The 45846-nt window shown below is 46.4% G+C and carries 56 protein-coding genes and 3 pseudogenes; 19 read left to right on the top strand and 40 right to left on the bottom strand.

What is annotated here, in order from left to right; genetic code table 11:
- Positions 1-134: 134 nt before the first annotated feature.
- Complete coding sequence (locus tag B4C70_RS03785) at positions 135-1079, bottom strand: phosphotransferase (protein ID WP_290777060.1); 945 nt, start codon at positions 1077-1079, stop codon at positions 135-137.
- Positions 1080-1150: 71 nt separating this feature from the next.
- Complete coding sequence (locus B4C70_RS03780) at positions 1151-2452, bottom strand: APC family permease (RefSeq protein ID WP_290777056.1); 1302 nt, start codon at positions 2450-2452, stop codon at positions 1151-1153.
- Between the two features lie 146 nt (positions 2453-2598).
- Between B4C70_RS03780 and B4C70_RS03775 the strand changes: the two genes are divergently transcribed.
- Positions 2599-3000, top strand: coding sequence for a VOC family protein (locus B4C70_RS03775; protein WP_214728159.1), 402 nt, complete (start codon positions 2599-2601; stop codon positions 2998-3000).
- A gap of 115 nt (positions 3001-3115) precedes the next feature.
- On the opposite strand, the gene B4C70_RS03770 is transcribed toward B4C70_RS03775, so the two are convergent.
- From B4C70_RS03770 to B4C70_RS03745, 6 genes are read right to left on the bottom strand one after another with little or no spacing between them, the layout of a single operon-like run.
- Positions 3116-3469, bottom strand: coding sequence for a hypothetical protein (locus B4C70_RS03770; RefSeq protein ID WP_214728167.1), 354 nt, complete (start codon positions 3467-3469; stop codon positions 3116-3118).
- Positions 3466-3681 carry a helix-turn-helix transcriptional regulator gene (locus tag B4C70_RS03765; RefSeq protein ID WP_251055691.1) on the bottom strand — a complete coding sequence of 72 codons (216 nt, stop codon included), beginning with the start codon at positions 3679-3681 and terminating at the stop codon, positions 3466-3468. Before B4C70_RS03765 ends, B4C70_RS03770 begins: the two co-directional genes overlap by 4 nt.
- A 56-nt stretch (positions 3682-3737) precedes the next feature.
- The gene (locus tag B4C70_RS03760) at positions 3738-4001 is read right to left on the bottom strand and encodes a GNAT family N-acetyltransferase (protein ID WP_290777058.1); all 264 of its coding nucleotides are present in this window, start codon (positions 3999-4001) and stop codon (positions 3738-3740) included.
- Between the two features lie 12 nt (positions 4002-4013).
- Positions 4014-4193, bottom strand: a complete 180-nt coding sequence (locus B4C70_RS03755; RefSeq protein ID WP_214728169.1) for a hypothetical protein — start codon at positions 4191-4193, stop codon at positions 4014-4016.
- Between the two features lie 16 nt (positions 4194-4209).
- Complete coding sequence (locus B4C70_RS03750; RefSeq protein WP_251137603.1) at positions 4210-4554, bottom strand: DUF3147 family protein; 345 nt, start codon at positions 4552-4554, stop codon at positions 4210-4212.
- Positions 4535-4939 (bottom strand): MarR family winged helix-turn-helix transcriptional regulator, encoded by a 405-nt coding sequence (locus B4C70_RS03745; protein WP_214728171.1) that lies wholly within the window; start codon positions 4937-4939, stop codon positions 4535-4537. Before B4C70_RS03745 ends, B4C70_RS03750 begins: the two co-directional genes overlap by 20 nt.
- A gap of 74 nt (positions 4940-5013) precedes the next feature.
- Here B4C70_RS03745 and B4C70_RS03740 point away from each other — a divergent pair, with 74 nt between their 5' ends.
- Both B4C70_RS03740 and B4C70_RS03735 read left to right on the top strand, forming a co-directional pair.
- Positions 5014-5370 (top strand): hypothetical protein, encoded by a 357-nt coding sequence (locus B4C70_RS03740; RefSeq protein ID WP_023468468.1) that lies wholly within the window; start codon positions 5014-5016, stop codon positions 5368-5370.
- A 15-nt stretch (positions 5371-5385) separates the two neighbouring features.
- On the top strand, positions 5386-6153 hold the full coding sequence (locus tag B4C70_RS03735; RefSeq protein ID WP_214728175.1) for a nucleotidyltransferase domain-containing protein: 768 nt from the start codon (positions 5386-5388) through the stop codon (positions 6151-6153).
- On the opposite strand, the pseudogene B4C70_RS03730 reads toward B4C70_RS03735, so the two are convergent.
- Positions 6142-6853 (bottom strand): annotated as a pseudogene (locus B4C70_RS03730) (SAM-dependent methyltransferase). The gene B4C70_RS03735 and the pseudogene B4C70_RS03730 overlap by 12 nt on opposite strands.
- Positions 6854-7036: 183 nt before the next feature.
- On the opposite strand from B4C70_RS03730, the gene B4C70_RS03725 reads away from it, so the two are divergent.
- A complete protein-coding gene (locus B4C70_RS03725) occupies positions 7037-7672 on the top strand; it encodes a homing endonuclease associated repeat-containing protein (RefSeq protein ID WP_290777049.1) in 636 nt (211 codons plus the stop codon).
- Between the two features lie 48 nt (positions 7673-7720).
- Here the strand turns inward: B4C70_RS03725 and B4C70_RS03720 are convergent, their stop codons facing one another.
- From B4C70_RS03720 to B4C70_RS03710, 3 genes are read right to left on the bottom strand one after another with little or no spacing between them, the layout of a single operon-like run.
- Complete coding sequence (locus tag B4C70_RS03720; RefSeq protein ID WP_290777047.1) at positions 7721-8131, bottom strand: DUF4362 domain-containing protein; 411 nt, start codon at positions 8129-8131, stop codon at positions 7721-7723.
- A gap of 20 nt (positions 8132-8151) precedes the next feature.
- Complete coding sequence (locus B4C70_RS03715) at positions 8152-8655, bottom strand: SRPBCC family protein (protein WP_290777045.1); 504 nt, start codon at positions 8653-8655, stop codon at positions 8152-8154.
- Positions 8627-8992 carry an ArsR/SmtB family transcription factor gene (locus tag B4C70_RS03710; protein ID WP_290777043.1) on the bottom strand — a complete coding sequence of 122 codons (366 nt, stop codon included), beginning with the start codon at positions 8990-8992 and terminating at the stop codon, positions 8627-8629. The genes B4C70_RS03715 and B4C70_RS03710 overlap by 29 nt, the downstream gene beginning before the upstream one ends.
- Before the next feature lie 136 nt (positions 8993-9128).
- Here B4C70_RS03710 and B4C70_RS03705 point away from each other — a divergent pair, with 136 nt between their 5' ends.
- Positions 9129-9983, top strand: a complete 855-nt coding sequence (locus tag B4C70_RS03705) for a LysR family transcriptional regulator (protein ID WP_290777041.1) — start codon at positions 9129-9131, stop codon at positions 9981-9983.
- Here the strand turns inward: B4C70_RS03705 and B4C70_RS03700 are convergent.
- The gene (locus B4C70_RS03700) at positions 9971-10597 is read right to left on the bottom strand and encodes a hypothetical protein (RefSeq protein WP_290777039.1); all 627 of its coding nucleotides are present in this window, start codon (positions 10595-10597) and stop codon (positions 9971-9973) included. The two genes, B4C70_RS03705 and B4C70_RS03700, sit on opposite strands and share 13 nt — an antisense overlap.
- Positions 10598-10715: 118 nt before the next feature.
- Here B4C70_RS03700 and B4C70_RS03695 point away from each other — a divergent pair, with 118 nt between their 5' ends.
- Entirely contained in the window at positions 10716-11483 is a 768-nt protein-coding gene (locus tag B4C70_RS03695; protein ID WP_290777037.1) for an SDR family NAD(P)-dependent oxidoreductase, read from the top strand.
- Positions 11484-11546: 63 nt separating this feature from the next.
- Positions 11547-12344, top strand: a complete 798-nt coding sequence (locus tag B4C70_RS03690; RefSeq protein WP_290777035.1) for an SDR family NAD(P)-dependent oxidoreductase — start codon at positions 11547-11549, stop codon at positions 12342-12344.
- A gap of 36 nt (positions 12345-12380) precedes the next feature.
- Here the strand turns inward: B4C70_RS03690 and B4C70_RS03685 are convergent, their stop codons facing one another.
- Positions 12381-13628, bottom strand: a complete 1248-nt coding sequence (locus B4C70_RS03685; protein WP_290777033.1) for a polysaccharide deacetylase family protein — start codon at positions 13626-13628, stop codon at positions 12381-12383.
- Between the two features lie 194 nt (positions 13629-13822).
- On the opposite strand from B4C70_RS03685, the gene B4C70_RS03680 reads away from it, so the two are divergent.
- Both B4C70_RS03680 and B4C70_RS03675 read left to right on the top strand, forming a co-directional pair.
- Positions 13823-15238: an NAD-dependent succinate-semialdehyde dehydrogenase gene (locus B4C70_RS03680; protein WP_290777031.1), complete on the top strand. Its 1416-nt coding sequence runs from the start codon at positions 13823-13825 to the stop codon at positions 15236-15238.
- A 157-nt stretch (positions 15239-15395) separates the two neighbouring features.
- On the top strand, positions 15396-15851 hold the full coding sequence (locus tag B4C70_RS03675; protein ID WP_290777028.1) for an NUDIX hydrolase: 456 nt from the start codon (positions 15396-15398) through the stop codon (positions 15849-15851).
- A gap of 12 nt (positions 15852-15863) precedes the next feature.
- On the opposite strand, the pseudogene B4C70_RS03670 reads toward B4C70_RS03675, so the two are convergent.
- Positions 15864-16284: pseudogene (locus B4C70_RS03670) on the bottom strand (carboxymuconolactone decarboxylase family protein).
- A gap of 119 nt (positions 16285-16403) precedes the next feature.
- Between B4C70_RS03670 and B4C70_RS03665 the strand changes: the two are divergent.
- Positions 16404-16835, top strand: coding sequence for an Lrp/AsnC family transcriptional regulator (locus B4C70_RS03665; protein ID WP_290777027.1), 432 nt, complete (start codon positions 16404-16406; stop codon positions 16833-16835).
- Positions 16836-16887: 52 nt separating this feature from the next.
- Here the strand turns inward: B4C70_RS03665 and B4C70_RS03660 are convergent, their stop codons facing one another.
- The 3 genes from B4C70_RS03660 to B4C70_RS03650 are packed head-to-tail and all read right to left on the bottom strand — an operon-like array spanning position 16888 to position 19858.
- Positions 16888-18903: a Na+/H+ antiporter gene (locus B4C70_RS03660; RefSeq protein ID WP_290777025.1), complete on the bottom strand. Its 2016-nt coding sequence runs from the start codon at positions 18901-18903 to the stop codon at positions 16888-16890.
- A 56-nt stretch (positions 18904-18959) separates the two neighbouring features.
- Positions 18960-19673 (bottom strand): helix-turn-helix transcriptional regulator, encoded by a 714-nt coding sequence (locus B4C70_RS03655; protein ID WP_290777023.1) that lies wholly within the window; start codon positions 19671-19673, stop codon positions 18960-18962.
- Positions 19655-19858 (bottom strand): helix-turn-helix transcriptional regulator, encoded by a 204-nt coding sequence (locus B4C70_RS03650; RefSeq protein ID WP_290777021.1) that lies wholly within the window; start codon positions 19856-19858, stop codon positions 19655-19657. Before B4C70_RS03650 ends, B4C70_RS03655 begins: the two co-directional genes overlap by 19 nt.
- 82 nt (positions 19859-19940) lie before the next feature.
- Between B4C70_RS03650 and B4C70_RS03645 the strand changes: the two genes are divergently transcribed.
- The gene (locus tag B4C70_RS03645; protein ID WP_214728202.1) at positions 19941-20465 is read left to right on the top strand and encodes a dihydrofolate reductase family protein; all 525 of its coding nucleotides are present in this window, start codon (positions 19941-19943) and stop codon (positions 20463-20465) included.
- A gap of 53 nt (positions 20466-20518) precedes the next feature.
- On the opposite strand, the gene B4C70_RS03640 is transcribed toward B4C70_RS03645, so the two are convergent.
- The 4 genes from B4C70_RS03640 to B4C70_RS03625 all read right to left on the bottom strand — a co-directional run bounded on the left by B4C70_RS03640 (position 20519) and on the right by B4C70_RS03625 (position 23327).
- Positions 20519-21739: a cation:proton antiporter gene (locus B4C70_RS03640; RefSeq protein WP_214728204.1), complete on the bottom strand. Its 1221-nt coding sequence runs from the start codon at positions 21737-21739 to the stop codon at positions 20519-20521.
- Positions 21740-21742: 3 nt separating this feature from the next.
- Positions 21743-22243 carry a cation:proton antiporter regulatory subunit gene (locus B4C70_RS03635; RefSeq protein WP_214728206.1) on the bottom strand — a complete coding sequence of 167 codons (501 nt, stop codon included), beginning with the start codon at positions 22241-22243 and terminating at the stop codon, positions 21743-21745.
- Between the two features lie 26 nt (positions 22244-22269).
- Positions 22270-22488, bottom strand: a complete 219-nt coding sequence (locus B4C70_RS03630; protein WP_035407592.1) for an AbrB/MazE/SpoVT family DNA-binding domain-containing protein — start codon at positions 22486-22488, stop codon at positions 22270-22272.
- A 269-nt stretch (positions 22489-22757) separates the two neighbouring features.
- On the bottom strand, positions 22758-23327 hold the full coding sequence (locus B4C70_RS03625; RefSeq protein WP_290777007.1) for a GNAT family N-acetyltransferase: 570 nt from the start codon (positions 23325-23327) through the stop codon (positions 22758-22760).
- A 130-nt stretch (positions 23328-23457) separates the two neighbouring features.
- Here B4C70_RS03625 and B4C70_RS03620 point away from each other — a divergent pair, with 130 nt between their 5' ends.
- Complete coding sequence (locus tag B4C70_RS03620) at positions 23458-24669, top strand: MFS transporter (protein ID WP_290777005.1); 1212 nt, start codon at positions 23458-23460, stop codon at positions 24667-24669.
- Between the two features lie 16 nt (positions 24670-24685).
- On the opposite strand, the gene B4C70_RS03615 is transcribed toward B4C70_RS03620, so the two are convergent.
- The 3 genes and pseudogenes from B4C70_RS03615 to B4C70_RS03605 form a co-directional block, all read right to left on the bottom strand.
- Positions 24686-25243, bottom strand: a complete 558-nt coding sequence (locus tag B4C70_RS03615; protein WP_290777003.1) for a DUF402 domain-containing protein — start codon at positions 25241-25243, stop codon at positions 24686-24688.
- Between the two features lie 105 nt (positions 25244-25348).
- Complete coding sequence (gene bglA / locus B4C70_RS03610; protein WP_290777001.1) at positions 25349-26806, bottom strand: 6-phospho-beta-glucosidase BglA; 1458 nt, start codon at positions 26804-26806, stop codon at positions 25349-25351.
- 24 nt (positions 26807-26830) lie between these two features.
- Positions 26831-28723 (bottom strand): annotated as a pseudogene (locus B4C70_RS03605) (beta-glucoside-specific PTS transporter subunit IIABC).
- A 164-nt stretch (positions 28724-28887) separates the two neighbouring features.
- Here B4C70_RS03605 and B4C70_RS03600 point away from each other — a divergent pair.
- Complete coding sequence (locus tag B4C70_RS03600) at positions 28888-29598, top strand: GntR family transcriptional regulator (protein ID WP_290776999.1); 711 nt, start codon at positions 28888-28890, stop codon at positions 29596-29598.
- Between the two features lie 477 nt (positions 29599-30075).
- On the opposite strand, the gene B4C70_RS03595 is transcribed toward B4C70_RS03600, so the two are convergent.
- The gene (locus tag B4C70_RS03595; RefSeq protein WP_290776997.1) at positions 30076-30417 is read right to left on the bottom strand and encodes a hypothetical protein; all 342 of its coding nucleotides are present in this window, start codon (positions 30415-30417) and stop codon (positions 30076-30078) included.
- Between the two features lie 321 nt (positions 30418-30738).
- Between B4C70_RS03595 and B4C70_RS03590 the strand changes: the two genes are divergently transcribed.
- Complete coding sequence (locus B4C70_RS03590; RefSeq protein ID WP_058713244.1) at positions 30739-32124, top strand: MFS transporter; 1386 nt, start codon at positions 30739-30741, stop codon at positions 32122-32124.
- A gap of 42 nt (positions 32125-32166) precedes the next feature.
- Here the strand turns inward: B4C70_RS03590 and B4C70_RS03585 are convergent, their stop codons facing one another.
- The 3 genes from B4C70_RS03585 to B4C70_RS03575 are packed head-to-tail and all read right to left on the bottom strand — an operon-like array spanning position 32167 to position 34099.
- On the bottom strand, positions 32167-32799 hold the full coding sequence (locus B4C70_RS03585) for an HAD hydrolase-like protein (protein WP_290776995.1): 633 nt from the start codon (positions 32797-32799) through the stop codon (positions 32167-32169).
- Entirely contained in the window at positions 32796-33290 is a 495-nt protein-coding gene (locus B4C70_RS03580; protein WP_255998115.1) for an AAA family ATPase, read from the bottom strand. Before B4C70_RS03580 ends, B4C70_RS03585 begins: the two co-directional genes overlap by 4 nt.
- Positions 33287-34099, bottom strand: coding sequence for an MBL fold metallo-hydrolase (locus tag B4C70_RS03575; RefSeq protein WP_290776993.1), 813 nt, complete (start codon positions 34097-34099; stop codon positions 33287-33289). The genes B4C70_RS03580 and B4C70_RS03575 overlap by 4 nt, the downstream gene beginning before the upstream one ends.
- A gap of 129 nt (positions 34100-34228) precedes the next feature.
- On the opposite strand from B4C70_RS03575, the gene B4C70_RS03570 reads away from it, so the two are divergent.
- The gene (locus tag B4C70_RS03570; protein WP_290776991.1) at positions 34229-34612 is read left to right on the top strand and encodes a VOC family protein; all 384 of its coding nucleotides are present in this window, start codon (positions 34229-34231) and stop codon (positions 34610-34612) included.
- A gap of 79 nt (positions 34613-34691) precedes the next feature.
- On the opposite strand, the gene B4C70_RS03565 is transcribed toward B4C70_RS03570, so the two are convergent.
- Both B4C70_RS03565 and B4C70_RS03560 read right to left on the bottom strand, forming a co-directional pair.
- On the bottom strand, positions 34692-35093 hold the full coding sequence (locus B4C70_RS03565; protein ID WP_290776971.1) for an RrF2 family transcriptional regulator: 402 nt from the start codon (positions 35091-35093) through the stop codon (positions 34692-34694).
- A gap of 261 nt (positions 35094-35354) precedes the next feature.
- Positions 35355-35744, bottom strand: coding sequence for a thiol-disulfide oxidoreductase DCC family protein (locus tag B4C70_RS03560; RefSeq protein WP_055968395.1), 390 nt, complete (start codon positions 35742-35744; stop codon positions 35355-35357).
- A gap of 202 nt (positions 35745-35946) precedes the next feature.
- Between B4C70_RS03560 and B4C70_RS03555 the strand changes: the two genes are divergently transcribed.
- Entirely contained in the window at positions 35947-36690 is a 744-nt protein-coding gene (locus B4C70_RS03555) for an SDR family oxidoreductase (protein ID WP_290776968.1), read from the top strand.
- A gap of 55 nt (positions 36691-36745) precedes the next feature.
- On the opposite strand, the gene B4C70_RS03550 is transcribed toward B4C70_RS03555, so the two are convergent.
- The 4 genes from B4C70_RS03550 to B4C70_RS03535 are packed head-to-tail and all read right to left on the bottom strand — an operon-like array spanning position 36746 to position 38484.
- A complete protein-coding gene (locus B4C70_RS03550; protein WP_290776967.1) occupies positions 36746-37204 on the bottom strand; it encodes an NUDIX hydrolase in 459 nt (152 codons plus the stop codon).
- A complete protein-coding gene (locus B4C70_RS03545) occupies positions 37176-37901 on the bottom strand; it encodes an alpha/beta fold hydrolase (RefSeq protein ID WP_290776965.1) in 726 nt (241 codons plus the stop codon). Before B4C70_RS03545 ends, B4C70_RS03550 begins: the two co-directional genes overlap by 29 nt.
- Positions 37891-38304: an RDD family protein gene (locus B4C70_RS03540; RefSeq protein WP_290776964.1), complete on the bottom strand. Its 414-nt coding sequence runs from the start codon at positions 38302-38304 to the stop codon at positions 37891-37893. The genes B4C70_RS03545 and B4C70_RS03540 overlap by 11 nt, the downstream gene beginning before the upstream one ends.
- A 12-nt stretch (positions 38305-38316) precedes the next feature.
- On the bottom strand, positions 38317-38484 hold the full coding sequence (locus B4C70_RS03535) for a hypothetical protein (protein WP_193748171.1): 168 nt from the start codon (positions 38482-38484) through the stop codon (positions 38317-38319).
- A gap of 122 nt (positions 38485-38606) precedes the next feature.
- Between B4C70_RS03535 and B4C70_RS03530 the strand changes: the two genes are divergently transcribed.
- Positions 38607-39533, top strand: coding sequence for a zinc-dependent alcohol dehydrogenase (locus tag B4C70_RS03530; protein WP_290776963.1), 927 nt, complete (start codon positions 38607-38609; stop codon positions 39531-39533).
- Here the strand turns inward: B4C70_RS03530 and B4C70_RS03525 are convergent.
- Positions 39515-40111 (bottom strand): hypothetical protein, encoded by a 597-nt coding sequence (locus tag B4C70_RS03525; RefSeq protein WP_290776962.1) that lies wholly within the window; start codon positions 40109-40111, stop codon positions 39515-39517. The genes B4C70_RS03530 and B4C70_RS03525 overlap by 19 nt on opposite strands.
- Positions 40112-40843: a DUF5694 domain-containing protein gene (locus B4C70_RS03520; protein WP_290776961.1), complete on the bottom strand. Its 732-nt coding sequence runs from the start codon at positions 40841-40843 to the stop codon at positions 40112-40114.
- Positions 40844-40952: 109 nt separating this feature from the next.
- On the opposite strand from B4C70_RS03520, the gene B4C70_RS03515 reads away from it, so the two are divergent.
- Positions 40953-41306, top strand: a complete 354-nt coding sequence (locus tag B4C70_RS03515) for a hypothetical protein (protein ID WP_290776960.1) — start codon at positions 40953-40955, stop codon at positions 41304-41306.
- Between the two features lie 136 nt (positions 41307-41442).
- On the opposite strand, the gene B4C70_RS03510 is transcribed toward B4C70_RS03515, so the two are convergent.
- Positions 41443-42795: a phenylacetate--CoA ligase family protein gene (locus tag B4C70_RS03510; protein WP_290776959.1), complete on the bottom strand. Its 1353-nt coding sequence runs from the start codon at positions 42793-42795 to the stop codon at positions 41443-41445.
- 171 nt (positions 42796-42966) lie between these two features.
- Here B4C70_RS03510 and B4C70_RS03505 point away from each other — a divergent pair, with 171 nt between their 5' ends.
- On the top strand, positions 42967-43821 hold the full coding sequence (locus tag B4C70_RS03505; RefSeq protein WP_290776958.1) for an AraC family transcriptional regulator: 855 nt from the start codon (positions 42967-42969) through the stop codon (positions 43819-43821).
- 31 nt (positions 43822-43852) lie between these two features.
- Here B4C70_RS03505 and B4C70_RS03500 read toward each other — a convergent pair whose 3' ends face one another.
- Together B4C70_RS03500 and B4C70_RS03495 are read right to left on the bottom strand one after the other, a co-directional pair.
- Positions 43853-45226, bottom strand: a complete 1374-nt coding sequence (locus tag B4C70_RS03500) for a phenylacetate--CoA ligase family protein (protein WP_290776957.1) — start codon at positions 45224-45226, stop codon at positions 43853-43855.
- A gap of 245 nt (positions 45227-45471) precedes the next feature.
- On the bottom strand, positions 45472-45846 hold a 375-nt coding region (locus B4C70_RS03495), incomplete at its 5' end, for a hypothetical protein (RefSeq protein WP_290776956.1).

Genomic DNA, 45846 nt, shown 5'->3' with positions numbered 1-45846 from the left:
AAGCGCATTTATGCGCTGTCAGAGACAAACAAGCCCGTTTTCCTGCTTAAATAAAGCAGGAAAACGGGCTTGTGTCTCGCCTGAGGAAAGTGCGTGAAAAGACGCGTCATTCTTTTTTTGAGTCAGCCTCTTTTTCATACTATCGTTTGAAGCCAGTCGTACCATTTTTCCCGATCATGCCGTCTTAACTCCGCAAGCGTCTGAATGACTTGCTCTGTTCCAAGTCTCTGTTCTGCTTCGGACGAATTCGTCTTGTCCAGTGAACGATCGAGATTGAAGACTAACCAATCAAGCTTGCTGTGGACACTGCGGTCGATGACACTGTACCAATCGACATCGAGTACTTGATTCGTCGTTGCATATCCGTTTAAGAACGAAGAAAAACGTTCTGCATCGTGTGTGCCATCCACCCGGCTTGACCAATAACAAGCGGTCTCGAAAAGATCGAGTATCGGATGAATCGGTCCGGCAGACTCCCAGTCGATAACGACCGGTCCGGTTGTTGTCCAAATGACATTCTTCGGATCGAGGTCACGATGACTGATGACACAGTCATTCCCTAACGTCTTCATCGAGCGGCATACATCCGCTTCGATCGCTCGTAGTTGCTGCACCAGTTCCCCCAACTGTCTCGCCCAACGCTTATTTTGCATTTGTCCTTGTTGAAGAAAACCATTCCAATCAATCGGAACATACTCAGATGAAACGGAAGGAATCGACGGCGTCGTTTCGATCGCCGCTCGATGTAACGTACCTAGTACGTTACCAATGGCTTCTGCATGCATCGGACATAAGTCCTGCGTTTTTAAAGTTTGTCCGTCGATCCACGGGAACAAGAGACAGCATGATTCTCCCACTGCATACAACGGTCCATCTAGACGAAGTGCCGGCAACGCAGATAGCAACTTTGCAGCGGCAAACGCTACATCCTCGGATTGAATGAAGTTAGCTCGAGCCGTCTTCCACTTCATAATTTGTTGATTTAGACGTTTTACGACGAAGTGTCCTGTATCCGTCGAAAAACGGAACATCTCGTGCATCAGTCCTCCTGAGAGTGGTGAAAGATCCTGCTGATACATACCAATTCGAAAGTCTAGGCATAATTTTTTCATTTGTTCGTCATTCATTGAAAACTGCTTTTACTTAACGCTTACGCGGATTGATCCGTTTGTTTCGTATGACGAATAAAATAATATTCACCGATGAAAATCAAGATGATACTGACGAGGGAGACGATCAGTACGAGCGGATCCGTCTTTCCCTTGAGATACAGAAATGCCAGTAACACGATGGCGTCAAACAAAATCGCCAATGTGACCACCCAAACGCGAACATGCAACTGCTTACGAAGATGTTTTAAGACGCCGACATGAATGATGTTATCCATGACCAAGTACAGAATTGCTCCCATCGACGCAATCCGAGATAGATCGAAAAAGACAGTTAGCAACATTGCTAGGACGATCGTATAGACTAACGTATGTTTTTGCACGGATCCCGGCATACCGAAATGACGATGCGGAATCATATGCATGTCCGTCAACATCGCAAGCATCCTTGAGACGGCAAAGACGCTCGCAATGATGCCAGAAATCGTCGCAAGGAGCGCGATGGATACCGTGAACCAGACGCCTTTATTTCCAAGTAACGGGCGGGCTGCTTCAGCTAACACATAGTCTTTCGCTTGAATGATTTGATCAAGCGACAATGTCGATAAGACGGAAAAGGCTAACAAGAGATAGACGATCAAACTAATCAGGATGGACAACATGATGGCTACGCCGACGTTTCGTTTCGGGTGTTTAATTTCCGAGCCGCTGTTCGTGATGGTCGTAAACCCTTTAAACGAGAGAATCGTTAGTGCGACAGCCGCGACATAATTCGTAATCGACCCATCCGACGTAGTGTTCGGACTATCCAGCTCAAATCCACCAATCGATAAAATCAAAATGCCGAACAGAACGAGAGCTCCGATCTTAAGCGCTGAAGTGATTAACGAAAATGTTTGGATAAACGAATTCCCAGAGATGTTGACGATGAATGCACCAATCAATAAGACGACACCGAGTGTTGGAATCCAGTAACTAGCCTGTTCTCCTGGTACGAGTTGTAACAAGTAGGTACCGAACGTGCGCGCCACGAGACTCTGATTGATGATCATCGAGATTGCCATCAGCAGGGCTGCAGCGGCAGCAATCGTTCCCTTACCGTATGCTTTGACAAGAAACATGCCGATTCCTCCAGCTGATGGAAAAGCATTGCTCAATTTGATATAAGAATAAGAACTAAATCCAGTCACGATACCGCCAATAATGAAAATATACGGCAACCAGGAACCCGAGAGTTCTGCGACCTGTCCGAGCAAGGCAAATATCCCGGCACTGATCATAACACCAGTTCCAAGACCAACGGCTCCTTTTAAACTAATACTGTCTTTTTTATACTCTGCCACTATCGTTCCTCCTCTTGATACTTCAGTAAGTTAGATACAGTTTCCCTTACCGGTCCTGAATTAATCATTTTTCAATTTCAGACCTGCTCCTTTATACTGATAAGGGTCGATTTCTACTATGAAGAATGAAAGAGAAGAGGTTTATTATGAAACAAATTCATCACATCTGCATTCAGACGACGGACTACGCTGCGTCTAAAAACTTTTATGAACAGCTCGGGTTCTCGCTCGTCCAAGAGTCACCTGGTTTTCACGACCGTGCCTTTAACAGCTGGTTGCGTCTTGGTGACTTCTATATCGAGTTGCAAACACCGAAATCAGGTCAATCGTTCACCGATTATACGAAACAAGCGGCTGGTCCCGTCCATTTCGCCCTCTACGTTGACGACTTGCAAGAGGACGTAACACGCCTAGAACGACTCGGTATGCCCTTTTTACCAAAGGACGGTGGTAACATCTATTTCGTCGTCGATGGCCATCTCAGCAAATTAAAAGCACCAGAAGGAACAATCATCGAGTTACGAGATACGTTTGCAATAGAGGGTTGAAGCACTTGCACTTGTAATTGTGATTTTAATGGTTCCAAAAATGAACTAAAAGAGGAATGATTGAATCAATCCATTCCTCTTTTCTCTCTATGTAGCTTACATGAATCGACACTCCTCACATCTTTCGATTCACGTATAGCAATGTAATAGGGAAGAGTAAAACGTGTCCTCCTAATGCTAACAACAGAGCAAATTGAATGTCTTGAATGATCGACAGATTGACGAGTACCAAAATCAAGTAAAGATAACCGATACTAATTAAATAGGCGATATGTCCACTACGTATTTTGACTTCGTTTTGCCGCTCATCATACGGTTCGTTCGGTGAGAAACTCACCGCTGTGATGCGTGAGGCAATACCTGCTAAAACCAGGACGATACCTAGTGTTTTCATTTCTGAAATCTCCATCGTCATGTATATCCCTATTCCAATTAAAGCAAGATCCAACAATATATTTAATCGCTTCATGCTGTTCCCTCCTCGCTCATTCGATTCGGTGTAAAGATGTCTTCGATTCGCCGTTCAAACAGATCAGCTAGTGTAAACGCGAGGTCGAGTGACGGATTATACCGCTCTTTTTCGATGGAAATGACCGTCTGACGCGACACGTTCAATCGTTTTGCCAGTTCGCCTTGCGACCAACCTCGTTCTTCGCGCATCTCCTTGACCTTATTTTTCATGATTTCACCTCGTAGTCCCACTATATGTAAATAACACACTACTTGTCAAGTTTCCTTTACACCCTCTTCATACGCTCCCACATGATATACCGATTGTCTCTCCCGACCTGAATCAATCCCGCTTTTTCGAGTACTCGGATTGATGCTTGATTCGTCGACTCCGTCTTCGCAAGTACCCCTGTCACTTCCGTTTGTTCAAACGCCCATTCAATCAATGCTTGAACTGCTTCCGTCGCAAACCCTTGATTGAGATACGCTGGTAACAGACCATAACCGATTTCGACCGCTTGTCGTATGTCCGGCTTCCCCTTGAATCCGATATCCCCGATTACTTAACCATCCTTTGTCATGACGAGCCAGCTGCACCAGTATAATAGCGAGGAATCTGACGCTATTGACATCAAATGCTGCTGAACTTCCGGTCCGTTATCGTAGTGCTGTTGTTGTAAATGTGTCACGTCATTCGCTGTACACGGATGAATCGTCAATCGCTTTGTTTGAAGGGTTATCATTACTTTGTCTCCTTTTTTAGGTTTGCCACCACTGTTGTAGGTAACGTTGGATATACCAACAAACGATAAAAAGACTTGTTGCACCGAGTACACTGTAAAAAACAGGAATACCTAAGCGGATCAATCCATATAAGACGGCAAGCAATAAGAACGTCGCTGGTAATCCGAGTAACACACTCTTTAAGAATGTACTCAGTTCTGCCCGTTCACTTCCCTGTTTAACGAGCCAGGCAAAACTGATCAGACTGACGACGGGCAATGCAGACAACACACCACCCAGTGACGGTGAACGCCGAGCGACTTCCGTGACGAGACAGATGACCAGTGCGCTCGATAGCACTTTAACGAGAAAAGCAGTCATCTGCCGCCTCCCGCAACAATCGAAACGCCTGTTCAATCGCCTGTTGGTCTGTTTTTGACATCGTAGCAAGGACTTGATTCAACCGTTCAGGATCGAGTTCCGTATGACGACGAACGATTGTATCCCCCAAGTCTGTCAAACCAATTGTCACTTGGCGCTGGTCTTCTGGATTCCGTTTTTTTTCGATATAGCCTAATCCCTCCAACTTTTTGACGTGCTCAGACGTCGTATTATGTGAGAGGCGAAATGCCTCGGCAATCTGCTTGATCGTCGGATTCATCGCAAATTGGATGTATTGCAAAATACGCACACTTTGGTGAGACAGGTTTTCTTCGAACCGTGGATGTAATTGATAATAAATTTTTGCAAAATCAGCTGAAATCATAATGCTCCCCCTTATATCGTATAATCCGAATATATCGTAAATTACGATATATAACCAGAGAAAGAGGTATTTTCATGAAAAAAGTGTTAGCTACTATCGTATTGGTCATTCTTTTTCTCAGTGGATGCTTAGCGGAGACGACGATGACAACGACGGACCTCATCGCGGCGGAAGCCATTGAACAAGATCAAGACGTCATCCGCTTGAACGATCGCGTGTACCGACTAGATCAGGTAGTAACCGTCTCGAGTCTTTCTTTGACTCCTGGTCCACGTGTCCAAAAAATAGCATCCGAAAAGACGCTCAAGGACGGCATGGCAACTCGTCTTAAGAGCGGTACGGTCATCTATCAAGAAAAAGATGATACGATGTTTTTATATGTGCAGCGAAACAAGAAGTGGTATCGCTATCAATCCATCCCTGAAGGATGAGGAGGAGGAAGACAGATGAAGTATCCAACGACATTGGGCACGAAAAATGGCTACATCCACAATCCAACTTCCGCTGAAGCGATTCCTGTCCGTTATCGTGCCGTGATTCAGGACGTCGTCGCCTATGTACAAACCTTATCCGCGTTTCATGGCGTGTACTTGTATGGCAGCGTCGCCAAAGGAACGGCGCGTTCCTTTGAATCCGACCTCGATTTTACACTGATTTTGACAGAGCCGTTGACGGAAGAAGAACACATGCAGTTAGATGAACGGACAGAAGACTGGTTGAAGGACTATCCATTCGTCACCAAAATCGATTATGACATCGGTCTGCTTGGCGACGTCATACGGGATGACGAAGCACTTCGTTGGGGCGTCTGGTTGAAATCCGTCAACTTGTTTCTGACAGGCGAAAATCTCCAAAGTCGATTTCCGTCCCTTCGTCCGACACGCGCTCTTGGCTTCGCATTAAACAGTGGGCTATCCGAGCAGTTGAGGTCTGATCTATCACGTCTAGAGAAAGGGCAAGTCACCTTGCTTGATTCGGATTCGATCGTGAAACGGATTGTTCGGAGCGCCTATCACCTCATCTTAGAGGAAGATCAAAGCTTCGTGCATGACCTCGAGACACTCCGCCCGATCCTGCTTCATTATTTCCCTGACGAACCGCGCTTTTTGTCACTGTTCGCCGCATACGATACAGACCAAATCGTTTCGCTAGAAGATGTCCACTACTTTGTGGACTGGTTCGCGTCTCGAATGCCGGACGAATCAATTCTTTAATCGAAACAGACCAGTCCACAGTCCAGCATGACCAAATAATGCCTCTGGATTGTCGACGGGTTTCATTTCCGTTAGTTCGATGACGTCGAATGCATCGAATATGGAGAGTAATCGCTCTTTCGTATAGCCGAGTCCGCCTTGGAGACTATTTTCTTGATAGACTTCCCAGTCTGTCAACGTCGCCCCGCCAAGCGGACCGCCCGCAACAAAACACGTTAATCCGAAATATCCTCCTGGTCGCAACATCTCCTTCATTCGCGTCACGTAGGTCAAACGTCGATGTGGCGCCATATGGTGAAAACAGCCTGAATCGTAAATGAAATCATATGTATTCTGTTCTGTCGTCTCTAGAAAATCTTGCTTTCGAAACGCAACGTGCGCTCCAGTCTGTTGTGCTTGTTCCGTTGCCCATTCTAACGCGGTTGCTGAAAGATCCAGTCCAGTCACCGAGAAATCGTGTGTTGCGAGATAGATCGCATTTCGCCCCGGTCCTGTACCGAGATCGAGTGTGTCTCCCGGCGAGATCCAACCCTGTTCGACGTAGCGAACTAAGTTCTCGTCCGGAATGTTCTAAAAAAAACAGGACCGGTTTCGACCGATTTTCATAGAACTTGTCCCAAAACGGTTCTGGTTCACGCAATCGTGCGTCGAGCATCTTTAAAATATCCTCCATCGTATCAATCGTCTGTGTTTCTGTCATTGATTATTTCCCCCTCTTTTCTTCTATAATATTGTATTCGCTTTCCCTCCCTGATTCCCCTGTATTTCCTGGATGAGAATGCGCTATTTTTCTTACCTTACGATATTGTTAGTATGTTCGCGAAATCGCTCATGCTACACTAGCCTTTAATTGAAACAACCATTCAAAAGGGAGATATTTTGCATGCGTCAACATCCGACTTCCACTTCTACCTTAGCAACGGATGAGAAGATCATCCGCTTGATTCAAGGTCTTCATCAAATGCACCATTCACCTATGAAAGCTACCCATTATCAAAAGTTAGCGGCTCAACTTCCTTACCCATCACTTGAAGAAATCAATGCACGATTCGGCTCGTGGGCACACCTTTTAGAGAAAGCTGGCATCGTCAAGGCTTCTCACTTATCGACCAAAGACCGGATGACGTTGAATCGCCCGGCTGCGGTCAAACGAACGAAACGGTGGTCAATCGAAGAAAGCGTCGCCTTTTATGTCGCACAAAAAGGAACGAACATGACGATTCGCTCCTACACGGAATTACGGGATTTACATTCAGAGATGTTAAGTGCGAATACGATCATTCGTCGGTTCGGTACGTGGAAAAATGCTTTAGCACACTTCGACCTCACCTCGAACGGTTTCTTCACTGACCAAGACTGCCTAGAAGCACTTAAACAAGCGGCAGAAACTCATGGACCGCTACTGACGAGTCAACAGTATGCTAAGTGGGCACGTGCACACCAAGCTCCTTCACTGACATTACTGATTGAACGTTTTTCAAGTTGGCGTGAAGCTTTGCGTCGCCTTGATAGCGAATGAAAAGGATCGTGCCCGCTGATTGATTCGACGGGACACGATCCTTTTTGATTATTGTTTTGGCAATCGTAGCAATTCATGATCCGTTCCTTCAGCGCATTGACGTAACGTATAGATCGCCTCTTGCTTCACGATCGTTTTATCGAGTTGCTGACAGACTTCATTCTCTCGATCGTCGTCTGTAGAACCGAACTGATCACGTGATGAATCAGACGAATACTGATACGTCTTGCCGCCATACTCGACGTCATACACAATCGGATCTCCCTCGATCGTGTAGGCTGTGATGCGAATCTGATCTGATTTTCCTTTCTTCGACTTATTCAAAAAAGACTCGAATCGGTCGCTGTTCGTAACACCATTCTGGACGATGATGTCACCATTCTCCTTTGCCTCTTCCATCGTGTACTTTCCGCAACCAGCTAAACAAAGCATACATACCACAAGACAGAGCTTCCACATCCCTTACCGACTCCTTCTCACTATTTCGCTAATAGACGATCAAGGCGATACAGTGACGACGTAAAGCCCTCCTTCATCCCCATACCCAGTACTTCTTGCACGGCAGCTTCCGTTTCGTAAGTCGATTCAAAGACAATCAAGGTCGTTTCTCCATGGTCAATGAATGTCGTAACATTTTCACTACCTGGTAAATTTTCAGAGATAGCTCCTGACGCGTCGGAGAAATAATCGACATGACTATAGGTGTTCGGGACATCGATATGTCTAAAAATTGCTTTCCCCCACGACTCCATGCCATAAAAATCACCTTGTGTCGGATCGACACACCGCATGCAATAATGCCAAACGCCATCCGGTTGAAACTCGAACGTCTTGATTATCGTCTCCCAGCCTTCTGGTCCCCACCATGCTTCAAGCTGTTCTTTTTCCGTGAAGGCGGCAAAGACGATTTCTCGCGGTGCCTCACAAACCCATTCCATTCGTAGCACCTTACCATCAATCGATGTCTTCAGTTCCTTTTTCATTCGTTCCTTCTCCCTTCGCGGATGATTGTATCCGCTGCAAATGCTCATCTAGTCGATACATGCGTGCTTCCATCTGGGCCATTGTGTTACTCCACGTGACAAGTTCTCGAAAAGCTTCTGGACGAAGGCTATACAAGCGACGATTCGCCTGCCGCTCGACAGTGATTAGTTCTGCGTCAAGCAACAGCTTTAAGTGCTTCGAGGTTTGCGGTTGGCGTAAGTGTAGTTGATCGGCTAACTCATTGACGGAGCGAGGACCATTTCGTAATGCTTCGATGAGTTGTAATCGTATTGGGTCGCCGAGTGCTGAAAATCGTGCGGACATCTGCTCGTTCATATCCGTTCACCTCTTTATTTTATATATTCCCACTTTAGAATATTCCAAACTAAGAATATAAAAAATGCAAAATGATTGTCAGATGCGTTCAAATGGCGTACGTTCTAGAGAACCTGTATGAAAAGAGCGTGAACCAATGAAGACCGAATGGATGGAAGCATTCCTCGTCACCGCGGAGACCGGCAGCCTGACGAAAGCAAGTGAAGTACTGCATATGACGCAACCGGCGTTAAGTAAACAAATCAAAAGTCTTGAGAGTGCACTCGACGTCTCGTTGTTACACCGTTCGGCACATGGTGTCACGTTGACGACAGCTGGCGAAATCGTCTTTGAAGAGAGTCGTGAACTCCTTGACCGAATTGATCAGATGAAACGACGAATCGGTACGATCGACGAACGGACGACCCTGACGCTCGGATCATGGCCAAGCGTTGCGATGACGTATCTCCCCCGTCACGTCTCGCGTCACGCGACGGCCCCGGATCTCAAGTTGAAGACGGCGCATACGACGATCGATTTGATGCAAGGTCTTGAAGAACGGCGATACGATGCTGTCTTACTCGACGATCGTCACCATGTCCATCCGTATCATACGACGCATTTGTATACGGAGAATTTTTTGCTTTACGTGCATCAAGACGATGAACGATTTATAGGCTGTACGTCTGTGGCGTTTGAGCAAATTCGAGATGCATCTTTCTTATCGCTCCCGATTGATTGCGATTCGACGAACATCCTAAAAGACGCGTTCATCGAACGAGGTGCCGTCTATCAGGCAGAAAACGAGATGGAATTCGGATCGAGCGTCCTCGGTTTCATTCGCGCCGGGCTCGGCATCGCCCTGTTACCGGAGATTTTTCAAGACGGACTATCCCCTGAAATCAAGACGTTACCGGTTGATGGGTTTGATGTCGTCCGCGAATTGTCACTCGTCTCACGAGACGCTTCCCATCATACCATCTTACTTGATTTACTCGATCAGTCGCGTTGAAGATGCACTTGTAGTTCATTCCTTAGATCATCGACCTGATCTTGCGAAATCGCCGAGTCCGGTGTCTCGCCGTAACGGACGAGATGATAGATCGACGGATCGAGCGTGACATCAATCCGTTGTAACCATTCGCCGACCGTCTCTTCAGAGCGGCGGCGTTTTTGTCTTGTCAGCTGCCGATCGAATGTTTGTAAAAGCCGGCGAATCTCTGACTCTGATTCTTCACCGACAAACGTTTGGCGTGTCGAACGATTCTGTGTAAACACTGGAGGCGGATCCATGAGATCGTCGACTACACTCTCCTGTTTGCGCCGTTTTCGTAAACGCTTCAAGAAGTAACGTACACTGAAGAGGACGATCAGTAGTATGACAAGACCGACGACACCGTAAAAGGTAACAACTCCTAATGCATCCTTATCCGCAAATCCCCCGCTTTGAATGTCGATTTTTTGTTTGGTCGGTTTACCTTCTTCTCCTCCTCCATTAACTATAATTTGGGTTTGAGAAGTTGCCGGATCATAAAAGAAATAGCGATAGGCTTCAGTTCCGACCAATTGAATAGCTAAAAGACTCACGAGTGCTACACATAATGTCACGATTAAACCACGTTTCATCCCATCACTCCTTTTCAATATTTTACCATTATCATTTCGGAATGCATTGATTTTTCTTTCTTTTCAGTCAATTTTTCATTAGAGTAAGGAGTGACTCTCAATAAAAGGACGTGACATCATGTATCTTCCAAGTTTTTCGTTAATCGATCAGACATTTCTTATCACTGGAGCTGGACGAGGTATCGGACGCGCGCTCGCCATCGGGATGGCAGAAGCCGGTGCTAACATCATTCTCGTCGCCCGGACGGAACGGGATTTGAAGGAGACGGCACAAGAAATCGAACGACTCGGTCGAACGGCTTACATATTCCCGTGCGACATCACTGACCGGAAACAAGTCGTCGAGACGGTAGCTCGTGCCTACGAACAAGTACCGCAGATCGATGGACTCGTCAACAATGCCGGAATGAACATTCGCTCGAAGGCACTTGATGTAACAGAAGACGAGTGGGAAACAATCCAACAGACCAATCTGAAATCCGCCTTCTTCTTCGCTCAAGAAATTGGGAAACGGATGCAAGAGACAGGTGGAAGTATTCTGAACATCGCCTCCGTCGCGGGCCACGTCGCCTTACGGACCGGTGTCGTGTATGCGACGACGAAAGCGGCAATGATTCAGATGACGAAGGTGTTAGCCCTTGAGTGGGGACCACGAAACATTCGTGTCAACGCAATCGGACCGTGGTATTTTAAAACACCGCTGACGAAAACCTTACTTAAAGATCCTACATATCTGCAGGAGATCGTTGACGTGACACCACTCGGTCGGGTGGGTGAATTAGAAGAGCTCGTTGGTCCAGTTGTCTTCTTATCATCTGCCGCTGCCCGTTACGTGACGGGACAGACACTTTATGTTGATGGCGGGATGACGATTAAAGGTTTTTAAAGACATAAGAAGACGGATGCGCATCTGCCCATCCGTCTTCTCATATCTAAAAGGAGTTTCATCATGTCAAAACGGATTGCACTCGTCGCTGGTGCCTCCCGTGGCGCCGGACGTGGCATCGCTTATGCCTTGGGTGACGCCGGAATGATTGTTTACGTCACGGGACGAAGTACGAATGAACAGACGACGGACAATCGTAGCGAGACGATCGAAGAGACGGCTGCTGGTGTCACGGCACGCGACGGACTTGGCATCCCGGTCGTTTGTGACCATACAAGTCTTGATGATATCGATCGTCTCATTCAGCAGATCCAACATCAACATGGTCGAATCGATCTCCTCGTCAACTGCGTGTTCGGTGGTTCGGAAAGCCACTTGCCGTCCGGAACCGGACGACGGTTTTGTGAGCGACCACCAGAACATTGGGACGCGATGATGTCTGCCGGACCACAAGCGTATTTGTGGACGATTCGGGCTGTGATGCCATTACTGCAACAGAGTCCAGCCGCGCTCGTCATCAATCTGACGTCATTCGCTCCAGAGCAGGTGTCTGGAAACCTCTATTATGATTTGGCGATGCAAACGATTAATCGGATGACGCACGTCATGGCGCAGGAGTTAGCTCAGACGACCATCTCCGTTATCGCGCTCTGCCCCGGTTTCATGCGGACGGAACGGGTTGTCGATGCCGGTTTCGCGAGTGCCGCGACTGAATCGACGACCTATATCGGACGAGCCGTTACAGCGCTGATGACGGATGACGATGTTAGCCGTTATTCTGGACAAGCCATCTTCGTTGCCGATCTCGCGAAGACGTATTACTTTACAGATCAGGACGGGACTCCGCAACTATCGTTTTAATTGCTTTACTCGATGGATTAACTAGTTTTCAATCACTCACTTCCGTTCCGGTCGTGCTGGATCAAAGACCTCTTTCGCATCAAAGAATGGATCGAGGACGCTCGTCTTTCCAGCAACGGCTTGACGTAAACGAATCCCATCAACGTTGATTCGGGCTTGACGGAAGTAGTCGGGTCCAACTTGTTTCCACGCATGTTGACTCGCATCAACATTGAAGAAATAACGGAACCCGCTATCGATGAGCAAACGATATTTCTCACCCGAATACTCATGCCAATCCCCGACATCACTGCCGTACGGATAAATCAGTTGCGTCGTTTTTCCGATCAATGGTTCTACGTCCTGTTTGTAGCGTTTAAGATCCGTGCGGATCGTAGGAACTGACTCTTTTCCGACCCAAATATGTCCGTACGTATGACTCGCGAATTGCCAGCCGTCCTGTTTTAACGCGACAGCAGTCTGCTTCGCTTGTTTTCGTGCCGTTTCGACCTGTTTATTATGCCCGTATTGATTGTAAGAAGAACGATACCCGAGCACTCCGTTATAACCTGTGATACCGAGCAACCCTTTTGCTCCTTTATAGGAAAAGTCAGGATGCGACTGGACAAACGCATCGACGATTGGTACGAGATCATAGGCACCATCCGGCTTTCCGACCATCTCGTTGACGATTTTACCATCCTTCACTTTCAAATTCTTCGCAAATCCATCCCCTTCCATGTATTCATAATAATTGACGTCGTCCTGAGAAAGAACGAGCGGTTGTTTTCCTTTTGGTAAACGGACGGGTGTCTCGACGATCTTACCGTTCATCTCTTTTGCTAAATCCGTCGGTCGAACGAGTACGTAATCGTTTTTGTATAACGCATCCAAGATTCGTTCGAACTCCTGTTGCGTCACCATGTAATCATCGTATCCTGCTTCCTTCCGGTCGCCGTCAAACGCTTGTTTTGGATCGGCAATCAATGAATGGAAAAAGAGATGCGGCACAGGTTTCGTCACAGGCAGGAGTGCCTGCTTTTTCTGTTCGTATTCTTTCGTTCTTTGTGTCGTATCTTTTGTGCGTACAGGTTTTAATACCTTGATTGCTCGCTCATAATCGTACTGGGCAGCGTAACGCTCGGCACGCTGTATCGTCTTTTCTATGTATGCTTGCTGAGTAGCTTGCCTTTTTTGTTCAGTTTCTCGTGGTTTTTCAGACTTTTTCTCGGCGACTTCTTTTTCCCCACATCCACTTAGCAGTAGGCTCAGCGCCACACCACAAATAACCCAGTTTCGTTTCATGACTTTCGACCCCTTTATCAATTTTGACATTTTCATTCCCCATTTATTGTAACTGTTCCCGATTATTCAGTCGATTAACTATTTTATTGAGTCATTCCGTTTCGTTATGACGGTCCATCCAAAGCGGAACTTCCGCTTCTTCGTTTTGAGGTGTTTAATAGAGGACGTAATGAAATTCACGGAGGTGCAACAAGATGATTGAAAAGAACTTAATTAATGGTGAATGGTATGACACAACAGAAACGATTCCGGTATACGACCCAGCAACGAAAACGTTGCTCGGACATGTTCCGGCAAGTTCAGCGGAAGACGCACAACGTTCCGTTGATGCAGCGAGCGAAGCATTCGTCAAGTGGTCAAACGAAACTGCAGACACACGTGCGAATTTAGTCGACGCCTGGTATCGCTTGATCAATGAACACCGTGAGGAACTCGCCCGGATCATGACGACGGAACAAGGGAAACCGTACGTCGAAGCACTCGGTGAAGTCGATTACGGCAATCAATACGTCCGCTGGTACGCTGAAGAAGCACGCCGGATTTACGGTGAAACGATTCCGGCTTCTGTTCCAGGAAAACGACTCTTCGTTGAAAAAGAACCAGTCGGTGTCGTTGCAGCGATCACACCGTGGAACTTCCCGGCAGCGATGATCACACGCAAACTCGCACCGGCTCTTGCAGCAGGTTGTACGATTGTCCTTAAACCATCGGAAGAAACACCGTTTACGGCACTTCGCCTCGTTGAACTCGCAGAAGAAGCAGGTATCCCCAAAGGGGTCATCAACGTCCTAACAGGTGACGCAGCAACAATCAGTGGCGTCTGGCAAGCCGATTCCCGTGTCCGGAAGATCACGTTCACAGGTTCAACAGCCGTTGGGAAATTGATCATGCGCCAAGCAGCCGACACGATGAAAAAATTGTCACTTGAACTCGGTGGTCACGCACCTTTCATCGTCACGGAAAACGCGGACCTCGATAAAGCCGTTGAAGGCGCGATGCGCTCGAAATTCCGCAACGGTGGTCAAGCGTGTGTTGCGACGAACCGCTTCTACGTGCAAGCATCGGTTCTTGACGCATTCACAGAAAAGTTCACAGCTGCCGTCAAACAATTACAAGTCGGTAACGGCATGGACGCTGACTCGACAGTCGGTCCATTAATCAATGCGAAAGCCGTCGCAAAAGTCAAAGCACACATCGATGACGCTGTCGCAAAAGGAGCAACCATCCTGACTGGTGGTACGATTGACGAATCCGTCGGCTACTTCGTCACTCCAACCGTGCTTGCGAATGTCACTGAAGATATGCTCTGCATGCAGGAAGAGACGTTTGGTCCGCTCGCACCGATCTCTGTCTTTGAGACGCTTGATGAAGTCATCGAACGGGCGAACAACACACCATACGGACTGGCAGCTTACGCGTTTTCTGAACGCATCGATGAAGCATTGATGCTCGGAAAACGACTCGAATACGGGATTGTCGGTCTGAACGATGGCGCACCATCTGCTGCACAAGCTCCATTTGGTGGCTATAAAGAGAGTGGCCTTGGTCGTGAAGGTGGCGTCTACGGCATCGAAGATTATCTCGAAGTCAAATACTTGTCGCTCGGTTAATCCATCAGACATTTCGTTTGAAACAAACGATCTTTATTCAAAGGTCACCCCTCATTTCTTGAGTGAAATGAGGGGTTTTTATATGACGCATGCTTCCATACCAATTTGTAAGGTATGATTGAATTCAAATGATTATACGAAAAGGAGTGATTAAACAATGGATGTTATCACTTTCGGGCAGAGAGAACAGAACCAACACTACATCACGAGACCTGCTGTTTATGCGGTCATTCGTGACTCTCAAACAGGTAAAATCGCCGTCATTCAAAAAAGGGACGGTAAGTTGTTTCTTCCAGGTGGCGGTATCGAGGACTATGAGACGCATGAAGACTGTCTTAAAAGAGAGGTAGTAGAAGAAACAGGGATGGACGTCGAAATCGTTGATTTCATCGGACGAGCCAATCAACATTTCTATTCACAAAATGAAACGGCATATTATTTGAACGAAGGGCAGTTCTATCGTTGCGATGCTGGGCAGAAAGTACAAGATCCGATCGAGGATGATAATGTCTTACAATGGATCGATCCGGCTGATGCAATCAAACATCTATTTCATGAACATCAAAGATGGGCTGTTCAGAATGCACTAAAGAAAAAATATGAAAGTGTGTAGAAAAAAGTATAATCAGGGACTATCAATTGGCTGTAAATTCATGATAGCTCCGTAGTATTGAGATGCTGTACAAAACGTAATGAACGCACATAACTCGCTGATTTCTGGAATAGTAAATGTTTCATTCATGAGTAAAAATATTGAATCAGGGATATTTCCTTTCACCTTTAAAAAAAGATCTGCAAATCCAGTTGCTAAAATCATTTTCTCATCCATCATGTTTTTTTTTTGGCTTTCCCTTTGCCTTGCAATATGCACATCCATTTGATTGTGCTAATGTTCTTCTAACTTGTTCTTTCACATCCAAACTTAAGGTTCCCTCTTCAATCAAATCTTTTTCTAACCTTGTCCAACTGGATAAGATTTTAGGGTTATGACCTAGTAATTTTTGAAATGGTGTTTCTCCTATTTGGGATAAAGGTATTTTTGTCATTTTATTCACTCCTTCTACAATAATTTTATATAATGATTAAAAATTATCACATTTCATTTGAAACAAATATCGAACTAATACTTTATATCCAACAACTTATATTGAAGGAGGATTTACATTTGAAAATCGATATGATTGATCGACAAATATTAAATGAACTGGCTCAAGATAGTCGACTGTCGATGCGTTCATTAGCTAAACGAATTAATTTATCAGCTCCTTCAGTAACAGAAAGAGTCCGCCAAATGGAATCTTATGGACTCATAAAACGATATGGTTTAACAATAAATTACGAAAAGTTAGGTTCCCCTATTGAATGCTTAGTAGAAGCAACCATTAAAGAAGGACGCTATGATAGATTCAAAAAGTACATACAGCAACTTTCGAACGTTGACTTTTGTTATCGAATTTCTGGTGATTCTTGCTTCATGCTAAAGTTACATTTCCAAACGTTCCAAGAGGCGGAATTTTTTATTGAACAAATCCATCCATATGCCCATACGGTTACTCGCTTTATTTTTTCAGAAGTAGATACTCGAGTCACTTTATAAAAAAAGACAAGAAGAGCATCCAAAGATTGCTCTTCTTGTCTTTTGATAAATATTATTCAACGTATTCGTAGAGAACGACGCTCTCGATGTAGTGAATGAAGCGGCGTAACTCCTTCTCCTCTTCCTTCGAGAGATCGCCTTCTTTTGACATATTGGCGATTTCAAGACGCTGAACTTCGATTGCTTTTAAGCAAAGTTCTTCTTTTTGTTGATCGACGTCCTTGCCACCGACTGGTGACGACCAGCGCGTATGTTTGAAGCGGAGTCGCTTATAGAACTCAAGCACACTTTGAACGACGTCTGGCGGATACGATGAGCGGCAATTCTCGAGACGTTCGATGACTGTGCCCATCACCTTTTCATACAGATCATGCTCGACTTGCGTCATTTGAATCAACGCGTCAGATGACATGTTCGATCGTTTCCGTTTCCACCATAATTTACGAATCGGCTGGACGATCTGGAAACGCGAATCCTTACCGATCGCCTTGCGACGATTTTCAATCGAACGGAAAACATCCTTTTTCAGCAGATCCGGCACCTTGTTCTCAGCGACGAAACGTTTTGATTCTTCCTTTTCCCACTGGACGGCTTCAAGACGAAGTGCCTTCAACTGATCATTGAATTGATCGAGCTCTTCTTGACTTTTTTCCTGCGCGCGCAACAACCGGAGCATCACATGATACTCATTGAGTAAATCAAACGCAACGACCGCATTGTCTTCGTCCGTCACTTGTTTGATCTCTGAGATCGCCCGGCGAATCATCCGTTGTTTTTGGGCATTCAGGTCGAGTGCGATCGGCGTTGCCGCCTCACCACGGTTCAACACCGGTAAAAGAATCGTCGCGAGAACGAGCGTATAGATAATGACACCCGCTGCAAGGAAGATGATCAATGAGCGTTCCGGGAAGGCTTCGCCGGACTCCGTCAAGAACGGTAATGACAAGACCCCGACCATCGTGATCGTTCCGCGAACCCCGACCAGTGTCGTGATTAAATCTTGTTTGAAGGACGGTCGACGATGATCGCGGTCCTCTTTTTTGAAGAACCGATGATCGAACCAATTGAAGAACATCGTCCAGACGAGACGGATCGCAAGAATGAATGAACCGATTTCGATGACATATAACATGAGACGCCAGTTGTTGATCGCGTCATCCGCAAAAATCTCGCGTGTCGCTTCTGGCAATGTCAAACCGAGCAATAAGAAAATGATCCCGTTTAGCGTATACGCAATCATCGTCCAGATGTTATCCGTCAACGTCTGCTCTTGCGCAAAGAACGTTTCTGTTCGTTCTTTGATCAAGGCATGCAAGATACCACCTGTGACGACGGCGATGACGCCTGATGCATGAAATCCTTCTTCAGCAACGAAGAAGATGATAAATGGTGTCAGGATTTGCAGTAAAGCGTAGAAGACGACATCTTCAATACCCGCTCGACGCAAGCGTACCTTGAGAAAGTTCATCGTGAGCGAAATCAACAATCCGATCAAGGCTCCAACGAAGAACATGTAAAAGAACTCTGTTGTCGCACTCTGAATCGAGAAGTAACCCGTGACAACAGCGGCAACAGCATAACTGAACGCGACTAATCCCGATGCATCATTGATCAGCGATTCTCCGCGAACGAGTGTCAAGATTTGTTCTGGAATCTGGACACGTTTTGCAATTCCGTTGACGGCAATTGGATCCGTTGGCGATAAGATTGCGGCTAAGGCAAACGCAGCAGCGACTGGAATGACCGGAATCAACCAATTGATGAAGTATCCTCCGACGATCGTCGTCAATAAGACGAGGATGATTGCATTACCGAAGATCGCTGTGCGTATCCGCCACAAATCTTCGCGCGGAAAGTGAGAGCTATCGTTATAAAGTAACGGAGCAATAAATAACAGGAGGAACCATTCGGATTCGACCTCAACCGTCAAGCCACTCATCAGGAGAGCGGCGACGGTTCCGGCAATGATTTGGATCAAAGCCGTTGGGATGAAACGGATGTAATGTCCGACGACTTGCGTCAGTAAGATGAGCGCAAGCATCAATAAAATCAGTGATAGTGTTTCCATGGAAGACCCCTTCCTCTATTGTTTCTTTCTGACTATATCGTAACATAGTTTTTTGATCAATTCCGTCCGAACGGATTATCGGACTGTTGCACAGCGATCATTTTTTCTGCTTGACGAATCAATTGTTCGCGGAGATCCTGCGGTTCTATGACTCGAACTTCCGGACCAAGTCGCATCAATTGGCGTCCTAAAAAAGCGAGCTCACTAACTGGAATTTGCCATGTTCGGTCACGACGAAGAGGTAAAATGCCTTCGAGCATTCGTTCACCTAAAGAAGTTAATTCTAGTTTCACCGTCGTCATCGGTACATGTGTCATGTTCTTTTCTAAATCAGAAAAGGTCAAATCAGTTGCTGGCAACTCATGAAGCGATACACCTAGAACTCGGTCGACACGGAACTGCCGAAATCCACGGTCAGTCCGTCCATAAAAATACCAACGATTGTGTTCGAACGATAAGCCGATCGGATCCACTACGATCGACTTTTGACCTTTTGTCGTCTCATAGAGAATATTCCCCATCCGTTTGCTCTCTAACAAGTCAAGTAACGCAGGATTTTGCGGCGACGGTGGTGTATCGACCGCTTGAAAGCGAAAGCGGTCTTTCCATTTTACAATCTGTTGCTCCGTCCTCTTCGGTAACTCGTTCGCATAGCGTTCAGCGACTTCCTGGCGGATCGTCCCGAACGGAAAATCTGGAATCTGACCGACCCATTCGAGTAGCATGAACAAGACAATCGTCTCTTCATTTGTCAAAACGAGTGGCGGCATATTCCGGTGCGGCAGCCTCCGGCTATGCCCGGTTCACTGTAAATCGGATAACCATTTGCTTCAAGAACGGTCATGTCTCGTTGAATCGTCCGGATCGATACCTTACATTCTTCCGCTAGCATACGTGCAGAAAAGTGTTCCCCCCGGTTTAATAAACGGACCAAACGCCATTGTCTCGTATTCATAAAGTTCCTCCTCAAATGACGACATCTTTTGTCGTCATTATACGCTAAGATGAAGTCAGACAAATCTCAAGGAGGAATTTTAATGTCGCAATCTACGACCGTACTGTATATCGCTTGTAGTCTTGATGGAAAAATTGCTAGACACGATGGTTCCCTCGACTGGTTATTTGCTGTTGCTGGAGACGGTGATAATGGCTATCAAGCTTTTTATGAACAGATTGGTGCCGTTATCATGGGTCGAAAAACGTATGAGGAAGTCCTTCAACTCAGCGAGACGTATCCATACGCGGATATTCCAAGTTATATTTACAGCCGGACGCAACGAACGTCAGAGACGGTCACCTATACGGATGAACCGCTCGATCAATTACTTGAGCGGATCACACCGACAATTGATGGCAAGGTCTGGCTTGTTGGTGGCGGCGAATTGATTCAAGAAGCGCTACGGTTACAGTGCGTCAGTTCAATCGAACTCGCGATGGCCCCTGTCATTCTCGGAACGGGTATCCCGTTATTCCCAGAAGGAACCGTTGAAACGAAACTTCACTTGAAGGGCAGTCGTCAATCGGGACAATTCCTGATGGCGACATATGATGTCTTGACTTAAACAAAACAACAGCCAGTTCGAGAAATCCGAACTGGCTGTTCGTTTACATCGTATTACGCATTTTTCTTTGTCTTTTTCTCTTTCGGTTCCGTCCATTTGAAGATTTTATTCATGACGTTGTAAATGCGTTTCGATTCCTTCGTCATCAGTGGTCCGAGAATCGCGAGAATCAAGACGTATAGAGCCGAAAATGGTGACAAGATGTCCATCAATCCACCAGCGATTCCGAGATTCGCGACGATGATCGAGAATTCTCCCCGCGAGACGATCGTCAAGCCGATGTTCGATGAAGCTTTATGCGAAAGTCCTGCTTTGCGTCCTGCAATCATTCCCGCGACATAGTTTCCGACAATCGTGATGACGACAGCACCAAGTGCGAGCCAGACAGCATCTAAGAGCATCGTCGGATCGATACTCAATCCGAAACTAAAGAAGAAGATGGCGCCGAAGAAGTCACGGAACGGTACGACAAGATGTTCAATCCGCTCTCCTTGATCGGTTTCCGAGAAAACGAGACCGAGTAACAAGGCACCAATTGCTTCTGCGACATGAATCGTTTCCGAAAAACCAGCAACGAAGAACAGGGCAGCAAAGACGACGATGATGAAGACTTCATCCGAAGCGATTTTTAGCATTTTGTTCAAGAGTGGCGTCGCTTTTCGAGCAATGATGAAGAACAACAACATATACCCAAGAGCAATCAAAATCGATGTGACAGAAGACATTAAGGTTGTTCCGTCACCAAGCAAGAGTCCAGATAAAACAGACAAGTAAACTGCTAGGAAAATATCCTCGAACATAATGATTCCAAGGATCAATTCTGTCTCCGTATTACCAGTCCGACGTAAGTCGACTAAGACTTTTGCGACGATCGCACTCGAGGAAATCGTGATGATTCCAGCGATGATCAACACTTCGTAAAGTGGGAACCCAGCGATGAATCCATAGAGTAGGCCACCCGTAAAGTTAATGGATAAATAAATCGTTCCACTCGTAACGATTGATTTCCCAGATCGGATCAATTTACCAATCGAGAACTCGAGTCCGAGATAGAATAAAAGGAACAGGACGCCGATTCGTCCGAGAAAACTGATGAACTCCGCACTTTCGATGAACTTGAAGTCTAGTATCCCGATTGTCGGAGCGTGCGGTCCAACAATCATTCCTAAAATAATTAAAAACGGAATGATCGAGAAGTTAAGTTTATTCGCGAGCAATGCCGCGATCGCCACTAAGATAAGCGCGGTACCGACTTCAAATATGAGATGATCCATATATTATCCGCCTCCTTCGATTGAGAATAATGCTTTCGTGATGTGACGGACGTTTTGACGCTCACCTGATAAGACGATCGTATCTCCCACTTCAAGACGCGTTTCTGGTCCAGGATTCAGCGATTTTGAACGGTCATGCTTGAGCACGGCAATAATCGAGATATCATACTGGTTGCGGACATCGAGTTCTCCGATCGTTCGATTGTTGACTTTTGAATCCTGACCGACTTTAAACCATTCGATCACAAGATCATCAAATGCTAATTCGATTTTCTCGAGATCTTTCGGCTTATAAGACAGTCCTCCGAGAATTCCTGCCATTTGACGAGCTTCTGCGTCATTAAACGTCACACTCGAGATGCTCTCATCAAAATCATCGTCATCATAATGATGGACCTCTCGACGTCCGTCGTCGTGAACGATGACGACCACCTTATCTCCTCGTGTCGTGATGCCTTCGAACTTCCGCCCGATTCCTGGTAAATCTACTTCTCGCATATCCATGTTATATTTCCTCCTATTTTTAAATTTTACAAATGGTGATTCGCTTTGTGGATGAGCGCCTTGAACGTCTCATCACTCAATATATCTTGAAGATCATGCAGCTGTTTCAAATCCGCTTTCGCCATGATGACAAATCCGTCCTCCTCAATGAATGCCACGCGATCTCCTTCCTCCACTTGCAAGGCTTGCCTAATTTTTTTAGGAATGGTGATCTGTCCTTTTGACGTTAACTTTGATAGCTCCATTACGAACTTCCTTCTTCCTGTATTTTTCTTGTATTCCTTACTTCCTTACTTTTCTTATTTCCAATATATCATAAAATTAAACTTATTCCGAGTTTTTTGCTTTGAATTAAAATTTAAAAAATGAATAAAGAAAAAACACATCCTAAGCCGAGTGGATGCGTTCGTTCTTCATATCGTTCTATTAGAAGGAATCGAGCAGGCTCTATTTCCGGTAGTAACATAATCAATCGTTGTCCGATATAGGCATGCATTAGCCGTGAACCCATCTCTTACCTTCCTTCATAATCACTACGTGTGATCGCATAAATCTTTAAATCCCAGAAACGCTCTTTAACGTACAAAGCACTCCGAGAGACGCCTTCAAATGTCATGCCGATCTTTTCCATGACACGCGCTGATCCGTCATTCGCAACAAAACAGCGTGCTTGAATACGTTCAAGACCGAGCGTCTCGAAACCGTACTGCACAAGACGCGCTGCTGCTTCCGGTATCAAACCCTTTCCCCAGTAGTCGCGCGACAGCGCATAACCGAGTTCTGCTTGGTGTTGCTCAAACGACACTTTGATGAAATCAATCGTGCCGATAACTCGACCGCTTGCTTTGTCTTCAATCGCCCAAGGTGCAGGATTACCTTGTTCGTATTGTCGGAGGATATATTCGACGAATTTCTCCGAATCCTCGAGCGTCTCATGGGCATACCAGCTGACATATCGTGCCGTCTCTTCGTCTTTCGTATAGGCATAGATATCTGCTGCATCTTCTATGCGAACTGGACGCAAACGGAGTCGCTCTGTTTCAAGTACAGGTAATGCTCGATATAAGCCGAGGGTTGATATCATAAACAAGTCCTTCTTTCTTTGATTTTTTCCAAGTATACCCACTCATCAGTAAAAAGTATAGAGATATACGAAAAGGTTATCAGAATTTTCTGGTACACTATTGGGAAATGATGTAAGGAAGGATGATGTCATGTCTTCTCGTGAACGGACGCTCCTAAGCGCTCTCGGTATCTCACAGTTCGGCGACTTCATTTATCTTGTTGCGATTAACGTTTATATTTATCGCTTAACCGGCTCCGCGTCCGCTGTTGCTGCGCTTTGGATCATCAGCCCGGTCGTCTCACTCGTCATCAAGTCGTTTGCAGGTAGTTGGGTCGACCGATCCGACTTACGTCGCTTATTGATTCAGACCGATCTACTCCGTGCAATCTTGATTGGCATTTTGCCATTTCTACCACTATCCATGCTCTATATCAACTTGCTTGCCTTAGCCGTCATTAAATCTATCGTCGAACCAGCGACCTTAACCTATATCACGACGCTTGTACCGAAAGACGACCGGACATCATTTAATGCCTATCGTAGTCTGATCACGTCTGGTGCTTTTTTAATTGGTCCGGCTCTCGCTGGTGGACTCTTATATGTCGCTTCTGCTGACGTTGCGATTTGGCTCAATGCCGTCTCATTCCTCGGATCAGCGGTTCTGTTGATGCGGTTGCCGCGTTTTTCCGCTTCGGTCGATCGAGGGATGCAGCTACAATACATCCTGTCCGATTGGCGGCTTGTCTATCAGTTCAGTAAAGACGCGCATTATGTGACTGGATTGTATGTCTTCGCGATGCTGATGATGATTGCGACGCTTGCACTCGATACGCAAGAAGTCGTCTTTTTACAGCGAAGCATCGGCTTATCAGAAACCGACTACGGCTTACTCATGAGCCTAACGGGGATTGGTTCTGTTGCCGGTAGCTGGATCGTCGCTCGCTACGCTAAAACCCTTTCTGTTCGGACGATGCTGACGATTGGCTATACGTTTGTCGCTATCGGTTATATGCTGTACGCAAGTGCGAATTCGTTTTCAATCGTCTGTACTGGTTTCTTGTTGCTCGGATGTTTCCACGCATTTGCAGGAACCGGTTTTCTGACGTTCCAACAGACGAATATTCCGCTTCATTTGATGGGACGCTTTACGAGTCTTTACGGTGTCGGCGTCAGTCTGCTCCAGATTCTAGCGATCGTCAGCATTGGTCTACTCGGCGATATTTGGTCGATTCGCTTCAGTACGATCCTGTTCGCTGGTTTGCTCGTGTTGGTGACAATCTGTTTTCTTGGAATGGTTTTCCTCCCGCACAAGCAACAGTATTTTACAACGGACGAAGTGAAAGAAGAACAACATGCCTAAAAAGCAGGGAATCCCGTCAGCGCGGGGTTCCCTGCTTGAGTTGCTGCTCTAACTGCCTTTTCATCACTTCTGCATGCGCGACTAGCGGAAAAGATCCATCTTGTAGTTGTTTTTGCAGTCGCTTCGCTTCTGCCCAAGCGAGCGCATATTCCGCTTGTGAGACCTCCCCTTGATCTCGTGCTGCTTCTAGTTCGTCCGTGTCGATTAACAAAACTTGTCCCGATGGCAAGGTGATCAGATCGAGAAACAGAACCTCCCAGTAGACTCGTCCGTCCTCCACTCCGGTACGAAGACAGATATCGATATAGGTTTGTACTAACTGACCTGCGGCGTCAAACATCGAGGTCACGGCATGATGGGCATCACTTGGGAATTGTTGTACCCAGACGTAACCAGCGTCAGCGATTCGAATCGTTTCGTCACCATAACGGACATCTAACGGTGAAGTGACTTCAATCAGTTGAAGAAGTGTCACATGTCCGTTGAACACCTCGTTTTCTACCTGTTCATGAACATAGTGTCGTTGTGTGATGCGACGCCAGTCACGTCGATCGGCATAGCGTTTTTTGATCATTTACCGGTCCCCCGTTTTTTCCTAAGTGTGCCATACCCCACTTCTTTTTCGTTCTAATTCTTTAAAAAAAGGGGCAACGGATTTTTTCCGTTACCCCTTGCTTCATCATTTTGCTGTCTCTGAACTGTGTAACGCAGCACCATTCGTCTCGATGACGTGACGGTACCAATCGAACGAGTCTTTTTTCATCCGTTCCATTGATCCGTTGCCTTCGTTATCCCGATCGACGTAAATCATGCCATAGCGCTTTTTCATCTCCCCTGTCGTAAAGGAGACGATGTCGATGACACCCCACGGCGTGTAACCAATCAATTCGATGCCATCTTCGAGTACGGCGGCTTTGAATGCTTCGATATGCGCACGCAAGTAATCAATTCGCGCCGTGTCATGAATCTGACCATCCTCGATCGTATCGATTGCACCAAAGCCGTTTTCGACGATGAACAATGGAATCTGGTAACGATCGTATAGACGATTCATCGCATATCGGAGACCAACCGGATCAATCGCCCAACCCCAATCACTCGACTGGATGTATGGGTTCTCAACGCCGTTTGCGAGACCACCGTTGACGATATTTCCCGTGTTATTGACGACAGCATCATGTTTAACGGTCGTCGACATGTAGTAACTGAATCCGAGATAGTCGACTGTTCCGTTTCGCAAGATTTCTGCGTCACCGTCTAGAATCGGAATATCATACCCTTCCCGTTTGAACTCATTCAACGCGTAAGACGGGTAGTAGCCGCGGACTTGGACGTCTGGGAAGAAATAGCGCTGACGCATCGATGTCTCAGCGAGCAAAATGTCTTCCGGATGCGATGAGTAAGGATAGATCGGTACGTGTGAGACCATCGCTCCGATCTCGAAGTCCGGGTTGATCGCTTTCCCTTTCGCGACAGCTAGTGCACTCGCGAGTAACTCATGGTGTCCCGTTTGATACATGACTTCCATAGCGTTCTCATTCGGGTCGAGGAGGACACCTGAATTCGTCCAGAGGAACAGTGGATTGCTGACGTCCATCTTGTTGTTAATTTCATTGAACGTCATCCAGTACTTGACCTTGTCTTTGTAACGCGTGAAACAGACTTCCGCAAATTTTTCGAAGAACAGCGCTACTTTCCGGTTGCGGAATCCACCGTATTCACGTGCGAGGTGGAGCGGCATCTCAAAGTGCGACAGCGTGATGATCGGTTCGATGCCGTATTTCAGTAATTCGTCGAAAACGTCATCATAAAACTTCAGTCCTTCTTCGTTCGGTTCTGCCTCGTCTCCGTTCGGGAAAATCCGACTCCACCCGATTGACGTCCGGAGACATTTCAGTCCCATCTCAGCGAACAGGGCGATGTCCTCTTTATAACGGTGATAAAAATCAATCGCCTCGTGATTCGGATAGAATTCATTCTCCTCTACCTGATCCGTGATGCGCCGTGCAACACCGTGTGCTCCTGCCGTCAATACATCAACGACGCTCGGTCCTTTTCCGCCAGCATTCCAGCCGCCTTCGAATTGATGCGCTGCTAACGCACCGCCCCATAGGAAATCATTTGGTAATGTCTTCATCTTCATGTCCTCCTTCTATTTCTCTTACTTGATGATCGTCAAGATCTGTGTGTTTGCCGTCGTGACCGTCTCGTCCGTCGGTAGGATTTGTGCATAACTCTGCGTGTTCGTGATAATGATTGGCGTGATCGTCTCGAGTCCATTCGCTTCAATCGCTGTCGCATCAAACGTTACGAGGAGATCGCCTGTCGTCACGGATTCGCCTTCTTTGACGTGAAGCGTAAACGGTTTACCGTCGAGCGTCACGGACTCAAGACCGATATGGATCAAAACTTCGACACCACTCGTCGAGCGTAATCCGATCGCGTGACCTGATGGGGCGACCATGACGACAGTACCGTCAAACGGAGCCGTGACCCGGTTGTTCGTCGGACGAATCGCTACCCCTTGTCCCATCGCACCGGAAGCAAATACAGGATCCGGTACATCTAATAAAGCAACAATCGTTCCTTCAAGTGGTGCGCGAAGCGCCTCTTCATTTGTCAGAGTTGCGCTGACTTCCTGTTTTGCAACTGGTGTCGCTGTACTTTCAGGTGCTACGACCGGAGCAGCCTGCTCCCCGAAACCGAACACTTGAATCAAAACGATCGGTAGAATCAAGGCAATCGCCGTTCCAATCAATAAGCCGATGATCGACGATGGATAGTCGGAATCGATGCCGTTGACGAGCGTCAATGGTCCCGGTAATCCGGCGTAGGCAAAGTAATACGGTTTAAAGAAACTTGCCGTGACAGCGCCGATTGCTCCCGAGATACAGCCATAGATAAACGGTTTTTTAAAACGGAGCGTCACCCCATAGATGGCTGGTTCCGTGATACCGAAGATGCCCGTCAGTCCGGCTGAGACCCCGACTTTTTTCGTTTCTTTGTTACGTGCTTTCAAGATGACCCCGATGACAGCACCGATTTGGGCGATGACGGCAATCGTTTGATAGGCTTGGAACGAGTCGCGACCATATTGCTCGAAGTTTGCGAGCACCATCGGCGTGACACCCCAGTGGACACCGAAGATAACGATGACTTGCCAGAAGCCACCGATGATGAGACCAGCTACCGCAGGAGCATTCTCCGCTAAGTAGTTATACCCGTTTGCGATCCCTTCTGCACCAAGTGTCGTGATCGGTCCGATCAAGAGAATCGTAAGCGGCACCATCAATACCATACTGAAGAATGGAACGAACAACGGACGAATGACTTCATGAATCGTCTTGTTCAGGAATCGCTCGACATAGGACAAAATCCAGACGAGGAATAATGGCGGTAAGACCGATGGCGTATACGTTGTACCGGATAAAGCGATTCCTAGGAACGTGATGGATTCACCAGCCGTGATGCGTGCTGCGATATCTGCCCATGTTGGACTGACAAGTGCCGCAATACAGGCGACCGCGATGAAGGCGTTGACCTTAAAATGATTCGCTGCCGTTATGGCAATGAAAATCGGCAAGAACGTAAATGGTGCCCATGAGATGAAGCTGAAGACTTCATAAGTACCTGTCTTCGCAAATGCTGGAAAAACGAGCGTCGTCAAAATTAAAGTTCCCTGCAGAATCCCCGCTGCAGCTAAGATGTAGACGAACGGTGCAAAGACCGCTGACATCGTCGCAATGATTCGGTTGAGGACCGTCCCTTTCGGTGCCTCTTCCGCTTCCGATTGTTCCAAATCGACGAGCTTCAAAAATTCTTGATGAACTTCTCCGACGTGTTGACCAATGACGACTTAAAACTGCCCGCCAGACTCAACGACCGTAATGACGCCAGGTAATGCACTGACAGTTTCCTTAGCTGACGAATCCGATCGTTTCAATACAAGACGAAGTCGTGTGGCACATCGGACGGCGCTGATGACGTTGTCTTCTCCCCCGACAGCTTCTAAAATCGAATGCGCCAATTGTTGATAATCGCGAACCTTGCCCATATCGTGTACCTCCCCTGAATATGACGCTTGAATACCCTTTCACTTTAATTGTACATGCACAATTAATAAATACATAAATAATTAAATTTACCATGTTATTAATCAAGAAATGGCTTATGCTATACTGAAGAAAGAAAAAAGTTCGCAAGAAAAGAAGGTGTCCTATGCTGAAATACCAACAGACAGCCGATGAAATCGAACGGTACATAGAACAACATCAGTTGAAACAAGGGGACAAACTCCCGATTCTCGAAGAGTTGATCCGACAGTTCGCTGTCAGTAAGACGACGATGACAAAATCACTTGAGTTACTTGAACGAAAAGGAATCATCTTTCAAGTCCGTGGAAGCGGGATTTTTGTCCGGAAGACGAATCGCACTGGCTACATTCGCCTGTTCTCGACCCAAGGATTCAAGCAGAATCTCGTCGGTCATACGATCGAGTCGACCGTTCTCGCACTCGAATCAATTGCTGCAACCGCTAACATCGCGAAGAATCTCGGGATCGAGGCAGGTGAGACGATTTATTACGTCAAGCGAATCCGCTACATCGACGGCAAGATCCTCTGTCTCGAAGAGTCTTACTATCGTCAATCGATTGTTCCGTACTTAAATCGTGAAATCGTCGAGCAGTCGATCTTCGAATACTTAGAGACGGCACTCCAATTGAATATTGGGTTCTCGGATATGTATATGCACGTCGGGAAGTTAAGCGCTGAGTCGGCTCGTCATCTGGGGCTCACCGAGGGCGATCCTGGATTAACGATTGAGACAGTATTTCATTTGACGAACGGTCGTCCGTTCGACTATTCCGTCATCACATACCACTATGAACATTCACAATTCGTCGTTCAGGCAAACGGACTATATCTTTAACAAACGAAAAAAGTAAAAAAGCGAAGTCTGATGATCGTCTTCATTTTACTGAAGACGTTGCATCGGATTTCGCTTTTTCTTTTAAGAAACTAACTAAAATTAATATACAAAACGGATAAATCGCTAAAACGACAATCAATAATAAGCCAAGAACTGGGCTCGGAAAATCAGTAGGATACATGACTGGGAACCACTGACTCAATGCATACGACATGAAGACAAAATACGGTATCTAACTAAAGGAAAACGACCAAGTAAGTCGACTTCGAACTATTATCCCCTTCATCAGACGAATAGGTGTAAAGAATAGGATCATACACACCGTGATTATAGAAAATCCATTAGGTAAAAAAACTGATATGATGTTCCCGTTATGCGGATAATACGTTCAATGTTTAATGTCATCTCAACAGGAAGAAAGAGAATCAAAGCGAAAAACAGACTCCATCCGTTCCATTTTACAAATAATCGCATGCTTTAAATACCGATCTCTTCTTTACTCGAATTTTCGAGATACAGTTCCCCATCAAACGTCGTCAAGGCAATCACTTTCCTGTCTTTTTCATACCATGCTGTCGCTCCTTCACGATCGAGCTCTTTCCAACCGGCTTGGCGAATCCGAGTTCCATAGAGTAGACCCGGTCCATCGGTTTTCGAGACAAGACGCGTTTTGATTTTCCACTCGCCTTGTTTTTCAACTGCCGTAGCAAATCGTGGCACTGGAAAACTGGATACCTTCGATTCTTGAAATCCAGCATACCAACCACCGACGACTACAATGAGCCCAAGACATATAATGGCGATCCATCTCTTTTTCATAAGCATTCTCCTTTACTTTCCACCCTCATTTTAAAATTACCAAAATATAGTTTTATTTCCCTCATCCTAAAGACGGATTACTGATTTTTTCGTTGTGAAAACACATGAAAATTATTTCGAATTTATGAAAACACCCAAAAAATTTTCAATTTTTTTCATAAAAAATGCACACCTTTGTTCGTCCTTAGAGTCGCAACGGTTTGACAACTCCAGGCACAGAGCCATTTTCAATCATTTCCAAGTGGTTAAGCACATTAGCAACTTGACTTCATTTCCTGCTATGGTACGATACGAACTTATTAAAGGGAGTGAACAGAACTTATGAAATTCAGAAAAGAAAAAGTCAATGTCGTTGACATGAAGCAAACCAAAAAAAGTGTCTACGCGACCGGAATTGGGAATGCGATGGAATGGTTCGATTTTGGTCTTTATTCCTATCTCGCAATCATCATCAGTCAAAACTTCTTTAGCGCTGTTGAAAATGATGAACTGAAGCTCGTCTTTACATTTGCGACCTTTGCGATCGCTTTTTTAATGCGACCAATCGGCGGAATCGTCTTTGGACGAATTGGAGATCGACTCGGGCGGAAGGTCGTCTTAACGACGACGATCGTCATGATGGCTGGTTCGACGCTCATCATTGGACTATTACCGACCTATGATCAAATCGGAATTTGGGCACCGATTCTGTTATTGTTAGCCCGTATTTTACAAGGATTCTCGACTGGCGGTGAATACGCCGGTGCAATGGTCTACATCGCTGAGTCATCACCAGATAACAAACGGAGTGCTCTCGGAAGTGGACTTGAAATCGGTACACTCGGTGGATATATTCTCGCCTCATTACTTGCTACAACACTTTTCGTCACCTTATCGGATGATCAAATGGCATCTTGGGGATGGCGAATTCCCTTCATTCTTGGGGCACCACTCGGTTTATTTGGTCTCTATTTACGTCGTCACTTGGATGAATCACCGATCTTCGAAAATGAGATCAATGAAAATACAGAAGAACCCGCGACATTCCGCGAAATCCTGCGTGACCACAAACGTGATATCATCGTTTGTTTCATCGCTGTCGCCTTCTTCAACATTACGAACTATATGCTCTTGTCCTACATGCCATCGTACCTCGATGAAGTCATCGGTATGTCAAGTTCGACAAGTACGATTCTAATTACTGGTGTCATGGTGATCATGATTCCGCTCGCTTACTTCTTCGGGAAGCTTAGTGACAAAAAAGGCAATCGCAATATTGTTCTTTTCGCGTTAGCCGGACTATCGTTGCTTTCAATCCTGTCGTTCTTCTTGATTGGTCTTAAACCACTCTTGTTCGTCGGGATCGGAATCTTCATCCTTGGCTTCTTCTTGGCGATCTTTGAAGGAACGATGCCAAGTCTTCTACCGAGTATCTTCTATACGGATGTCCGTTACCGGACGCTATCCGTGACGTTTAACGTCTCTGTCTCGATCTTCGGTGGAACGACGCCACTCGTTTCGACATGGCTCGTTCATACGACACAAAACCCGCTCGCTCCTGCTTTCTATCTAACAGCAGTCAGCGTCATCGGCTTCGTCACGTTCTTCTTTTTCTTTAAGAATACAGCTGGTAAGGCACTGAAAGGGTCGCATCCGACTGTATCGAGTGAAAAAGAAGTCGCGTCGATCGCGAAGAAACCAGACGATGCTCTCTGGTGGGCAGAATAATCGCTATAAGTAAGAGCCGTCTTCCACAGAAGACGGCTCTTTTTAATAAACAGCACTCAACTCTTTTACGACGCGGTCCGCGACTGCGAGTTCCTGCTCTTGCGCAAAATCGAACTGACAACCGATTGCTACCAGTCCGTTCGCATGCGCCGCTTTGAAATCAGATAAGCGGTCACCGACAACGTAGCCTGACGAGATGTCGTGCGTCTTACAAATCTCCCGTACGAGTGCTGATTTATCACCGGAACGGATGTCTTCGATACTATAGACATGATCGATATAGGCTTCGAGTCCATACGTCGTCACGATCGCTGACAAGTAGGACGGCCATCCATTACTTGCGATATAGACGGAGTGACCCGCTTGTTTCAAACGACTTAGCAACTCGACCGTTCCTGGATATAGGCAACCGTGCCCCGCCTTGACTGCCTGCTCTATGCTACGTCGAAACTTTTGATCCGCAGCTTGTTGGTCTGTGGCCGAAAAGTCCGGTAGTAACGTCTGCCAGACTTCCGGTAACGAGACGCCCATGATCTGCTGATAGAGGGCGAGTGGGGTTTCCCCCTCCCAGCGTCCCGTTTGACGCAACTCTTGAAAGACCTCTTCTAGCGCATGCGACAGCACGGCATTCGTTTGAAACAACGTTCCATCCATGTCAAAAATGTAGTGTGTCATTCGCTCTCCCCTTTTTGCTCTTGTTTTATTTTCTGAATCATGGCTTCTATCGATGTATCCTCAGCAATAAGACGATCCGTTGGGCGGTGATCCCTATCAATCCACCAGCGTTTCATATCCGTCTCAGAAAACTCCGTCGGCTGGCGCATCGCATGGCGACGAATGGTTTCTTCGAATGAGACGTCAAAATAATACGCCGCGTAACGTGACGTAAAGCGACGTTCCAACCGGTCAATCATCTCACCGTACCAGTCCTGTGCAAGAATGCCTTCCAGCAGAATCGTCGCGTGGCGTCCGTCAGCAAGTCCAACCAACTCCTCGATCCAGCGAATCGCCGGATTTCCTGGTCCATCTTTTACGTTCAACATCTCCCTGCGGATAACATCTTGTGAAAACAAGATGCTATCCGGTAAAACCGATCGTAACGCTTTGGCAAGCGTCGTTTTTCCACTACCAGAATTCCCACGAATGACGATCAAGCGCGACTTCATGTCGTGAACCAGTCCCCGTTCAAGGCAGCAATGTACCGCTCTGCAGAGCGTGCTACTGCTTCAGACGCGCCGGTTTCGATTTTCCGATGAAAGGCGTCATATAATTTTTCAAAGTGAAGCGGACGTAACGTTTCTGCCATTCGCGCGACCGTCTTTGCCGGAAGCGGAATCACATTCGGATAACTGTACATGAAACTGACCCACGTCCGATCAGCAACGATCCGAATGATGTCCCCTGTCAACAATAGCCCCGCCGATGCGTCTTTTCGTTCACAGATGACTGCTCCTTTGAAGTGACCGCCGATGCGATGTAACATCACATCTTCCGCCAATTCCAAGCGTTCACCACTCCAGAAGACGATGCGTTCGCTTGGTCGCGTCACGAACGACGCATCATCTTCATGAATATAGATCGGCACGTCAAAAGTCTCCGCCCATTCGACTTGTGTCGCGTAATAATGCGGATGTGATAAAGCAATCGCCTGAATCCCGCCTAATTCGTCAAGTTGCTCTTTCGTTGTAGAATCAAGATATGTAATGCAGTCCCATAACAGGTTGAACGATTTTCCTTGGACAAGATATGCCGTCTGACCGATACCGAACGCCGGTGTCGTCTGAATCGCATAGACGCCTGCTCCGTCGTCACTAATGACGTTTTGATACGTTCCTAACGTTTGCATGGCATCGAGCGTCGTCCACGTTTGACCAGTTGGATTGACATACTGTCTTTCCTCTAAGCAAATCGGACACGTTTCACGTTGCGGATTAATTTGTTCGACACCACACGTCGTACAGATGATGGTTTCCATATTATCATTCCTTTCCCATTCGTAAATGATTTTCCTGATATATCATACCATATTCCATTTATAGGGATTGAAGGAATTAAGAGGTGGTTATCGAAAGGAACATGTATGAAAACAAAGGAGGAGATGCTCATGTCAATTTCGACCCACCTTATTGCGCCCCGCTTGAACGCTGTCTTTTTGCATGTTCAGGATGTGAAATGTGCCGCCGCTTGGTATCACCAGTTACTGCAGTTGCCGTTTGATGTGTCGCGTGTCTCGTCACCTGTTTACAACCTCCCACTCGAAGGTCCAACGAGTTTGACGCTCGATGATCACTCGAATGACGCAACGTATCAACATCACCCTTCCCCTCATGCCTTGTTTAATTTTTATACGACGGACATCGATGCCTCCTATCAGTTCGTCTTATCACTACAAGCACCCATCATTCGTGACATCGAACGTTTCGATGATTTTGCTTACTTTACGTTTGCAGATCCCGACGGCAACGTCTTGATGCTCTGTACAGGGTAAGACAAAAGCAGGCCGAACCACTGATGTGGCTCGACCTGCTTCGTTTAGGATGACGCTTTGACAGCTTCAGGTCGTAATTTCAATCAACCCGTGTTGGCGCCATTAGATCAATCAACGTGTAAGCACTTAACGTTTCTTTGAAGGACGAAAATGCCCGATCGAATGCACGACGCGTATTTTGTAAACTGCTATTGTCATGTGTTACAGACACGGTTTCCAGATAAGATACTTCTTCAAAAAGGTGAACGATTTCTCCCAGTGTGATCGTGTCCGGTGATTTTGCTAATCTAAAGCCACCATTACGACCTTGCACGGAAATGATGAGACCAAACTTACTCAATGCATGAACGATCTTCATTAGGTGGTTCTTAGAGATATCATAATATGTTGCCACTTCTTGAATTTGTACGAGCCGAGTCGGATGGGACGCCGCAAAAATCAGTACACGAATGGCATAGTCCGTAGAGCGAGTCATCTTCATGCATTTCACCTTCTTTTCTAATCCTTCATAATGAAAGAGCGAGAACTCATTCTTCTCAAGAGCCTTCAACTGAACCTTAATTTAAATCAAACGTGCATCTGCACATATATCGACTATCTTAAAGGATTGGAAGGACTGAAATCTACAATTTTTTTCAGAAGTAGGTAGAACGATTTTTTAATGATCCTAATCTGTATGCTTAACGAGAAAAAATCCATGTACTTAATAAAACCGCGACCGATTCGTCGCGGTTTTTCATCTTTAGTCGTGAAATCGAGCTCGCGTCTCCGGTGACGGTAACGCGCACTGCTGCTTTTGTCCAAACCAGCGATGACGGTTGTTTGCAACGAAATCATAGACGCGATCTCGAAGTGAACGTGGAACAATCTGAAACACACTCAACAGACGCCATCCACCTTTTAAATGACGGGCAATCCGTAACGCTGCATCTGATTTGATATAGGGTACACCCCGGTCAATCACAACGACACTGTCGATCGTTTCCGGAAGATGATGACGACGGACGATTTCTTGTCCTGTTTCCCCTTGCAACGAAGCAAAATCATGATATCCTTTGTCTCGTTTCAAAATGAACTGGACACTCGCGTCACAGAGATTACATTCTCCGTCGAATAAGACGATTGCTTTCATGATCGATTCATCCTTCCCCACCTGTTTAACGAATAATTTCGTACACTTTTTCTTTACCACATTTCAAGTCAAAACATGCATTTAATCAGTATGTTAAATCATGATAACGCTTCCGTTCATTGTCTTTCTTACGCTATACTGTTTTTGTAAACATTTGGAACCATTCATTTATTTGAATGTATCTATGTAAAGGAGCGTACATATGACGAAACGACCGATTGCCATCGTGACCGGTGCCAGTCAGACACGCGACATCGGAGCTGCGATTTGCCGCCAGCTTGCCTCGTCTGGACATGACCTGGTCTTTACTTATTTTAAAGTAACAGCGGATTGGGCGACTAGTTTTACGACCGAACTTGAAAATCAAGGTGCCCGCGTCCTTGCGATCGAACTTGATTTAGGGCAAGCAGATGCCGCTGATGATTTATTCGATCAGGTAGAAGACTTTGGAACACCAAGTATCCTGATCAATAACGCTGCCCATTCGACGATGACGGATTGGCGATCACTTGATGCAGCCAGTCTTGATCAACACTATGCCGTCAATCTCCGGGCACCGTTGTTGCTCGCGACACGTTTCACGAAACAATTCGTTGAAGCACATCTAACGTCCGGTCGTATCATTCAACTGACGTCCGGACAGGATCTCGGTCCGATGCCTGACGAGATTGCTTACGCTACGACAAAAGGTGCCTTGTCGACCTTTACGAAGACTTACGCGGCAGCCGTGGCACCGCTTGGCATCACCGTCAATGCGGTTAATCCGGGTCCGACAGACTCGACTTGGATGGATGAAGCAACCCGGACGGTGCTTAAACCTAGTTTTCCGTTCGGGCGAATCGGTGCGCCGGAAGACGTCGCACGATTGATCCAATTCCTCGTCAGTCCTGACGGTGGCTGGGTGACCGGGCAAGTCATCCATTCCGAAGGTGGCTTTGAACGCTGAATATGTCGTATGTAAAAACATCCCTCTGACGTTAAAATCAGAAGGATGTTTTGCATTATCGAAAGACCGGACTCGTTTCTGTCAAAAAATCGTTCCAGGCTGTTTGATGCAGTTCGCTATAGAGCTCTGGCATTTGGTCTCTTTCAAAAAAAGCAACGTCGAGTGATTCATCGGAATCAATCGTGAATTGCCCCCCATTGATTCGGCAAACGAAAAAATGAACGATCGGCTGGGCGACATCCCCGTTCGGATACATCTCTTCGTACTTCGAATAGACACCACTCAAACGTTCGATCCTGACATGAAAACCGGTCTCTTCAAAAATCTCACGCTGTGCGGCTTCAACGAGCGACTCTCCCAGTTCCAGTGCGCCACCGGGAAAGCCCCATGCTTGTTGCTCCCACCGTTTTTGAAGAAGAATGCGTCCCTCCTTGTCAAAGACAATCCCACCGGCAAAGTTCAACATCACTTTTTCTTGACCGACCTTAGTGCGAAGAAAACGTATGTAGTCCATCTGTCGCCCCTTGAAGTTTGACGTGTTTCAGCCATGTGATCAGTTGCTCGATCATAGCATCGGTCACGGTATGATTGACACCTGGAAAAACATCTAAAATGGTCGTTTGCGCCATACCTGCTTGAACAGCGGTTGCGTGATAAAACTGCTGGATCGATAGTGGAATGATGTCATCGGCATCGCCGTGCAGGAGCAACCGCGGACGCTCGTCCATCACACTGATTGGATCGAACTTCCATGGTACCTCTGTTTCTTTGATGACCGGTCGCCCATCGCGAACGCGGAATTGACGTTCCGCTTCAAGATAGGCACCGCCCCCATTGATTGCAACGAGTGCTTTAATCGGCTGACGCGACATGATCCCGTGGGCAATGAACCCACTCATCGAGACACCGATCGCTATCACGTCTGAAACATGCCAGCCTGATTGTTCGATGATAGCTGTCGCATCCGAAATCGATTGTTCGACGACGGACCAAAAATAGGCCGTCGTTATTTCTGGATCAAATGGATGATCAAGCGGATCACGTTGATCATGCCGAAGAAGTTCCGGGATGAAGACATCGTATCCTTCTTCAGATAATTGTCGCGCAAACTCTAGATAAGAAACAGCCGTTCCGCCCCAACCATGATAAAGCAGAATGACTCCTGTAGGTTGAGATGCACGGACACTATGGACATGAAAATCAAGCTTCATTTTTTAGCTTCTCCCGGTTCAAGCGGACGATCGTTCTCGCGAAGTCATCTTCCGGTAATCGTTGTCCGTTGTCAAGAAACGGTTTCCAGTACGGTCGAATCTTAAATAGCGAGACCGTATCACGATAGACTGTTCGGCGGACGATTTGTTTTGTCGTCAACGGCAATCCGTTCTCACTTTCAACCTGGATGCCGAAAATCTGACCACCAATCGTTTTTCCGTTCAACAATTTTAATTGCGCGACTTCACCTAGAAAACTGATCGTCGGTTGTGTCACGACGGCGTGAACGACTTCTGACTTCACACGTCGTAACACCGTTTTTTCGATGACGAAGGAAAGTCCCAAATAAACAGCTTGGTTGATGATATACGCACCGATTCGTCGTTTAGTCGTTGAATGCATGGGTGGTCCTCCTTATACGTTGAAATAAACGACAGCGCCAAGTCCACTGACGGCAATCAAATAAAAGACGATCGCGAGTCGTTTGTTTGCAGCAGAAATATCCTTTCGGACGAGGATCTTACTATACCGAAACGTCAAAAATACAAACACGAGCAATGCCAAAATCAATAATGGTTCCATTCGATTCCCTCCTTTTCTTTCTTATTCTACATCATTTCTAGTTTCGAATTGTTATATTTTACAAGTAAAGTGGTATATGCTTGATCCATATGTCATCAATCCAACAATGAAATGAGGTTTACATGTTGAACACTACAACGATTTGCTGTCTTGTGGAGTCGAAGACACCTCGTTATCTTGTTCGGGAACTGCCGCCGCTTGGCATCCATGACGTCCACGTCCGCACTCTAGCCGGTGCCATTAGTATCGGTGCCGAACTTCCCCAATGGCTGGAACAAGACATGACCGAAACCAGCTATGACTATCCGCTCGAGACAGGATATGAAAGTTATGGCGAAGTGTTTGCAGTTGGTGACGCCGTCCAAATCGTCAAGCCCGGAGATCGGGTTGTCAGCTTCTATGGTCATCAAGATCAGGCGATCGTACCTGTATCGAAGGTCATCCCGGTTCCTGCTTATGTCTCACCACGTGAAGCCTTACTACTAATTCTGTCCTGTGACGCGGCAAAAGGCGTCCGTAAGCATACATTGACACCCGACACTAGCGTCTTAGTTTCTGGAATGGGTACGATCGGTTTGCTGACAGTGCATTACTTACGGCATTATATCAACGTTCGTCAGATTGATATCATCGAGCCGCTTACGTCCCGAGCGGAGTTAGCACGTCAATTAGGTGCACGTGTCGTCACACCGGATTCAAGTATGTATGACGCCGCCATCGAATGCTCCGGACGCCAAGCGGCCTTTGCCGAGCTTCAGTCTGCTGTCCGTCCTCATGGTGCAATCTGCGTCTTATCGGACGGCAACCGGGAAGCCTTGACGTTGACGCCCGTGTTTCACGCAAAAGAACTTCGGATCATTGCATCGAGTGACGGCTGGGACTACCGCAAGCATGCAGACTGGCTCTTTTCAGACGATCGTCACGCGACATTGCCCGCTTTGTTCGAACACGAGACTTCGTTTTCGGAGCTTGCCAGTTGCTTTGCTAGCTTAATGGAAACGCCAGATCTCCCAATTAAAGTATTCGTTGATTATGAGCAGACGAGCTGAACACCGTTCGGATCCGTACCTACGAGCGATACGTCGGAAAAAACTGCTTCTTGTAAGACGGTCTTCTCTCCGCGGACGGTTTGGATTTGTGAAATCGGTCGATCGAACAGTTTCGTTAAATCCGCCTCTAATCCTTCGCACGGTGTCGTTAGAATTAAACGCTCAAGTGTCGTTCCATCAGTATTCGCAATCGCATCTTCATGTACTTGCAGTTCAATCCGTAATCCGTATGGTGTCTGTAAGAACGTCCGCCGCTCGTTCGCTTGGACCTTGAACGCTAACGTTTCTGCGCGATCAAGAATCGTTTGCACGTCACCAGGCTGAATCAAAAATCCGATGTGATCGAAGCGAACCGTTTTTCCGAATCCGATCGTCACATTGACCGCTCCCCGTTTCATTTCAATGATTCGGAATAAAATTTGATCTGCTCGAAAATCATTCCATGATAGAGGTGGATTGAACGACGAAAATTCTCCATCTTTCTTCCCGATCCGCTGGGAAACGTGAAATCCGCGTGCCGTGTACCAAGCTTCTGTTTCTTCCAAATGTGGTGTCCAAATATGGTAGTGAAATAGCATTTACATACACTCCTTTTTGTTGTTCCAATCGTTCCACGTCATCACTTCGACTTGGTTCGATTCATTCAAATATTGTCGTAATAACGGGAGGTGCGCAGCACCATACAAACAGACGATTCGTTCGTTCGCCTGAGCGAGGTGCAGTAAACGATTTGCAATCTCTTGATTGCGGACTCGCCAGTAGCGTTCAACCCAAATCCGACCGCTCTCCAGTCGTTCGATTTGATCATAGATTCTAGCCGACGCTGCAATCGTTTCTTCAGCGTGCAATCGATCGAGCCATTCGGAGAATGATGACTGCTCCATCGCGTGCTCTAACTGTTCTGTCCGCTTCATCTCAGCCGCGACGATTGTCTCAAAGGCTTCCGGATGATGTGAACGGACGATTCCTAAATCCGGTACGCCGGGTACGATTTCGTTCCAATCGATCCCATGGAGATCTGCTACTCCCGCCATCCGGGCTAAGCGAAAGCCGATTTGTTGCCGTTCATTTTCGATTAAGTCGCTCTCGGATTGATAGGTTTCATATGTATGCTGCAGGTCACTTATGCGTTCAGGTGACGTCTCAAGGGCAACGCCTGTCGGTCGAAATGCCTTCAATCGATTAACAACTTCTTGGATTTCTCGTTGCCTTTTTTCTGACGCGACATCAAAAATTGCTGGACGAATCAAATCACCATTGGTCGGGCGATCGAGATGGAACATGCCTAACAGTAAAATCTGAGGTTTCATCTATCCCCCTCCTTTTCCTTATTTTACCTTATACTTGGTAAAGGAAGGGACTTTTACCTATCATGAATTTACGTTATTACTCAACAAATACTCATATATGGAGGTTCCGATGAAAAAGATATTCGTCATTGTGTTCATTGGATTTTTATTCGGATACAGTCAAACCGGTACAGAGGACAAAGCTAGTCATGCCATGATCGTCATTGTGAATAACAAAGAGTATAGTGGAACAGAAGCTGAATTGGATGCATCAAAGCGACAAGGAGAAAAAATTAGTACGATATTAAAGAAAACAAAAGCATATGAAATGCCCCAAGCGAACAGTCAATCGAATCTTTTTTCAGTCGGGTCCACCATTTATTCTGTTAAAGGAAAAGAAGATTTTATCATCGTAAAAGACAAAGAAAATAAAAAATGGCTTTTAAAAAAGGTAAGAGATATCAAAAACGAATTGAATGAATGAGGTAATCTAAAACACCTTTATAATGGTACATCTTTTAGAAGTACTAACAGTGGAGGTGTTTTAACATGTACTTTTAACTGAGGTATGATGAAAAATCATTAAAAAGCGGACAGATGTCACGATCTGCCCGTTACCTTCATCCTGTTAAACTTGATTTAACGAGTAAAATTTTCCCGCTTTCCTCGGCAGCGATATAAGATACGGCTTGTACATCGAGATGGATATCACGACCGAATAAACGGTACAGCCGTTCCATCAGAATTCGTTCGTCTGATTGACTGAACCGCTCTGCGTCCGGAACATAGTAGATCGATACGCTATCTGTCGTCATTTGAACATATTGAATACGCTCGATACTGTTTGGCAAATGTTTGACAAGACTCGACAGTTGCGCTTCAAAAATCTTTTTCCCATCCGGTTTTTGGATGAAGGCCCGCCCCCTGCCGTCAATCGATTCGATGATTGGTCCCGGGTGACCACAGGAACAGGTGCGCTGACTGAGCGTCATCCGATCTCCGACCCGGTAGCGAATGAGGGGGGTGCCGTGAGTATCAAAACTCGTCACGAGAATCTCCCCGTATGAATCGAGTTCGATGATCCCCATCTCATGGTGCAGATGTTTTTGACCAAACCGGCATTCAGAAACGATAGGTGCCCCTTCAGACGATGCATATTGATCAAAGACTGGTCCGTGAAACACTTCTTCGATGACTTGGCGCTCTTCCGCGTCGATCCGTTCTGCCGTCGGGAAAATCGCAATCGGTTGACACGTCAAGCGGATCCCTTCTCGCTTCGCGAACCGGGCGAGCTCAATCATCGCTGACGGAAGATCATCAATCGTTTCTGGTTGAAAACGTTCGATGGCTTCAAGATACGCTGCCATCGTCCGTGGGGATAACCGTTTCACCGTGAACAAGAGTTGATTCGCCGCTCGATTCATCCGCCAGTAGACGTCCACCTGTTGACGCTCGGGTACGAGATCCTGTGCCGTAAAGCTGATTCGTCGCATGCCACGGTAGACACCGTGGGTCGCCTTGAAATAATCCAGATGGGCCATGCGAATTTGCATATCCGGTATCGTATATCGTACTTGCAGTGACGTGCCTGTTGTTCCACCCGTTTTCCCTATGATTGGCGCAGCGACATCTGTTTGAATGTCCTCCATGTGCGTTCGTAATATTTCTTTTGATAGTACAGGAATATGTTTTAGTTCGGATAAGTCCGTTAACGGTAGGCAAATGTCATGTGAAGTGAAGAGCTGACGGTAATAGGGACTGTGTTCAGTACAGAAGCGAAGGAAGTCATTTAAACGATCAAGTTGTTCCGCTTTGACGTCGATCGTCGTATGTTCTCGTTCGAGGAGCATCCGGAACCGTTCTTGATAGACCGGTCCATAACGTTCGCGATGCAATTGATACCCATAGAGGGTTGTGAAGAGGTGCTGGAGAAATAGAGGAGAGCGCTTGTAGATCTGCTCTTTGATACCCATGTCATCACGTCCTTTCGCAAGGGAAGTAACGGTTTCGATGTCTCTACAATAGCCTATGTACCTGACAGGAATATGACAAAATAAGGGAACATGCCTCCTGACAAATTGCTATCACCTTGGACAGGTCCGACGATCATCGCTCTACTATACTGAAAACAAGGAGGTGACAAGATGTGGCTCGAATCGATTCAACGCGTTATTGACTATATCGAAGATCATTTAGAAGACTCGCTCGATCTCAACGTTTTGACAAAAGTCGCTCAGATGCAGGCTTATCCTTTACAACGGGCGTTTTCGTTACTTGCGATGATGACGTTACCGGAATACATCCGAGGACGACGTCTGACGCTCGCAGCGCAACAATTGACACAGACGGACGAAAAAATCATCGATCTCGCCTTACGTTTTGGTTACGAGACGCCGGAATCTTTCACAAAAGCTTTCAAACGTCAGCATGGTTGTTCGCCGACGTTGATGCGAAACGAGCGACGTCCGATTCACGCCTATAACCGCCTGAGCATTCAGGTGACCTTGAAGGGACTGGAGCAAATGGATTACCAACTCATCGAACGACCGGCTTTACAGATTTCAGGATGGCGAAAACATTTCTCGACGCAAGATGGTGCCCAAAAACAGCTGATTCCGTTGTTTTGGAATGATGTAAATCATTCTGGTCAAGATGCTACTTTGTTCAAACAAAATGACGGTCAGATTGAAGGTGTGATTGGTGTCTGCTCCAATTTCACCGAAACATCGATGGATTATTGGATCGCGACGACGACAACAGAAATCCTACCCGATCAGGAAACGATGACGATTCCGGCGAGTCTTTGGGCGACGTTTCCGGTCGTTGGTCCAATGCCGCATGCCATTCAAGAGATGTGGCAGCGTATCTATCAAGAGTGGCTCCCATCGCATGAATATGATCCTCTCCCTCACGCTGAACTCGAAGTTTATTCGGCAGGCGACCCATCTGCCGCCGATTATCAATCTGCCATCTGGATTCCGGTGCGTCCGCGCGACTGATGGTTTCAGGACACACGAAAAAGCGAGATCATCAGTGATCTCGCTTTTTTGTGTGCCATGCATACTGTTGTTTAATCAGTAACGTTTTTCCACTGATTTCTTTCGGAATTTCCGGTACCGCGTGCATGACGACATTCAATTGTCCGTCAAACAGTCGGTCCAGAACGAAAAAGAGCTTCTTCTCATGTTCTTTCTCGAAGCATCGTTCATCCGGAACATATAATAAAACAACCTCGTCCCGCGTCTCTTGAATATATTGTACGCGTTCGATACAGTTCGGGAACGCTCGAACGATTCCCGCAAGTTCGCCTTCAAAGACACGGTGTCCGTTTCTGAGTTGAATGAAGCTTCTCCCCCGTCCGTCGATTGAAGCGATGATCGGACCTTGATGACCACAAGGGCACGTTTCCTGACTGAGCGTCATCCGATCGCCAACGCGGTAACGGACGAGAGGTGTTCCGTGCGTATCGAAGCTCGTTACAAGAATTTCGCCGTCCTCATCGCGTTCAATGATTCCCATCTCATAATGTAGATGTTTTTTCCCATAAGGACATTCGGCGACGATCGGCGCCCCTTCTGACGACGCATACTGATCATAGATCGGTGCATGGAAGACGTCTTCGATGAGTGCTCGTTCTTCTGCCGTCATCATCTCTGCCGTCGGGAAAATCGCTTTCGGTCGAAACGTACAGGTCATCCCATATTTTTTAGCATATCGTGCGACTTCGATCATTCCTGAAGGCAAACCATCAATCGATTCCGGCTGAAACCGATTCAGTTGTTCGATGTATGCAGCGGCGGTTTTCGGATTGATGTTTTTGATCGAGAACAACATCTGATTGATGACTTTATTCGTCCGCCAATAAACCGGTGCCTTTTGTTGCGGGGAAGCAAGCGTTTGACCGGTAAAACTTGCACGGCGCATCCCTTGATCGACTCCATGGGTCCACTTGAAGAAGTCAAGATGTGCCATCCGGATTTGCATGTCTTCCTTTGTATAATGCACTTGAATCGATTTACCGGTCGTACCGCCCGTTTTTCCGAGAATCGGGGCATGGACGTGCGCATGGACGTCCTCATTTTGTTGGCGTAAGATTTCTTTCGTCAAAGGGGGAATCTGTTTTAGTTCGTCAATCGATTTTAGCGGGAGCTCTAGTGCAATGGTAGAAAACAATTCCTGATAGTATGGACTATGTGTTTGGCAAAAAGAAAGGAAGTCGTTTAATCGATGCAATTGTTCTGCTCGAACGTCATGCGGTCGTCCTAACTTCTGTTTCAGTTCTTGTAAACGTTGCTGATAGGCGGGACCGTATCGTTCATGGAACAGGCGACGTCCTTGTAAAGTCGTCAACAAGTTTTGGATGAAAATCGGTGAGTGAAAGTAGATCGATTCTTTGAGCTGCATGATGTCACTCCTTCCATAGTTAGACCACCTTTTACTGATACTTTCATCTTATTTCCAGTCGCCGCCCATCTCAATTAGTTCTTCGTGAATAAACTTAGCTTTTATTTTCATGGCGATTTATTTAAATGAACTCTGATTCACGAACATCTTCTTACCGATTCTTGAACTTACAACTTTTCTTCCCTCACAAAAAATCCGATTGATGAAGAGGAGTTTCTTCATCAATCGGATTCATACGAGTGGCGTTACGATTTCGCACCTTTTTGTAGCATCTGACATCCGTATGCCCGCAATTTAATCGCTTCGAGTACGAGCGACATCTGTTGCTCATCCAATCGTTCAATCAGCTCGATGATCGTGATCGTCGTTCGTCCATTATACAATTGGACGATCAAGTGGATGATTGATTCTAACGCTGGACTCGGATAGGGTTCAGCTAGAAATTCACGATCAAAAAACTCACCGCTATCCGGAAAGAAGTAATCCGAGAACCGTTCGAGCACTTGTGGCTGTCCTGTCGCAAGGTACAGCATCGAGACCATCGCTGCATCTTCTCGTTGTTTCGGCTTTAAACGTCTCCACAACAGATCGAATCGTCGTTCATGTCCCTCTTGCATGAA

Origin of the sequence: Exiguobacterium sp. UBA5002, from assembly GCF_002396765.1 — a bacterium.
In the GTDB taxonomy this organism is placed as follows: Bacteria; Bacillota; Bacilli; order Exiguobacteriales; family Exiguobacteriaceae; genus Exiguobacterium_A.
Note: the sequence above shows the minus strand (reverse complement) of the source record. Positions and strands in the feature narration are given on the sequence as shown.

Bases quoted from the DNA above. Each gene is read 5' to 3' on its own strand.
- B4C70_RS03755 (WP_214728169.1), bottom strand. From the start codon at position 4,193: ATGATAACCCTTCAAACAAAGCGATTGACGATTCATCCGTGTACAGCG.
- B4C70_RS03510 (WP_290776959.1), bottom strand. From the start codon at position 42,795: ATGGGTATCAAAGAGCAGATCTACAAGCGCTCTCCTCTATTTCTCCAG.
- B4C70_RS03515 (WP_290776960.1), top strand. From the start codon at position 40,953: ATGAAAAAGATATTCGTCATTGTGTTCATTGGATTTTTATTCGGATAC.
- B4C70_RS03575 (WP_290776993.1), bottom strand. From the start codon at position 34,099: ATGGAAACCATCATCTGTACGACGTGTGGTGTCGAACAAATTAATCCG.
- B4C70_RS03500 (WP_290776957.1), bottom strand. From the start codon at position 45,226: ATGCAGCTCAAAGAATCGATCTACTTTCACTCACCGATTTTCATCCAA.
- B4C70_RS03620 (WP_290777005.1), top strand. From the start codon at position 23,458: ATGTCTTCTCGTGAACGGACGCTCCTAAGCGCTCTCGGTATCTCACAG.
- B4C70_RS03635 (WP_214728206.1), bottom strand. From the start codon at position 22,243: ATGGATATGCGAGAAGTAGATTTACCAGGAATCGGGCGGAAGTTCGAA.
- B4C70_RS03600 (WP_290776999.1), top strand. From the start codon at position 28,888: ATGCTGAAATACCAACAGACAGCCGATGAAATCGAACGGTACATAGAA.
- B4C70_RS03765 (WP_251055691.1), bottom strand. From the start codon at position 3,681: ATGAAAAATAAGGTCAAGGAGATGCGCGAAGAACGAGGTTGGTCGCAA.
- B4C70_RS03565 (WP_290776971.1), bottom strand. From the start codon at position 35,093: ATGAAGATGACTCGCTCTACGGACTATGCCATTCGTGTACTGATTTTT.
- B4C70_RS03735 (WP_214728175.1), top strand. From the start codon at position 5,386: ATGAAGTATCCAACGACATTGGGCACGAAAAATGGCTACATCCACAAT.
- B4C70_RS03585 (WP_290776995.1), bottom strand. From the start codon at position 32,799: ATGACACACTACATTTTTGACATGGATGGAACGTTGTTTCAAACGAAT.
- B4C70_RS03590 (WP_058713244.1), top strand. From the start codon at position 30,739: ATGAAATTCAGAAAAGAAAAAGTCAATGTCGTTGACATGAAGCAAACC.
- B4C70_RS03540 (WP_290776964.1), bottom strand. From the start codon at position 38,304: ATGCATTCAACGACTAAACGACGAATCGGTGCGTATATCATCAACCAA.
- B4C70_RS03655 (WP_290777023.1), bottom strand. From the start codon at position 19,673: ATGCCGCCACTCGTTTTGACAAATGAAGAGACGATTGTCTTGTTCATG.
- B4C70_RS03640 (WP_214728204.1), bottom strand. From the start codon at position 21,739: ATGGATCATCTCATATTTGAAGTCGGTACCGCGCTTATCTTAGTGGCG.
- B4C70_RS03550 (WP_290776967.1), bottom strand. From the start codon at position 37,204: ATGGACTACATACGTTTTCTTCGCACTAAGGTCGGTCAAGAAAAAGTG.
- B4C70_RS03545 (WP_290776965.1), bottom strand. From the start codon at position 37,901: ATGAAGCTTGATTTTCATGTCCATAGTGTCCGTGCATCTCAACCTACA.
- B4C70_RS03555 (WP_290776968.1), top strand. From the start codon at position 35,947: ATGACGAAACGACCGATTGCCATCGTGACCGGTGCCAGTCAGACACGC.
- B4C70_RS03505 (WP_290776958.1), top strand. From the start codon at position 42,967: ATGTGGCTCGAATCGATTCAACGCGTTATTGACTATATCGAAGATCAT.
- B4C70_RS03680 (WP_290777031.1), top strand. From the start codon at position 13,823: ATGATTGAAAAGAACTTAATTAATGGTGAATGGTATGACACAACAGAA.
- B4C70_RS03535 (WP_193748171.1), bottom strand. From the start codon at position 38,484: ATGGAACCATTATTGATTTTGGCATTGCTCGTGTTTGTATTTTTGACG.
- B4C70_RS03740 (WP_023468468.1), top strand. From the start codon at position 5,014: ATGAAAAAAGTGTTAGCTACTATCGTATTGGTCATTCTTTTTCTCAGT.
- B4C70_RS03710 (WP_290777043.1), bottom strand. From the start codon at position 8,992: ATGAACGAGCAGATGTCCGCACGATTTTCAGCACTCGGCGACCCAATA.
- B4C70_RS03770 (WP_214728167.1), bottom strand. From the start codon at position 3,469: ATGAAGCGATTAAATATATTGTTGGATCTTGCTTTAATTGGAATAGGG.
- B4C70_RS03695 (WP_290777037.1), top strand. From the start codon at position 10,716: ATGTATCTTCCAAGTTTTTCGTTAATCGATCAGACATTTCTTATCACT.
- B4C70_RS03750 (WP_251137603.1), bottom strand. From the start codon at position 4,554: ATGACTGCTTTTCTCGTTAAAGTGCTATCGAGCGCACTGGTCATCTGT.
- bglA (WP_290777001.1), bottom strand. From the start codon at position 26,806: ATGAAGACATTACCAAATGATTTCCTATGGGGCGGTGCGTTAGCAGCG.
- B4C70_RS03530 (WP_290776963.1), top strand. From the start codon at position 38,607: ATGTTGAACACTACAACGATTTGCTGTCTTGTGGAGTCGAAGACACCT.
- B4C70_RS03715 (WP_290777045.1), bottom strand. From the start codon at position 8,655: ATGAAAAAGGAACTGAAGACATCGATTGATGGTAAGGTGCTACGAATG.
- B4C70_RS03580 (WP_255998115.1), bottom strand. From the start codon at position 33,290: ATGAAGTCGCGCTTGATCGTCATTCGTGGGAATTCTGGTAGTGGAAAA.
- B4C70_RS03570 (WP_290776991.1), top strand. From the start codon at position 34,229: ATGTCAATTTCGACCCACCTTATTGCGCCCCGCTTGAACGCTGTCTTT.
- B4C70_RS03650 (WP_290777021.1), bottom strand. From the start codon at position 19,858: ATGAATACGAGACAATGGCGTTTGGTCCGTTTATTAAACCGGGGGGAA.
- B4C70_RS03725 (WP_290777049.1), top strand. From the start codon at position 7,037: ATGCGTCAACATCCGACTTCCACTTCTACCTTAGCAACGGATGAGAAG.
- B4C70_RS03520 (WP_290776961.1), bottom strand. From the start codon at position 40,843: ATGAAACCTCAGATTTTACTGTTAGGCATGTTCCATCTCGATCGCCCG.
- B4C70_RS03660 (WP_290777025.1), bottom strand. From the start codon at position 18,903: ATGGAAACACTATCACTGATTTTATTGATGCTTGCGCTCATCTTACTG.
- B4C70_RS03785 (WP_290777060.1), bottom strand. From the start codon at position 1,079: ATGTATCAGCAGGATCTTTCACCACTCTCAGGAGGACTGATGCACGAG.
- B4C70_RS03720 (WP_290777047.1), bottom strand. From the start codon at position 8,131: ATGTGGAAGCTCTGTCTTGTGGTATGTATGCTTTGTTTAGCTGGTTGC.
- B4C70_RS03525 (WP_290776962.1), bottom strand. From the start codon at position 40,111: ATGCTATTTCACTACCATATTTGGACACCACATTTGGAAGAAACAGAA.
- B4C70_RS03775 (WP_214728159.1), top strand. From the start codon at position 2,599: ATGAAACAAATTCATCACATCTGCATTCAGACGACGGACTACGCTGCG.
- B4C70_RS03705 (WP_290777041.1), top strand. From the start codon at position 9,129: ATGAAGACCGAATGGATGGAAGCATTCCTCGTCACCGCGGAGACCGGC.
- B4C70_RS03700 (WP_290777039.1), bottom strand. From the start codon at position 10,597: ATGAAACGTGGTTTAATCGTGACATTATGTGTAGCACTCGTGAGTCTT.
- B4C70_RS03630 (WP_035407592.1), bottom strand. From the start codon at position 22,488: ATGGAGCTATCAAAGTTAACGTCAAAAGGACAGATCACCATTCCTAAA.
- B4C70_RS03685 (WP_290777033.1), bottom strand. From the start codon at position 13,628: ATGAAACGAAACTGGGTTATTTGTGGTGTGGCGCTGAGCCTACTGCTA.
- B4C70_RS03690 (WP_290777035.1), top strand. From the start codon at position 11,547: ATGTCAAAACGGATTGCACTCGTCGCTGGTGCCTCCCGTGGCGCCGGA.
- B4C70_RS03615 (WP_290777003.1), bottom strand. From the start codon at position 25,243: ATGATCAAAAAACGCTATGCCGATCGACGTGACTGGCGTCGCATCACA.
- B4C70_RS03595 (WP_290776997.1), bottom strand. From the start codon at position 30,417: ATGAAAAAGAGATGGATCGCCATTATATGTCTTGGGCTCATTGTAGTC.
- B4C70_RS03745 (WP_214728171.1), bottom strand. From the start codon at position 4,939: ATGATTTCAGCTGATTTTGCAAAAATTTATTATCAATTACATCCACGG.
- B4C70_RS03675 (WP_290777028.1), top strand. From the start codon at position 15,396: ATGGATGTTATCACTTTCGGGCAGAGAGAACAGAACCAACACTACATC.
- B4C70_RS03625 (WP_290777007.1), bottom strand. From the start codon at position 23,327: ATGATATCAACCCTCGGCTTATATCGAGCATTACCTGTACTTGAAACA.
- B4C70_RS03560 (WP_055968395.1), bottom strand. From the start codon at position 35,744: ATGAAAGCAATCGTCTTATTCGACGGAGAATGTAATCTCTGTGACGCG.
- B4C70_RS03645 (WP_214728202.1), top strand. From the start codon at position 19,941: ATGTCGCAATCTACGACCGTACTGTATATCGCTTGTAGTCTTGATGGA.